63 protein-coding genes and 1 tRNA gene (1 of these 64 only partly in view) are annotated in these 52,484 nt (G+C 63.3%); 28 read left to right on the top strand and 36 right to left on the bottom strand.

The window, feature by feature from the left end:
- The first annotated feature begins 16 nt into the window (after positions 1 to 16).
- Positions 17 to 436 (top strand): MerR family transcriptional regulator, encoded by a 420-nt coding sequence (locus H9532_RS00720; RefSeq protein WP_296364778.1) that lies wholly within the window; start codon positions 17 to 19, stop codon positions 434 to 436.
- A gap of 16 nt (positions 437 to 452) precedes the next feature.
- On the opposite strand, the gene H9532_RS00715 is transcribed toward H9532_RS00720, so the two are convergent.
- Complete coding sequence (locus tag H9532_RS00715) at positions 453 to 1,181, bottom strand: hypothetical protein (protein ID WP_296364776.1); 729 nt, start codon at positions 1,179 to 1,181, stop codon at positions 453 to 455.
- Complete coding sequence (locus tag H9532_RS00710; RefSeq protein ID WP_296364774.1) at positions 1,178 to 1,555, bottom strand: hypothetical protein; 378 nt, start codon at positions 1,553 to 1,555, stop codon at positions 1,178 to 1,180. The genes H9532_RS00715 and H9532_RS00710 overlap by 4 nt, the downstream gene beginning before the upstream one ends.
- A 73-nt stretch (positions 1,556 to 1,628) precedes the next feature.
- Here H9532_RS00710 and H9532_RS00705 point away from each other — a divergent pair, with 73 nt between their 5' ends.
- Positions 1,629 to 1,955, top strand: a complete 327-nt coding sequence (locus H9532_RS00705) for a heavy metal-associated domain-containing protein (protein WP_296364772.1) — start codon at positions 1,629 to 1,631, stop codon at positions 1,953 to 1,955.
- On the opposite strand, the gene H9532_RS00700 is transcribed toward H9532_RS00705, so the two are convergent.
- Complete coding sequence (locus H9532_RS00700; RefSeq protein ID WP_296364770.1) at positions 1,939 to 2,406, bottom strand: 6-carboxytetrahydropterin synthase; 468 nt, start codon at positions 2,404 to 2,406, stop codon at positions 1,939 to 1,941. The genes H9532_RS00705 and H9532_RS00700 overlap by 17 nt on opposite strands.
- A 49-nt stretch (positions 2,407 to 2,455) precedes the next feature.
- On the opposite strand from H9532_RS00700, the gene hisIE reads away from it, so the two are divergent.
- On the top strand, positions 2,456 to 3,151 hold the full coding sequence (hisIE, locus tag H9532_RS00695; RefSeq protein WP_296364768.1) for a bifunctional phosphoribosyl-AMP cyclohydrolase/phosphoribosyl-ATP diphosphatase HisIE: 696 nt from the start codon (positions 2,456 to 2,458) through the stop codon (positions 3,149 to 3,151).
- Between the two features lie 9 nt (positions 3,152 to 3,160).
- Here hisIE and H9532_RS00690 read toward each other — a convergent pair whose 3' ends face one another.
- The 4 genes from H9532_RS00690 to H9532_RS00675 form a co-directional block, all read right to left on the bottom strand.
- Positions 3,161 to 4,270, bottom strand: coding sequence for an efflux RND transporter periplasmic adaptor subunit (locus tag H9532_RS00690; protein WP_296364766.1), 1,110 nt, complete (start codon positions 4,268 to 4,270; stop codon positions 3,161 to 3,163).
- Positions 4,263 to 7,418, bottom strand: coding sequence for an efflux RND transporter permease subunit (locus tag H9532_RS00685; RefSeq protein WP_296364764.1), 3,156 nt, complete (start codon positions 7,416 to 7,418; stop codon positions 4,263 to 4,265). Before H9532_RS00685 ends, H9532_RS00690 begins: the two co-directional genes overlap by 8 nt.
- On the bottom strand, positions 7,415 to 7,876 hold the full coding sequence (locus H9532_RS00680) for a peptidase (RefSeq protein ID WP_296364762.1): 462 nt from the start codon (positions 7,874 to 7,876) through the stop codon (positions 7,415 to 7,417). Before H9532_RS00680 ends, H9532_RS00685 begins: the two co-directional genes overlap by 4 nt.
- 230 nt (positions 7,877 to 8,106) lie before the next feature.
- The gene (locus H9532_RS00675) at positions 8,107 to 8,619 is read right to left on the bottom strand and encodes a DUF2214 family protein (protein WP_296364759.1); all 513 of its coding nucleotides are present in this window, start codon (positions 8,617 to 8,619) and stop codon (positions 8,107 to 8,109) included.
- A gap of 253 nt (positions 8,620 to 8,872) precedes the next feature.
- Between H9532_RS00675 and H9532_RS00670 the strand changes: the two genes are divergently transcribed.
- The 5 genes from H9532_RS00670 (at position 8,873) to H9532_RS00650 (ending at position 11,403) form a co-directional block, all read left to right on the top strand.
- The gene (locus tag H9532_RS00670; RefSeq protein ID WP_296364758.1) at positions 8,873 to 9,799 is read left to right on the top strand and encodes a sigma-70 family RNA polymerase sigma factor; all 927 of its coding nucleotides are present in this window, start codon (positions 8,873 to 8,875) and stop codon (positions 9,797 to 9,799) included.
- Between the two features lie 83 nt (positions 9,800 to 9,882).
- Positions 9,883 to 10,266 (top strand): DUF1232 domain-containing protein, encoded by a 384-nt coding sequence (locus H9532_RS00665; RefSeq protein WP_296364792.1) that lies wholly within the window; start codon positions 9,883 to 9,885, stop codon positions 10,264 to 10,266.
- Positions 10,266 to 10,595: a hypothetical protein gene (locus H9532_RS00660; protein WP_296364755.1), complete on the top strand. Its 330-nt coding sequence runs from the start codon at positions 10,266 to 10,268 to the stop codon at positions 10,593 to 10,595. Before H9532_RS00665 ends, H9532_RS00660 begins: the two co-directional genes overlap by 1 nt.
- Before the next feature lie 26 nt (positions 10,596 to 10,621).
- Positions 10,622 to 10,909 (top strand): hypothetical protein, encoded by a 288-nt coding sequence (locus H9532_RS00655; RefSeq protein WP_366664500.1) that lies wholly within the window; start codon positions 10,622 to 10,624, stop codon positions 10,907 to 10,909.
- Positions 10,910 to 10,920: 11 nt separating this feature from the next.
- A complete protein-coding gene (locus H9532_RS00650) occupies positions 10,921 to 11,403 on the top strand; it encodes a phosphate-starvation-inducible PsiE family protein (RefSeq protein WP_296364753.1) in 483 nt (160 codons plus the stop codon).
- Here the strand turns inward: H9532_RS00650 and H9532_RS00645 are convergent.
- The gene (locus H9532_RS00645; protein WP_296364751.1) at positions 11,342 to 11,887 is read right to left on the bottom strand and encodes a Nif11 domain/cupin domain-containing protein; all 546 of its coding nucleotides are present in this window, start codon (positions 11,885 to 11,887) and stop codon (positions 11,342 to 11,344) included. The two genes, H9532_RS00650 and H9532_RS00645, sit on opposite strands and share 62 nt — an antisense overlap.
- Before the next feature lie 4 nt (positions 11,888 to 11,891).
- Positions 11,892 to 12,365, bottom strand: a complete 474-nt coding sequence (locus H9532_RS00640; RefSeq protein ID WP_296364749.1) for a GNAT family N-acetyltransferase — start codon at positions 12,363 to 12,365, stop codon at positions 11,892 to 11,894.
- Between the two features lie 130 nt (positions 12,366 to 12,495).
- Between H9532_RS00640 and H9532_RS00635 the strand changes: the two genes are divergently transcribed.
- Entirely contained in the window at positions 12,496 to 12,861 is a 366-nt protein-coding gene (locus tag H9532_RS00635; RefSeq protein ID WP_217796691.1) for an AbrB family transcriptional regulator, read from the top strand.
- A 40-nt stretch (positions 12,862 to 12,901) separates the two neighbouring features.
- Here the strand turns inward: H9532_RS00635 and H9532_RS00630 are convergent, their stop codons facing one another.
- Positions 12,902 to 15,610, bottom strand: a complete 2,709-nt coding sequence (locus H9532_RS00630; protein ID WP_296364745.1) for an AAA family ATPase — start codon at positions 15,608 to 15,610, stop codon at positions 12,902 to 12,904.
- On the bottom strand, positions 15,601 to 16,797 hold the full coding sequence (locus tag H9532_RS00625) for a DNA repair exonuclease (protein ID WP_296364743.1): 1,197 nt from the start codon (positions 16,795 to 16,797) through the stop codon (positions 15,601 to 15,603). The genes H9532_RS00630 and H9532_RS00625 overlap by 10 nt, the downstream gene beginning before the upstream one ends.
- A gap of 82 nt (positions 16,798 to 16,879) precedes the next feature.
- Here H9532_RS00625 and H9532_RS00620 point away from each other — a divergent pair, with 82 nt between their 5' ends.
- Positions 16,880 to 17,221, top strand: coding sequence for a c-type cytochrome (locus H9532_RS00620; RefSeq protein ID WP_296364788.1), 342 nt, complete (start codon positions 16,880 to 16,882; stop codon positions 17,219 to 17,221).
- Between the two features lie 2 nt (positions 17,222 to 17,223).
- On the opposite strand, the gene H9532_RS00615 is transcribed toward H9532_RS00620, so the two are convergent.
- The 6 genes from H9532_RS00615 to H9532_RS00590 are packed head-to-tail and all read right to left on the bottom strand — an operon-like array spanning position 17,224 to position 20,129.
- Positions 17,224 to 17,490: a YciI family protein gene (locus H9532_RS00615; RefSeq protein ID WP_296364742.1), complete on the bottom strand. Its 267-nt coding sequence runs from the start codon at positions 17,488 to 17,490 to the stop codon at positions 17,224 to 17,226.
- A 27-nt stretch (positions 17,491 to 17,517) separates the two neighbouring features.
- Positions 17,518 to 17,832, bottom strand: a complete 315-nt coding sequence (locus tag H9532_RS00610) for a hypothetical protein (protein WP_296364740.1) — start codon at positions 17,830 to 17,832, stop codon at positions 17,518 to 17,520.
- A gap of 53 nt (positions 17,833 to 17,885) precedes the next feature.
- The gene (locus tag H9532_RS00605; protein WP_296364738.1) at positions 17,886 to 18,659 is read right to left on the bottom strand and encodes a class I SAM-dependent methyltransferase; all 774 of its coding nucleotides are present in this window, start codon (positions 18,657 to 18,659) and stop codon (positions 17,886 to 17,888) included.
- A gap of 9 nt (positions 18,660 to 18,668) precedes the next feature.
- Positions 18,669 to 19,481 carry a tryptophan synthase subunit alpha gene (trpA, locus tag H9532_RS00600; protein ID WP_296364736.1) on the bottom strand — a complete coding sequence of 271 codons (813 nt, stop codon included), beginning with the start codon at positions 19,479 to 19,481 and terminating at the stop codon, positions 18,669 to 18,671.
- A 25-nt stretch (positions 19,482 to 19,506) separates the two neighbouring features.
- Positions 19,507 to 19,866 (bottom strand): DUF3007 family protein, encoded by a 360-nt coding sequence (locus tag H9532_RS00595; RefSeq protein ID WP_296364735.1) that lies wholly within the window; start codon positions 19,864 to 19,866, stop codon positions 19,507 to 19,509.
- Positions 19,867 to 19,877: 11 nt separating this feature from the next.
- Positions 19,878 to 20,129 (bottom strand): NAD(P)H-quinone oxidoreductase subunit L, encoded by a 252-nt coding sequence (locus tag H9532_RS00590; RefSeq protein ID WP_296364733.1) that lies wholly within the window; start codon positions 20,127 to 20,129, stop codon positions 19,878 to 19,880.
- Between the two features lie 66 nt (positions 20,130 to 20,195).
- Between H9532_RS00590 and H9532_RS00585 the strand changes: the two genes are divergently transcribed.
- The 11 genes from H9532_RS00585 to H9532_RS00535 all read left to right on the top strand — a co-directional run bounded on the left by H9532_RS00585 (position 20,196) and on the right by H9532_RS00535 (position 32,716).
- Positions 20,196 to 20,279 (top strand) — tRNA-Leu (locus H9532_RS00585).
- Between the two features lie 114 nt (positions 20,280 to 20,393).
- Entirely contained in the window at positions 20,394 to 20,891 is a 498-nt protein-coding gene (locus H9532_RS00580; RefSeq protein WP_296364731.1) for a DUF2231 domain-containing protein, read from the top strand.
- Positions 20,891 to 21,520 carry a DUF2231 domain-containing protein gene (locus H9532_RS00575; protein ID WP_296364729.1) on the top strand — a complete coding sequence of 210 codons (630 nt, stop codon included), beginning with the start codon at positions 20,891 to 20,893 and terminating at the stop codon, positions 21,518 to 21,520. The genes H9532_RS00580 and H9532_RS00575 overlap by 1 nt, the downstream gene beginning before the upstream one ends.
- Before the next feature lie 12 nt (positions 21,521 to 21,532).
- Entirely contained in the window at positions 21,533 to 22,471 is a 939-nt protein-coding gene (locus H9532_RS00570; protein WP_296364728.1) for a cytochrome c oxidase subunit II, read from the top strand.
- Positions 22,471 to 24,147 (top strand): cbb3-type cytochrome c oxidase subunit I, encoded by a 1,677-nt coding sequence (locus H9532_RS00565; RefSeq protein WP_296364725.1) that lies wholly within the window; start codon positions 22,471 to 22,473, stop codon positions 24,145 to 24,147. Before H9532_RS00570 ends, H9532_RS00565 begins: the two co-directional genes overlap by 1 nt.
- The gene (locus H9532_RS00560) at positions 24,144 to 24,737 is read left to right on the top strand and encodes a heme-copper oxidase subunit III (protein WP_296364724.1); all 594 of its coding nucleotides are present in this window, start codon (positions 24,144 to 24,146) and stop codon (positions 24,735 to 24,737) included. Before H9532_RS00565 ends, H9532_RS00560 begins: the two co-directional genes overlap by 4 nt.
- 10 nt (positions 24,738 to 24,747) lie before the next feature.
- Positions 24,748 to 26,262: a GMC family oxidoreductase gene (locus H9532_RS00555; RefSeq protein WP_296364722.1), complete on the top strand. Its 1,515-nt coding sequence runs from the start codon at positions 24,748 to 24,750 to the stop codon at positions 26,260 to 26,262.
- A 44-nt stretch (positions 26,263 to 26,306) separates the two neighbouring features.
- Positions 26,307 to 28,949, top strand: coding sequence for a glucosidase (locus H9532_RS00550; RefSeq protein WP_296364720.1), 2,643 nt, complete (start codon positions 26,307 to 26,309; stop codon positions 28,947 to 28,949).
- Between the two features lie 57 nt (positions 28,950 to 29,006).
- Positions 29,007 to 30,605, top strand: coding sequence for a GMC family oxidoreductase (locus tag H9532_RS00545; protein WP_296364718.1), 1,599 nt, complete (start codon positions 29,007 to 29,009; stop codon positions 30,603 to 30,605).
- Positions 30,605 to 31,519, top strand: coding sequence for a phosphate/phosphite/phosphonate ABC transporter substrate-binding protein (locus H9532_RS00540; protein WP_296364716.1), 915 nt, complete (start codon positions 30,605 to 30,607; stop codon positions 31,517 to 31,519). The genes H9532_RS00545 and H9532_RS00540 overlap by 1 nt, the downstream gene beginning before the upstream one ends.
- Before the next feature lie 6 nt (positions 31,520 to 31,525).
- Positions 31,526 to 32,716 (top strand): GGDEF domain-containing protein, encoded by a 1,191-nt coding sequence (locus H9532_RS00535; protein WP_296364714.1) that lies wholly within the window; start codon positions 31,526 to 31,528, stop codon positions 32,714 to 32,716.
- Here the strand turns inward: H9532_RS00535 and H9532_RS00530 are convergent.
- Genes H9532_RS00530 through H9532_RS00500 form a run of 7 tightly spaced genes read right to left on the bottom strand, consistent with a single transcriptional unit; the run spans position 32,663 to position 36,756 of the window.
- On the bottom strand, positions 32,663 to 33,163 hold the full coding sequence (locus tag H9532_RS00530) for a DoxX family protein (RefSeq protein WP_296364713.1): 501 nt from the start codon (positions 33,161 to 33,163) through the stop codon (positions 32,663 to 32,665). The genes H9532_RS00535 and H9532_RS00530 overlap by 54 nt on opposite strands.
- Positions 33,164 to 33,223: 60 nt before the next feature.
- Positions 33,224 to 34,201, bottom strand: a complete 978-nt coding sequence (locus tag H9532_RS00525) for a VOC family protein (protein WP_296364711.1) — start codon at positions 34,199 to 34,201, stop codon at positions 33,224 to 33,226.
- Between the two features lie 9 nt (positions 34,202 to 34,210).
- Positions 34,211 to 34,639, bottom strand: coding sequence for a heme-binding protein (locus tag H9532_RS00520; protein ID WP_296364709.1), 429 nt, complete (start codon positions 34,637 to 34,639; stop codon positions 34,211 to 34,213).
- A gap of 7 nt (positions 34,640 to 34,646) precedes the next feature.
- Positions 34,647 to 34,904 (bottom strand): Nif11-like leader peptide family natural product precursor, encoded by a 258-nt coding sequence (locus tag H9532_RS00515; protein ID WP_296364707.1) that lies wholly within the window; start codon positions 34,902 to 34,904, stop codon positions 34,647 to 34,649.
- Between the two features lie 57 nt (positions 34,905 to 34,961).
- On the bottom strand, positions 34,962 to 35,882 hold the full coding sequence (locus H9532_RS00510; protein ID WP_296364704.1) for an SMP-30/gluconolactonase/LRE family protein: 921 nt from the start codon (positions 35,880 to 35,882) through the stop codon (positions 34,962 to 34,964).
- Entirely contained in the window at positions 35,879 to 36,340 is a 462-nt protein-coding gene (locus H9532_RS00505) for a cupin domain-containing protein (protein WP_296364702.1), read from the bottom strand. Before H9532_RS00505 ends, H9532_RS00510 begins: the two co-directional genes overlap by 4 nt.
- An 11-nt stretch (positions 36,341 to 36,351) precedes the next feature.
- Positions 36,352 to 36,756 (bottom strand): Rid family detoxifying hydrolase, encoded by a 405-nt coding sequence (locus H9532_RS00500; protein WP_296364700.1) that lies wholly within the window; start codon positions 36,754 to 36,756, stop codon positions 36,352 to 36,354.
- Positions 36,757 to 36,923: 167 nt separating this feature from the next.
- On the opposite strand from H9532_RS00500, the gene H9532_RS00495 reads away from it, so the two are divergent.
- The 3 genes from H9532_RS00495 to H9532_RS00485 are packed head-to-tail and all read left to right on the top strand — an operon-like array spanning position 36,924 to position 39,784.
- Entirely contained in the window at positions 36,924 to 37,730 is an 807-nt protein-coding gene (locus H9532_RS00495) for a glucose 1-dehydrogenase (RefSeq protein WP_296364698.1), read from the top strand.
- Between the two features lie 7 nt (positions 37,731 to 37,737).
- Complete coding sequence (locus H9532_RS00490; RefSeq protein ID WP_296364696.1) at positions 37,738 to 38,451, top strand: hypothetical protein; 714 nt, start codon at positions 37,738 to 37,740, stop codon at positions 38,449 to 38,451.
- Positions 38,452 to 38,479: 28 nt separating this feature from the next.
- Entirely contained in the window at positions 38,480 to 39,784 is a 1,305-nt protein-coding gene (locus H9532_RS00485; protein WP_296364694.1) for a chloride channel protein, read from the top strand.
- Here H9532_RS00485 and H9532_RS00480 read toward each other — a convergent pair.
- Entirely contained in the window at positions 39,779 to 41,101 is a 1,323-nt protein-coding gene (locus H9532_RS00480; RefSeq protein ID WP_296364692.1) for an NAD(P)/FAD-dependent oxidoreductase, read from the bottom strand. The two genes, H9532_RS00485 and H9532_RS00480, sit on opposite strands and share 6 nt — an antisense overlap.
- Before the next feature lie 45 nt (positions 41,102 to 41,146).
- Positions 41,147 to 41,509, bottom strand: coding sequence for a hypothetical protein (locus tag H9532_RS00475; RefSeq protein ID WP_296364689.1), 363 nt, complete (start codon positions 41,507 to 41,509; stop codon positions 41,147 to 41,149).
- A 387-nt stretch (positions 41,510 to 41,896) separates the two neighbouring features.
- On the opposite strand from H9532_RS00475, the gene H9532_RS00470 reads away from it, so the two are divergent.
- The gene (locus H9532_RS00470; protein ID WP_296364687.1) at positions 41,897 to 42,574 is read left to right on the top strand and encodes an esterase; all 678 of its coding nucleotides are present in this window, start codon (positions 41,897 to 41,899) and stop codon (positions 42,572 to 42,574) included.
- 14 nt (positions 42,575 to 42,588) lie between these two features.
- On the opposite strand, the gene H9532_RS00465 is transcribed toward H9532_RS00470, so the two are convergent.
- Positions 42,589 to 44,130: an iron ABC transporter permease gene (locus tag H9532_RS00465; RefSeq protein WP_296364685.1), complete on the bottom strand. Its 1,542-nt coding sequence runs from the start codon at positions 44,128 to 44,130 to the stop codon at positions 42,589 to 42,591.
- A 128-nt stretch (positions 44,131 to 44,258) separates the two neighbouring features.
- Between H9532_RS00465 and H9532_RS00460 the strand changes: the two genes are divergently transcribed.
- On the top strand, positions 44,259 to 45,332 hold the full coding sequence (locus tag H9532_RS00460) for an extracellular solute-binding protein (RefSeq protein WP_296364787.1): 1,074 nt from the start codon (positions 44,259 to 44,261) through the stop codon (positions 45,330 to 45,332).
- Positions 45,333 to 45,531: 199 nt separating this feature from the next.
- Positions 45,532 to 46,128: a Crp/Fnr family transcriptional regulator gene (locus H9532_RS00455; protein ID WP_296364683.1), complete on the top strand. Its 597-nt coding sequence runs from the start codon at positions 45,532 to 45,534 to the stop codon at positions 46,126 to 46,128.
- Positions 46,129 to 46,131: 3 nt separating this feature from the next.
- Here the strand turns inward: H9532_RS00455 and H9532_RS00450 are convergent, their stop codons facing one another.
- From H9532_RS00450 to H9532_RS00425, 6 genes are all read right to left on the bottom strand, one after another.
- Positions 46,132 to 46,374, bottom strand: coding sequence for a hypothetical protein (locus H9532_RS00450; RefSeq protein WP_296364681.1), 243 nt, complete (start codon positions 46,372 to 46,374; stop codon positions 46,132 to 46,134).
- Between the two features lie 38 nt (positions 46,375 to 46,412).
- Positions 46,413 to 46,841 carry a hypothetical protein gene (locus H9532_RS00445; protein WP_296364679.1) on the bottom strand — a complete coding sequence of 143 codons (429 nt, stop codon included), beginning with the start codon at positions 46,839 to 46,841 and terminating at the stop codon, positions 46,413 to 46,415.
- 9 nt (positions 46,842 to 46,850) lie between these two features.
- Positions 46,851 to 47,684: a sulfite exporter TauE/SafE family protein gene (locus H9532_RS00440; RefSeq protein ID WP_296364677.1), complete on the bottom strand. Its 834-nt coding sequence runs from the start codon at positions 47,682 to 47,684 to the stop codon at positions 46,851 to 46,853.
- Positions 47,684 to 48,199 carry a rhodanese-like domain-containing protein gene (locus tag H9532_RS00435; RefSeq protein ID WP_296364674.1) on the bottom strand — a complete coding sequence of 172 codons (516 nt, stop codon included), beginning with the start codon at positions 48,197 to 48,199 and terminating at the stop codon, positions 47,684 to 47,686. Before H9532_RS00435 ends, H9532_RS00440 begins: the two co-directional genes overlap by 1 nt.
- A gap of 40 nt (positions 48,200 to 48,239) precedes the next feature.
- Positions 48,240 to 49,367 (bottom strand): rhodanese-like domain-containing protein, encoded by a 1,128-nt coding sequence (locus tag H9532_RS00430; RefSeq protein ID WP_296364672.1) that lies wholly within the window; start codon positions 49,365 to 49,367, stop codon positions 48,240 to 48,242.
- A gap of 67 nt (positions 49,368 to 49,434) precedes the next feature.
- Positions 49,435 to 50,064 carry a class I SAM-dependent methyltransferase gene (locus tag H9532_RS00425; RefSeq protein WP_296364669.1) on the bottom strand — a complete coding sequence of 210 codons (630 nt, stop codon included), beginning with the start codon at positions 50,062 to 50,064 and terminating at the stop codon, positions 49,435 to 49,437.
- A 28-nt stretch (positions 50,065 to 50,092) separates the two neighbouring features.
- On the opposite strand from H9532_RS00425, the gene H9532_RS00420 reads away from it, so the two are divergent.
- Positions 50,093 to 50,431 carry a metalloregulator ArsR/SmtB family transcription factor gene (locus H9532_RS00420; RefSeq protein WP_136643897.1) on the top strand — a complete coding sequence of 113 codons (339 nt, stop codon included), beginning with the start codon at positions 50,093 to 50,095 and terminating at the stop codon, positions 50,429 to 50,431.
- Between the two features lie 18 nt (positions 50,432 to 50,449).
- Here H9532_RS00420 and H9532_RS00415 read toward each other — a convergent pair whose 3' ends face one another.
- From H9532_RS00415 to psbA, 3 genes are all read right to left on the bottom strand, one after another.
- Positions 50,450 to 50,821, bottom strand: coding sequence for a hypothetical protein (locus H9532_RS00415; RefSeq protein ID WP_296364662.1), 372 nt, complete (start codon positions 50,819 to 50,821; stop codon positions 50,450 to 50,452).
- Positions 50,822 to 51,119: 298 nt separating this feature from the next.
- Complete coding sequence (locus H9532_RS00410) at positions 51,120 to 51,749, bottom strand: DUF3365 domain-containing protein (protein ID WP_296364660.1); 630 nt, start codon at positions 51,747 to 51,749, stop codon at positions 51,120 to 51,122.
- Positions 51,750 to 51,855: 106 nt separating this feature from the next.
- Positions 51,856 to 52,484 carry the 3' portion of a photosystem II q(b) protein gene (psbA, locus tag H9532_RS00405; RefSeq protein WP_296364658.1) on the bottom strand. Its footprint extends 451 nt past the window's final position, so the window shows 629 of its 1,080 coding nt (coding positions 452-1,080); the start codon falls outside the window, past its right edge — the gene reads right to left on this strand; the stop codon is at positions 51,856 to 51,858.

The following is a 52,484-nucleotide window of genomic DNA, read 5'->3' as shown; positions in this document are numbered from 1 at the left end:
TCGGTCGGGTTGGCTAGTGTTCATAAGCACGGGTGAATGTGGAGCGCTGCTCGTGGACGGTCCGGCATTGCGCATTGGCCAAGTGGCAGAGGGGGATTCGGGTCTGTCAGTGAAAGCGGTTCGCTTCTATTGCGATGAAGGTCTGATCAGTGCTGTGTCGAGAACCCAGGGTGTCTACCGTTTGTTTCATTCAGCGGTCGTTAATGAGTTTGCCCTGATTCTTTCGTTGCGTGCGATGGACGTACCGTTGCCAGAACTAAAGAGAATTCTGGATGGTCGCCGCTCCGGTTTTTGCAAGGGCTCGGTCTTGAAAACCAGCATCCAAGACCGTATCGAATCGATCAACGCCAGAATGAGCGAGCTGGAGTTGATGTGCGCGGAGCTCTCCGGTCTTCTCGGGTCGTGGAAGAATTGTGGCGGTGTCAAGCCGTTCTGATATGGCTTGACCGTATTCAGAAGGTGGTTGTCACGCTTCCTGTCAGAGATCCCAGGCTGCTGTATCCCGCATCGATCACAACCTTGCGGTGGAGCAGCCTCAGTTTGGGCATGATCTCCACCTCGTCAATCACGCCAGGCATTGCGCGAACCTGCAGTTCCAGCCAGGGTTGCACTCCCTGATAGCGCGGTGGCGTCAGCCCGACGCCGGTGGTGGCACTGAGCATTGGGCGTTCGACACCCTGAGCCAGAAAGAGTTGCCCTTTGGCTTCAAAGCGGAGTCGTGTGTTTTCAATGTCGAACTGCAGGCCGGGGCGTGCCGCAATTCGCGTTGCGTTGACGCGCGAATTGTTCCAGCTCTGGTAAGTGCCAACGCCTGCAAACAGCCACAGATTGCTTTGGGCGCGATTCATATTCCAGCGCTTCAGTAGATGGGTGCTGTCAAGCAGCAGGAAGCTTTCCGTGGAGTTGAGCTCGCTAGTGCCATGGTTTTGATGGCTGCTTCCATGGGTGTGCTGGCTCTCTCCATGGTCACCGGACCCTGGAATCAGCTGGGCTGAGATCCCTACACCCAGTTGGCGTTGCACGGCATGGCTGAACCAGGCGCTTGACCAGATGTGATCAAGCTCCACCCCAATGGTGGTGCTGCCTTCGAAGCTCATCGGCAACGCTTGGCTGGAGTCGGCCGCGATCAGAGGAACGGCCAGTTGGCAGGCGAGGGCAGCAGCTGCTGCGGAGGCTTTCATCGCCAAGCCAGCAGCGGGAGTACAAACGCGGCGAAGCTACCGAGCGCGAACAGGCTGCATGAGAGGGCGTATAGGGCCTGGGCCTGGCGACGCCGTTGGCGGCAGCGTTGTGCTGCTTGCAGATCCAGCGGGCATGGCAGGCGAGCGCTTCGCCACAGCCCCACACCGGCGACCAGCAAGGCCGCCGCCGCCAGGCCAAAGACAACTGTTTTCTGTTCGGAGAGAACGGCTAATCCTGGCCACCAGCTCAACGCAGTTGCCAGCACTGAACCGGCACCAATCAGCACGAGAAACGCCGGCAGGGCGCAGCACACCAGCGTGCTGGAGCAGAGCACCAGGGCTAAAGCAGCAAGACGACGTGGGGCTGACAGCACCGGTGAGCGGAAGGGAGGCGAAGGATGACGCAAAGCGATGCTATGCAGGGAAGGCGTCGCCCGAATCACAGTCATGCTCGCTGCTCATCTGCGTCGTGCCTTGATTTCGCTGGTCTTTGTCACGTCGGCCTCGTTCATGGCACCGGCCTGGTCGGCAGCGGAGGGTGCCCGCGTCGAAGTCACCGTGAATGGGATGGTGTGCTCGTTCTGCGCGCAGGGCATTGAGCGGAACCTACGGCGCCTGTCTCTCACTCAGGCAGTGTCGGTGGATCTCAAGCAGCACCGGGTCACGATCAGTGTGAAACCAGGAGCGGTTGTTGATGATCAGCAGATCCGTAAAGCGATTCGCGATTCTGGTTTTGATGTGCGCGAGATCCGCACGATTAACCCAGCCCCTTGAACCACTCCGGCACTGCTTCGTAGCAGGCGGCGTTTTTCTCGTTTTCGCGCGCTTCCACCTTCCAGCAGCAGCTGCGGCCACCCTCCCGCTCTTTCAACAGTTGGTTGGCCCAGCCCCACACCAGCTCGGCGCTGGCTTCCATCCCCACGTTGTCCATCACCCGCAGGTCGAGCGCGCCTTGCTCATGCAGGGCCTGCCACTGCTCCAGCAGAGGGTCGTCGGCATTCACCAAAAAGGTGTGATCGAACTGGTCGGCCAGGCGCTGCTGCAGGGCCCCCAGGCTGGAGAAATCCACCACGAACCCATGCACATCCAGCTCCCTGGCCCGGAACCAGAGGGTGAAGCTGCGGCTGTAGCCGTGCACGAAGCGGCAGTGGCCTGGGTGGCGCCACTGGCGATGGCAGCAGGGATAGCCGCTGAAGGTCTTCGTGCAGGTGAAGGCGGCGCTCATTCCCGGGCCTGATTCGGAGTTGGTCGGTGTTGCGGGAGGATCAGTGGAGATGGATCGGCAGCCCTTGCAGGCATCATTTCAGCTCCCGGATCCCGCCTTGATCGGCTCGCTTCGGTTTAACGAAGCCGGGCTGATCCCCGCGGTGGCGCAGGACTGGCTCGATGGCGCCGTGCTGATGGTGGCCTGGATGAACCGCGAGGCGATCGAGCGCACCCTTGCCACCGGTGAGGTGCACTACTGGAGTCGCTCACGCCAGGAGCTCTGGCATAAGGGCGCCACCAGCGGCCACACCCAGTGCCTGAGGGGCCTGCGCTACGACTGCGATGCCGACGTGCTCCTGCTCACGATTGAGCAGAGCGGTGATGTGGCCTGCCACACCGGCGCCCGTAGTTGCTTCTACGACGACGGCCCAATCCCCAGCGCTGGTGGTGCCGCCGCTGTCCCGCCACCGGCGGATGTCTGCACGGAGCTGATGCGGGTGATCGAGGGCCGCCGCGACCATCCCGAGCTCGGCAGTTACACCAACAAGCTGCTGGAGGGAGGTGACAACCGCATCCTCAAAAAGATCGGCGAGGAGAGCGCCGAATTCGTGATGGCATGCAAGGACAACAACGCCGCTGAGATTGCCGGCGAAGCGGCCGACATCGTCTTTCACCTGCAGGTGGCCCTGGCTCACCACGGTGTGAGCTGGCGCGAGGTGCAGCTGGTGCTGGCCCAGCGGCGCGGTGCCCCGAGGCGCGAGTGAGCAGCCGCCTCAGGGTTTAAGCCGCACAGGGCTGCCATGGCGCAGGCCCATGCTGCCGCTGAGGATCACACGGTCGTTGGCGTTGAGGCCGGAGAGAACCGGGTAAAGGTCTCCTTGCAGCGGGCCGAGCGTCACCGGTTTCTGGAGGGCTAGCAGGGTTCCTTTCGGCAGGCGGCGTAAGTCAACGAGATCGGCCTTGCCTGGATCCCGTTCCAGATCCTGAAGGGTGCCCACCACGAACACGAAGTTCTGACCGAAGCTGCGGGTCACCGCCGCAAAGGGCACGGCCCATTGGCGTTCGGCCCCGAGGATCACGCGGGTGCGCAGGCGTTGGCCATTGCGCAGCAGTCCTCGGGGGTTGGCGATGGTCGCCTTGGCGAGCAGGGTCTGGCTGGCGTTGTTCACGCCCGGATCGATCAGGTTGATCCGCCCTTCCGCCAGGGGCCGGGGGTTGATGCCATCGAGCAGCTGCACCCGCTGGCCCTTGGCTACGGCATTGGCCTGGTTGGCCGGAATGTCGATGCGGGCCTGCAACTGGTCGTTGCGGATGATGCGGCTGAAGGGGGTGCCGGCCTGCACCACATCGCCGGGCTTGATCGTCACATCGCCCATCACCCCGCTGATGGGAGCGCGAACGTCCTTGTAGGCCAGATCGGCTTGCTTGGCCCGCAGGGCCTGCTGGGAGCCGATTGCCTTGGCACGCACCTCATCGCGTTGCAGCGCGGTGGCGGCCCCCTGGCTCACCAGCCCTGCGTAGCGCTGATAAGCGATGGCATCGGTTTCGGCGGTGGCCCGCAGGGCGGCTACATCAGCTCTGAGCTGGGTCTGATCCAGTACCACCAGCATCTGCCCGGCACTCACGCTGTCGCCGCCTTGAACGAGCACCTGCTGGACCCGCCCGCCGGCCTGGGAGGCCAGCTCGATCTCCTTGGTGGCCTCGAGGGTGCTCACCGTGTCGAGACTGCGCACGAAGGCTTCCTGGCGCGGGCGATCCGCTTGCACCGTCATCGGAGGCCTGGCTCCTGGCTGGTTGCAACCCGCCACCAGGCTGGCCAGCACGATTGCAGGCATGGCGAGCTTTAGGCCGCTCGGCATCTCGAGGCTCAAGGGTTCAGCCATGCTGCCCTCCATGCAGGCGGCGCTTGGGCCTTGCCAGCTCCCACCCCTTGATCAGGCGGTAGACCCCGGGAACCACAAAAAGGCTCAACACCGTGGCGACCAGCAGTCCGGAGAACACCACGGTGCCGATGCTGATGCGGCTGCTGGCGCTGGCACCACTGGCCAGCAGCAGCGGCAGGAAGCCCGCCAGGGAGGAGATGGCGGTGAGCAGGATCGGCCGCAGACGGCTGGTCGACGCCTCGCGAATGGCGGCATCCAGTGCCAGCCCTTCCCGCAGCCGTTGGTTCGCAAATTCCACGATCAGGATGCCGTTCTTCGCGGCGAGGGCCACCAGCACCAGCAGCCCCATCTGGCCGTACACATCCAGCGGTAGGCCGCGCAGGATCAGGCCCACAACCGCGCCCAACAGCGCCAGCGGCACTGTGATCAGGATGATCAGCGGGTCGAGCAGGTTGTCGTAGAGGGCGCCCAACAACAAGCCCATCACCAGCACCGCCAGGGCAAAGGCCCGGATGCTGCCGCCGCCGGCCTGACGCTCCTCGCGGGCCAATCCTGCCCACTCCAGCTCCACATTGCTGCTGCCTTGCTGGCGCTGGATCTGCTCGAGCGTGGCCATGGCCTGGCCGGTGCTCACGCCTGGAGCAGGCAGGGCCTGAATCGTGATCGAGCGCACCAGGCGGCTGTGGTTGATCACGCTCGGCCCGGTGGAGGGCACCACCTGCACCACCTGGCCGATAGGGATGAGCTGGCCGTTGCGGTTGCGCACCTGCAGGGCGAGCACATCGTTCACGTCGCGGCGCCCCTGACCCTCCAGCTGCACGATCACCCGCCGCACCTGATCGCCTTCAAAGCTGTCGTTCACATAGGTGCTGCCGAAGCTGGCCTGAAGGGTTGCCACCAGCTCATCGAGATCCACGCCCAACGAGGCCAGCTGCAGGCGATCCGGTTCGAGCCGCAACACCGGCGAGTCGGCATTGAAACGGGTGGAGACCCGGGTGAAGCGTCCGCTGACATTGGCCGCCTGAATGAAGCGTTGGGCTTGCTGGGCGAACTGCTGAATGCTGAGCTGGCCATTGCTGGTGTCGAGCAGCTCCAGCTCCAGCCCCCCTTCGCTGCTGAAGCCACGCACGGTGGGGGCTTCGCTCAGCATCACCAGCGCACCCTGCACGCGCTGCATCAGCTGACGGTTGAGCCGTTGGGCCACGGCGGCGGTGGAGGGTTGGCCATCGCCGCGCTCGCCGATCGGCTGCAGCCGCACGAAGAAAATGCCTTTGTTGGCGCTGCTGTCGCCGAAGGAGCGGCCGGCATAGAAGTTGGCGCTGCGCAGCGCCGGCTCCGCCGCCAGGGTGCTGCGCACCTGCTCCATCACCACCTGGGTGCGCTGCAGCGCGGAGCCCTCGGGCAGAACCACCACCCCGCGCAGTTGGCCGTTGTCCTCCTGGGGGATAAAGGCGCTGGGCCGCAGGCTGAGGCCCACGCCGGTGAGTAGCAGGCCAAGGGCCAGGGCGGTCAGCAGGCGGCCCCGGTGCTGCAGGCTCCGATCGAGCCAGCGGCCATAGGGCTCCTCCAGAGATTCCAGCCAGCGGCGCGGAGGATCAATCCAGCGCAACAGCCAGGCCGGTTCGCGCTGCTCCGCATGCAGGATGCGACTTGCTGCCACCGGTGTGAAGCTGATCGCATTGAAGGTGGACACCACAATCGTGGCGCCGATGGTGATGGCAATCGGGGCGTAGAGCCGGCCCACGCTGCCCTGCATGCCCAAGACCGGGATGAACACCACCAGCAGCACTAGTGAGGTGGCCACCACGGCCCCGCCCAGTTCCGCCATCGCCTCTCGGGCCGCCGTCAGCGGTGAGGCCCCCTGCTCCAGCCGGCGGCCGATGTCTTCGCTCACCACGATGGCGTCGTCCACCACCAGGCCCGAGGCCAGCACCATGCCGAACAGGCTGAGGGTGTTGATCGAGGTGCCACTGAGATGGATCAGGGTGATCGAACCCAGCAGCGACACGGGCACCGCCAGGGCGCTGATTAGGGCCAGGCGGCTGTTGCCCAGCCCCAGCAAAAGAGCCAAGAACACCAGCAGCACCGCATCGCGCAGGCTGCCCGCCGCTTCGCCAATGCTCTGGCGCACGGTGTCGGCTTCATTCACGATCAGCTGCAGATCCACCCCTGGCGGGAAGCGGGGTTCCAGCTCCGCCAAGGCCCGCTCCACCGCTTCACTCACCTTCAGGGCGTTGCTGCCATCGCGCTGGAACACCCCCAGGGCCACGGTGGGATCACCCTTGAGGTTGGTGGCCACGTTGCCGTAGCTCTCGCTGCCCAGGCTGACGCGGCCGATATCGCGCAGCAGCACCACACCGCCCTCGGGGCCGCGGCCCACCACCAGCTGTTGGAGTTCTTTAGGGCTGCGCAACCGGCCTTCCATCTGCAGCGGCAGCGAGGTGGCCTGGCCTGGTGGAACGGGTTCCTCACCCACCTGGCCGAGGGCGGCCAGCACGTTCTGTGCTTCCAGTGCCTGGCGCACATCGCTGATGGTGAGCTGCCGCTCCAGCAAAGCCGCCGGGTTGAGCCAGAGGCGGAAGGCCAGGGGACTGCCGCCGAAGAGCGTCACGTTGCCCACACCATCGACGCGCTGCAGGCGCTCCTTCACCACCTGGTTTACCCAGCCGCTCAGGAACAGATCGCTGTAGCGGCCGTTTTCAGCACTGAAGCTGAGCACCATCAGCAGGTCGTCGGAGCTGCGGCGCACTTGCACCCCCAAGCGCGCCACCTGCGCCGGCAGCTGGCGCAGCACCTGGCTCACCTCGTTTTGGGCGTTCACCTGATTGAGCTCAGGGGCCCCGCCGCGGAAGCTGAGGTTGATGCTGCTGCTGCCCGAAGTGCTGGTGGAGCGGATGGTGTCGAGCCGCTCCAGGCCGTTGAGTTGCCGCTCCAGCAGCGCGGTCACCCCCTGCTCCACCACCTCCGGGCTGCCGCCGGGGTAGGTGCTGCTCACGCTCACGCGCCCCGGTGCGATCGGCGGCAGGTTCTCCACCTGCAGCTGCAGCAGGTTCAGGGCCCCCATCAGCAGCAGCAGGGCGGTGAGCACCAGGCTCAGCACCGGCCGCCGGAGAAACAGATCCGAGATCGTGCGTTTGGGTGGGCTCATGGTGTGGTGGATGGGCTCAGCCCGGCCTGCTGCTGCAGCCAGCGCAGGGTGCGCTGGTCGCGCTCACTCAGTTCGAGGATGGGTGTGGGGCCTGGTTTGACGGCCATCGCGTCGCCGGGTTGATCGCTGTGGCCCCAGAGCCCGAAGGCATGGCCCAGTTCATGCAACGCCGTGGCCTGGATCGCTGGCTGGGCCTGGCCCGGGCTGATCAGCACGGTCACCCGCGGCTCGAGCTGCCAGGTTTGCTGGCGCCGCACCTCCAGCAGCTGCAGCACGGCACGGCCATGGCTGGCGCGGTTGTTCAGCCGCGGCGGCCGCCGGCGTTCCACCAGCACCTGAGCGCGCTCTGGTTGCTCCACCAGCGTGATCGGTAGATGCCGTTTCCAGGTGGCCAGCGCAGCCATAACGGCCTGGTGCCAGCGCTGCTCCCAGATGCCCGTTGCCCCGCTGTCACGCACCGGTTCAACCCATACGCACCAGTGGGAGCGGATCGGCCAGCCGGCAGGTGTGGGTTGGAGTTGATGGCGGTAATCGCTCGTTGGCCCCGCCGTGGATTGGGGATCGGAGGCGTGCGCCGTGGAGGAGGCCGACAGGGTGCTTGCTTGCGGTGCTGTCCAAGGGCGGATCTCCGTGGCTACCCCGCAGGAGACTGGCGCCGAAGGCGGTAACTCCACAACGCAACCGCCAATCAGGCGCCCAGGGTGCCGGGTAAGCCCACGCCCCGGGCCATCAAGGTGGCCAGCAGGGGGATCAAGGCAAAGCCTGCGAGCTCAATGTTGAGGATCCAGGCCAGTCGCTTGGCCAGGGCTTCACTCACCTGGGGCAGCTCACCTTTGCGCAGAGGAATCGCCCAGAGGATGTAGGTGATCGTGGGATACAGCGACAGACCGCCCACACTCAGGTAGAGCCCCACCTTCCACCAGAACAGCGGGTTTTCGGTGTAAAAGCTGCCGCCCTGGCCGAAATACATCACGCGCAGGATGCCGCTCACCAGCAGGGCAAGGGCCGCCATGCCGTACACCACATCGGTGATCACCATCAAGGTGGCGTCTTGCTTGCTCGGATTGGGGCGGATCAAACGCCGCTCCAGCACCAGGGCCCCAAAGCAGAGCATGAAGCTCAGGTAGTGGACATAGGCCACCCCGGCTCGAGGCAGCACATCGCTGGGAAGGTCGGCGAGCAGGGCCGCGAAAGCGGGCATGGCGCAGGGCAGGCACGAAGGCACGACCGTAGCGGGCTTCTCCGCTGGCAGGGGGTGTCCTGCGTGGCGCCCATGGTGACCGTGCGTGTTGGGAGATGCGTTTTTTGCACCGGAAAGCTTCCAGTTCTGATGTGGATCTGTATCGCGCCAGGGTGAACAATTGGGAAGCAAAGTTGAAACCTGGAAGCCTTTTGGTTGCTTTCCTCGTTGAGCGAAAAAGCTTCTAGGTTCAATTCAGTGGATGGACTCCTGCATGGCCAGCTCTCTGAGTGCCTTTCTGGGCGAAATCGGCCGCCATCAGCTACTCACTCCTGAGCAGGAGTTGATGCTGGGTCGCAAGGTGCAAGCCATGGTGGCGCTGCATGATCGCTGCAGCAGTGCCGGCGGTGTGGGTGAAGCCTGCGCCTACAACGACATCGAGAAACGCACCCTGCGCGTGGGGGAGCGAGCTAAGGATCAGATGATCACCGCCAATCTGCGTCTGGTGGTGAACCTCGCCAAGCGTTACCAGGGCAAGGGGCTTGATCTGCTCGATCTGATCCAGGAGGGCACCCTCGGGTTGACCCGAGCGGTGGAGAAATATGACCCCACCCGTGGGCACCGCTTCAGTACTTATGCCTACTGGTGGATTCGCCAGGGACTGAATCGGGCGCTCTCCACCCAGAGCCGAACCATTCGCATTCCCGTGAATGTGAATGAGAAGCTCACCCGTCTGCGTGCAGCCAAAGCGCGGCTACTGCAGCGCCATGGCATGCAACCGTCGGCAGAGCAGCTGTCCGCGGCGATGGACTTGCCGCTCTCTGAAGTGGAGGACCTTCTGGGCTGCGAGCTGCGTAGCGTCACGGTGAGCCTGCAGGGGGTGGTCAAGTCGAAGTCGGATCCCACCGAGCTGGTGGATGTGCTGCCCAGTGAGGATCTACCGCCGATGGAGCGCTGTGAGTTGGCTGAGCGCAATGCAGCGGTGTGGAAGCTGTTGGATCAATCCAACCTCACACCCAAGGAGCGCACGGTGGTGATGCTTCGCTTCGGTCTAGATGGCAGCCATGAATGGCGCACCTTGGCGGAGGTGGCTCGTCTGCTGGGCTGTAGCCGGGAATATTGCCGTCAGGTGGTGCAACGGGCTCTGCGCAAATTGCGCAAGGCCGGTATTCAGGCCGGTCTGGTGGAGGTGGGTAGCTGATCGGCCAGCCGCTGGCCTTCCAGTTCATGATGGAGTCACTGGTTGAGTGAGGCTCCGCTTTGGCTGCTGATTCTTCCGCTCGGATGAACGCCGATGGCAGCTACGCCAACACCGGCTACACCGAAACCGTGGATGCCGATGTTCTGGGCAGCACCGAAGTGGATGAGGGCGCGCTGCGGCGATTGCTGCGGCGCGCGGGTCGAACGTTGGCCCGCCCCGCCCTCGAATGCCTCGAGCTGCTGCTGGATCCCAAGACCCCACCACAAGTGAGGCTCACCATGCTGGCTGCCCTCACCTACCTGCTGGTGCCGATGGATTTGATTCCCGATTTCATTCCGGCGGCAGGCTTCAGCGACGATCTGGTGGCACTCACGGCACTCCTCGGCCTCTGCACCACCCACATGAATGACGAGATTCGGTTGCGGGCGCAGCGCAAACTGGATCGCTGGTTTCCCCTGGGGCGCTGATGGCCACGCTCACCGACGAGCAGTTGGATGATCTTCAGTCGTTCCTGAAGGACTGGTTGCGTCACAGCGGCCGTACGCAGGCTGATCTGCGCCGGGCCCTGCGGGCCAGCTCGATTCGTATGCCTGTGCTTCTCGATGAACTGGCGCGTGTGTACAGCCGTGATGGGCTCACGGGTTTGGCTCAACGCCTCTGTGACATCGAATCGCTCTGGCAGGGAGAGGATCAGGGGATCGATGGCGACGATCAGGCTCCGATCTCCCTCGACGACTCACTCGGTCAGCTCGATCTGCTGCTGCAGGAAATCCGACTCGACGTCGGCGAAGCCTGACGCGGCCACACGGACACGTCAGAGTGGTGGCACGCTCCGCCGCCGCCATGTCGTTGCATCGCCTGTTCGCTTCCCCGGCCGCCTTTGGCCTCAAGCTGTGTGCCGGCATGGTGGTTGCCGGTTTGGAGCTGCCGGCTTTGGCTCAGGTGGAGAGCTTTCTTTGGGGGCCAGGCAGCAACGTGGGCCCGGAAACCAAGATTGAGCCTCAAAACTGCGTGACAGCACCCGACGGCAGCATCACCTGCGACACCAAGGTGGTGAATCCTCCCGGTGATTCCCCAGCCAAGCCTCAGTACAGGCCCTTCAGCTACTGATTTCCGCTTTGATGCGTTTGTTTGACGATCGATCCTTTCTGCAGGCGATCACGGGCTTTGAGCGGGCTCTCGCCAAGGTGCTCTCTGTGGTTCTCACCGCGGTGCTGGTGGTGGCCACCCTGCAGCTTCTGCTCTTCCTCGGTAGCGATCTGCTGGATCTCAACGTCAACTGGACCGGCGAGGGATTGATCCGGTTGCTGGATCAGGTGCTCGTGATCCTGATCGCCCTTGAGGTGCTGCAGAACCTCACGGCCTACATGCGGGAGCATGTGGTGCAGATCGAGCTGGTGCTGGTGACGGCGCTCACGGCCGTGGCTCGGAAGGTGATCGTGATGCCGCCAGGGGTTCAGAAGAATCCTGCCGATCTGATCGGCCTGGGCTTTGCCGTGCTGTCACTGGCAGGTGCCTACTGGCTGGTGCGCCAGTCCCATATCAAGCGTCTGCCGACCAGAAGAGAGCGAGCCACAGGGTTCCAGGATCCGGATCTGTCGTAACAACCCGGTGCCGCTGGTGAGGGTTGATCAGGAGGCTGTCACCCACGCACAGATCGCGCGGCTCCGGTTCATCCTCAAACTGCAGTTGCGCGCTGCCGCGCAGCACGATCACCCATTCGGTTTCAGCCTGGTCGTACCAGAAGCCTTCCGGACTGCTGGCCAGACAGGAGTGAATGCGCTCCAATCGCCAGCCCGATCCCTCGATTAAGCGATCCACCCGCTCCTCGCCTGCCGCCGGGCAAGAGCTGGACAACAGATTGCTCTGGTTACTGGGCTGCTCCTTTGGTTGCGTTGCGGCCGCCTGGCTGTCGCCCCAGCGCCGAGCGATTTCAAAGCCATGCTGCGCGGCCAGGGCCACCACTTCATGGTGTTGATCGCACGCCCTCAGGGCATCCCGCAAGGCGGGTTGGCTTTCGCTCAAGGCCACAAAGGCATTGAGTTGGCGCACTTTCTCGAGGAATTGCTGCAGCTGGGCTTCGGCCATGGCGTCAGTATCTCTGGCCCAGCCGCTTGTGCATGCGAAAGCGCTGGAACGGCACGCCGCCGATGCGCAGCTCCTCCCGCCAGCTCACTTGCCAGCCAAGTCGCTCGAACAGGGGTCTGGAGATCAAACTGGCCTCTGTCCGCAGAACGGACATCGCGTCTGCCCTGGCAGCTTGTTCAACGGCTTCGATCAAGCGCTGGCCGCAGCCCTGGCGCTGGGCGTTGGGATGGCTGTAGAGCAGGGCAAGACGATCGTGCGGATAGCGCTGGCTGAAGGCGATCGGTTCATCGCGTTGATTGCTGATCACAAATCCTTCGCCCTGCAGCAGCAGCGATCGCAGCGTGTTGCTCTGCTCTGCCCAGGCCCATTGCTGCGCTTCGCTGTAGAGCTGTGCGGTGGAACCCAGCACCGCTTGGCGATAGATCTCCACCACCGCATCGTGATCGTTGCTGTTCAGGCGTCGAACCTGATGGGGCATGTCCGAAACAGCGCAGAATCATGCCTGCATTGTGGTTCGCTGCTCGCTTGGATGTTGGTTGTTGAACGCATGGCCACGCCGGCGTCGATGTTGTAGGTTGATAATGTCTTCCTCATCACATCTCCAAACAATGCTCACCGGATCGGACCTGCTGGCCAAAGTCAAGGAGCTCGGCGATGTGGGTAAATCTGAGATCGTCCGCTCCTGCGGCTATGTCTCCACCAAAAAAGATGGTGGTGAGCGCCTGAATTTCACGGCCTTCTACGAGGCCCTGCTCGAGGCCAAGGGTGTGGAACTCGGCGGCGCCAGCAAAGTGGGTAAGGGTGGCCGCAAACTGAGCTATGTGGCCACCGTTCAGGGCAATGGCAACCTGCTGATCGGTAAGGCCTACACCGCGATGCTGGATCTTCAGCCCGGTGATGAGTTCGAAATCAAGCTGGGTCGCAAGCAGATCCGCCTGATTCCCGTCGGCGGCACCGACGAAGACGAGGAGTGATTGAGAGCCGAACGATCGGAGGCGATGTGACCCGCTGGCTTCAGTCCAGCTTCACGATCACCCGATCGTCACTCCAGTCCAACCTCTCTGGCTTCCCTCCGATGACCTCGGGGGGATTTTTTTGTCCGCGCGGTTGCTCAGGCTCTCTCCAGGTGCTGTCAGGTAGCAGTGCTGTGTAGTCGTCGGGGTGGCAGGTGAGCAGCACGATTTGGATGCCCTGCTGGATGCCCCGCTCGAGCATCCTGCGCAGGCCAAGCAGGCGTTCACGATCACTGTTGGTGAAGGCGTCGTCGAACACCAGCGGCAACGCATCGGCGTAGGCCGGCTTGAGCACTTCGGCCATGGCTAGGCGCACCGTGGCCCCCAGTTGTTCGCGCATGCCTCCGCTCAAGCGCTCAAAGGCAAAGGCTTCTTCGCCTTGGCGCAGTTGAAGATCGTGGAAGCCCTGCTGCGGATCGAAGGCCAGCAGCGGTTGATGCGGTTCGCTGGCCAGTTCTGCCAGATACGGGGTGATCGCGGCACGCAGGGGTTCGCTATAGCGGTTGGCCAGATTGCTCTGGGCGCGATGAAAGCGCTCCAGCAACAGCCGCAAAGCCATGCCGCGTTGCTCAAGGGCGGCTCGCTCCGCCTCCGCTTCCTCCCAGGCCACCTGTCGTTGCTCCAGCTCGGCCAGTGGGTTGGCGGCTCCCAAACTCTGGGTGCGCTGCTGGGCCTGCCCCAGCTGGCTGAGCAGACGATCCTTCTCCTGCTCGAGCGCCTCCAGCTGCCCAGCTGCATCCGCAACCGTGTTTGCTGCGCCGCCGTGGTGTCGGGCGCTCTGCAGTTGTTCGAGTTCGGCGCGCAGGGCGCGCAGCTCTTGTTGTTGGACCTCTAGCTCACCGCCCACTGTTTCGGCGCTTTGGAGGTGCAGTAGTCGTTCGCCCAGCACCTGCAAAGAGCCTTCCAGCTGGCCGCAGCGGCCGCGCAGCTGCTCCTGGGCTGTTTGGCGGATCAGTTGGTTTTGCTCCAGCTCCAGTAGCTGTTGATTGCTGTTCTCCTGGCTGCGGGTGACTTCGCTGCTGCGCTGGCGCAGGCTTTCCTGTTCAGTCCGCAGTTGCACCGGATCCACAGGAGCAATGGCGCCGCCCTCCAGTGCAGCGGCCAGCAGCTTGAGCCTGGGCTCGAGCTGCTCCAGCCGTTGTTGCAGGCCCGACCAGGGAATGGTTTTGGCGGCCTGGCGCAGGTTGTTGAGTTCTCGCTCCAGCTCAGTGCGCTGCCGCTCGATTGTTTCCGCCTGATCGCTGCTGCTCAGCTTGAGCAGCTGCTGCAGCTGCTCAAGCTGCTGGCAACACTGCCGCTGCTGCTCCAGGGCCTGCGGTAGGGCCTGGCCGCCGCCCGGGCTGATCTGCAGGCGCACGCCGCTGCCCACCGTGAGTTCGGCAGCGGCCTCAATTCGGCGCCGTTCTCCGCTCACCAGCGTTTCCCCGTTGAGCTGGATCGGTTGATCGGCGGCCAGCACCTCCAGCCCAGCTGCCATCGCTTCGCAACGGGCTGTGGCTTGAGCGAGGACCTGTTCGGCCTGCCGAAGCTGCCGCACCTGCGCTGCTGTGATCTCCGGCAACGCGGCCAGTTGCTGTTTGAGGCCTTCGGCCTGCTCCTGCAGCTGCTGCAGTTGCTGTTGGTGCTCGCGCAACTGTCTGGCTTCATCCTCCAGCTGCTGCAGATCAAGCAGCCGTTGCACCTGCTCCAGGCGCTGGCTCAGTTCCTGGCGTGCGGCACTCGCCTGCTTGATCTGCTCCTGGAGCTGTTGCCGTTGTGCCTGGTCCTGTTGCTGTTGCTGGAGCGCTTTGTGCAGTTGCTGTTGCACCAGCAGCAGCTCCTGTTGCTCCTGGCGCTGCTGCATCAGCAGTTGCTGGCGTTCGTTCTGTCGCTGCAGCAAAGGATCCAGCTGTGCCTGCAGCAGCTGGGTTTGTTGCTGGAGATGCAGCTCCCGTTGTAGGGCGGGTCGCTGTTGGTGCTCGATCGTCTCCAGCCGCTCGGTAATGCTGCGCCATTGCTCCATGGCGGCTTCGAGATCTCCCACCTGCTGCTCGGCCAGGGCAAGGGCGGCGGCCGCCTCCTGGCTGCGTTGCTGCGCCCCAGCCAAGGGGGATCCGGCCTTCACCTTGCCGGTGGCGGTGTAGAGCGTGTTCACCTCCTGCTGGATCTGCTCCATCACCAGCCTGTCGGTGCTGGATTGCAGAGGGCTCTGGCTGCTCTGCTGTTGCAGTTGCGCCACCAGGCGCTGATGGTCGTAGCGCTCCTGACTGCCGCTGAAAGGGTTGAGGCCGGCGTCGCCCTGGCGCACCCAGAGGTGGGCCCAGCGCTCCGGGAGTTGGGCAATGCGGCGCCCTTCCACCGGCGCCTCGTAGCCCAGCAACTGGGCCAGCAGTTCTTCAGCTTGCGCCCCGCTGAGGGCCACGCCGCTGCCATTGCTGATCTGGCAGGTGCCGCTGGCGCCAGCGAAGCGTTTCCGCAGGCGCCAGGTTTCGGCGTTGGCTTCGAAACGGATCTCCACGTCCGGCAGGCCGGGGTGAAGGCGCGAGCGCAGCTCGTCCACTCCGCGGCCGGTGGCGGTGGCGCGCAGGAAGAGGGTCTTGTGCAACGCCTCCACCAGGGTGCTTTTGCCGGTTTCATTGGCACCGGCAATCAGGGTGAGCTCACGGCCGAAGCACAGCTCCAGGTCGCGGTGGCGCCGCACGTTCTGCAGCCTGCAGGCGATCAGGCGCATCCGGCGGCCCCTGCGGCGCGGTGCAGCTCCGCCAACGCCAGCTGGAGCAGCTGGCGTTGCTCGTTGTCGCTGGAGAGCGTGGCTTGCGCCAGGTCCGCCTGGATGCCGCCGGCCACGCTGGCGATCAGAGGATCTTCGGCCCGTTGCAGCAAGAGCTCCAGTTCTTCGGGATCGGCTTGCTGCTCGATCCGTCCCCGTCGCTTCAACCGCAGCAGCTGGGCATCCAGGCGCTCCAGCAGCTGCTCGTAGCGCTGGTGCGCTTCGAGGCCAAGACTGCCGCTCTGCTCGAGCAAGAGCAGCTGCCAGCCGGGTTCGCCCTCAAGCAACGGCTTCAGCTGCCGCTCCAGCCGTTGCAGATCGTCTGAGGAGGTGAGATGGGCTCTCAGCTGCAGCCACTCCAGGGCTGCGGTGGATTGCGATTCCACCGCAGGAGCGGCGCCGCGTTGTGCACGCACCACCAGCACCTGCCCGCTTTGGTAGTCGTTGCTGCGGGGAAAGCGATCCGGTTCCGGCGTACCGCTGTACCAGGTGTGGGTATTGATCTGCTTGAGGCCGTGCCAGTCGCCCAGAGCGATGTAGTCGAGCTGATCCAGCAGGGTCGCATCGAGCTGCAGGCGGTTGTTGGCGCTGGTGGGGTTGTCGTCATCGGCATCGAGATCGGCTGCTGCGAAGCCATGCACCGAGCCATGGGCCAGCAGGATGCGCGGTTTGTGGGCCGGCAGCTCGTGCCACGCCAGCTGCCGCACCCAGTTGGTGGGATCGCTCGTGTCGCTCCGGCGCAGCAGGGGGCAGGGCAGCACCACGGCGCCCTCCAGTTCCACGGGTTGGCGCTCGAGCAACACCTGAAGATTGCGAGCCCGCCGCTGTTGTTCGCTCAGAAAGAAGGGGGACTGCCACACGCTGCCCGGCGCACCATGGTCGTGGTTGCCGGGGATCACCAACACTGGAATGGCCAGCTTGCCGATCGCCTGACAGACGGCAGCTACGTCGCTGCTGGTTGGTGTTGGTGAGTCGAATAGATCACCGGCCACCAGCAGAAACGATGGCTGGACGGGGGGGATCAGGGCGCCGATCCTCCCGATGGCATCGATGCGTGCCTGCCGCAGCCGTGCCCGCTTGTCGGGATCGTGGACGCGGGCATAGGGCTTGCCGATCTGCCAGTCGGCGCTGTGCAGAAAGGTGAGCATGCACGGAGGCGGCGCTGCATCCATTTCAGCGTTTCTGTCTGGTCTGCAGACTGAACCCACCATCGCCAAGTCCTTCGTGCCTCTGTTCATTGCCTGTTGGCGCCGGCTGAGCGCCGCGCTGCTGGCTGGCCTGGTTGCTTTGTTGCTCTGGCCTGGCGTGGCCCTGGCCGATGGCGCTCAACTGTTTGAGCAGCATTGCGCCGGCTGCCATGTGAATGGCGGCAACATCATTCGCCGCGGCAAGACCCTCAAGCTGGCTGCGCTGGAACGTGAGAACCGGGCCTCTGAGCAGGCCATTGCAGCCATTGCCGCTGCGGGAGTTGGTCAGATGAGCGGTTACGCCACGGTGCTGGGGGAGCAGGGCACGGCTGAAGTGGCGGCCTGGGTTTGGCAGCAGGCCCTGGCCGGCTGGCCTAAAGCCTGAGCTCAGAACGCCTGGATCCAGGGGTACACCTTCAGCTCGGTCCAGATGCCGTTGCGCCAGTAGACGTCGTTGTGCAGGAGGTTCTCCACCTGCTGCTGGCTTTCGGCTTCATAGATGCCAAACACGTGGGTGCTTCCCTCGGTGGGGCCGAGGGTGATCAACACCCCCGCATCTTGTTGCTGCTGCAGGCCGGCTAGGTGCTCCTCCCGATAGGGAACACGCTTCTCGAGCGCGTTCTCACAGTAAGTGCCCCAGAGCACGAAACGCATGGTTGCAACAGGCTTCAGGGGCGCAACCTACAGCCAGCCCGCCGCGAAGATCGGCTGACGGATGCGGGAGGGGAACAGGATCGGTCGATCGGTGGGCTGCGCGGAGGCCTTGTCGCTCCAGCGCACACTGCAGACGAAGCTGTTGCCGTTTTTGGTGCTGTTCACCCGGTAGCGGAACTCCTGCACCACCGCCTTCTCCGGCATCAGGTACTGGGCCTGGTTGCAGGCATCCACCTCGGAGATGGCGGAGGTGTAGTTACTCCAACCGGCGTGCGCTGCCGTAGGTGCTAGGGCGAGGCCACCCAGTAGCAGGCCGGCGGTGAGCAGGAAGCGTTGAGCCATCGCGGCAGCCAGAAATGAATCGCGTGCCTTGATTCTGACGGCTCCGGCAAGGTTCAGGGGTTGATCACACCCCAGCGGCCCATCAACGGCCAGCGCACCTGCAGCGCCTCTGCGCCCTGACCGGGCCAGGCATGCCGCAGCTCCTCTGCAAATGCTCTGAGCGGATCCACACCGCTGCGGCGAGCGTTGGACACCGCCGACCAGCTGCCCAGATAACCCAGCAGATCGCTGAGGCTCCACTGACGCTCGATCCATTGATCCGATGGGAAGGGCCACTCCTCGCCCGGGAACGGCAGGCCGGCGTAGCTCTGATCCACCCAGCGCCGTTGGGGCGGCCACCAGGGCTCGAGCGTGGTGGCGTAGAAGCGATGCAATTGCAGTTGCAGTTCCGGTTGCGCGAGCTGCAGCGGCAGGTAGCCGATCCAGGCCATCACAGCGCCTGGCCGCGCCACGCGCCTCACTTCAGCGTTGAAGGCCTCGCCTGCGAACCAGTGCACGGCTGCCGCCACCATCACCCCATCCACGCTGGCCGGCTCCAGCGGCGCACAGTCCGCCTGCGCCTGCATCCAGCGGATACGGGGATGTTCAGGGGCCAGCTCCAGCTGTTCTGCGCTGGCATCGGTGGCCACCACCTGCTCAAAGTGCTGGGCGAGGGCGAGCGAGGCCTGGCCGCTGCCGCAGCCGCAGTCCCACACCCGCTCAAGGCCGGGGCATCGGGCCGCAAAGTCGGCGAAGACGCTCTCCGGGTAGGTGGGGCGGTGGGCGGCGTAGGTCTGGGATACGGCGCCGAAGAGCGCTGCAGCCTGATCGTTGGGCTGATCGATCATCGCGCCAGCTCAGGCATCCAGGGCCGTGCGCAGCTGGCCGCAGAATTCGCCGGCCGCGGCGGCTACATCTCCTTGCTGGCTGTGCGCTTCCGCCATCACCTTCACCAGAGCGCTGCCCACGATCGCGCCATCGGCGCCCCAGTCGCGCACCTGGCGGGCCTGCTCGGGCCCGGAGATGCCAAAGCCCACGGCAACCGGTGTAGGACCCATGCCTTTGAGCTGCTGGACCAGCCCCGCCACCCGGCTTTCAAGATTGGTGCGCACGCCCGTCACACCGGTGACGCTCACCAGATAGGTGAAGCCGCGGCTGGCTGCAGCAATGCGCTGCATGCGATCGGCAGGCGTCGTGGGGGCCACCAGAAGCACGAGATCGAGAGCGTGTGTCGAGACGATGGCCGAGAGCTTCTCAGCTTCCTCCAGTGGTAAGTCGGGCACCACCAGGCCGGCGGCACCGGCGGCAGCCGCATCGCGGCAGAACGCCTCCATGCCGCGGTTGAGCAGGGGGTTGCTGTAGGTAAACAGGATCACCGGAATCTGCAGCTCGCCCTTGAGGCCGGTGAGCATCTCCAGCACGCGGCCGGGTGTCGTGGCTGAGCGCAGGGCCCGACTGGCGGCGGCCTGAATCACAGGGCCATCGGCCAGCGGATCGCTGTAGGGGATGCCCAGCTCGATCATGTCCGCCCCGGCAGCCTGCAGCGCTAGTAGGGCAGAGCGGGTGCTGGAGAGATCCGGATCCCCGGCCATCAGAAACGGCATCAGGGCACAACGCCCCTGTTGCTGAAGCTGGCTGAAACGCTGCTGGATCGGGGTGGTGGTGGTCACGGCAGCGCAGGATCTGCCCGTGAGCCTATGGGGTCGGAGGTGCCGGGTCCTCGCTGGTGCTGGTCTCCTCGAGCTGGCCCAGCTCCCGCAGCAGCTTCTCCTGCTCTTCGGGGCTCAGGGCATCGAAGCGTTCTTGCAGTTCATCGTCGGTTGCGGCCTCATAGGCCGAGCGGTAGCGGCGCCGCTGCTCCATGTAGGTCATGTTTCCGGTCACCACCCGAAACAGATAGGAGCCGGTCCAGACCAGCACCACGGCCACCAAGACGCCCTGAGCGGCGATGCCAGCCGAGAAAACTTCGAAGCCAGCGGCTTGAAAGCCCCAGTAGCCCAGTCCCCCGAGCGCAAAAATGGCCAGGCCCGCCAGAAGAGCCTTGCCGCGGGTCATGCCGGAACCCATCAAACCTGCCCTTGGCCCTGCAGGCGCAGATTCACGAAGGGGGCCAGCAAGATCAAGCCAGGGAAGAACAGAAACACCATGCCGTAGATGGCCGTGCGCTCGATCTTGCCCATCACGGTCCAGCGCTTGGTCATCCAGGCCATCAGTGCCGCTGGAATAACAAGCAGATAGGCACCGCCAAGAGCCACATAGGCCCCGATCACCAGAAGCGTTTCGCTCGAAAGTGAACTGAGGAACCCAGGCAGGGGCACGGCAGCAAGGCGGTTGCCGTTCAAATCTAGGATGGAAGCCTGGCCCAGGGGTTGCTCCCTGCGACCGGGAGCATGGCGGAATTGGTAGACGCAGCGGACTTAAAATCCGCAGACGGCAACGTTGTGGGGGTTCAAGTCCCCCTGCTCCCACTCCTGAGTTCGGCCTTGCTGGGAGGCGATGCGCCCCCGTAGTTGGCGAACCGCAACAATCCCGTGCGCTGTCAACGCCGCTTCGCCAGCGTGGCAGGAGCAATTGGGCATCCCATGCTTGAGCTGCTTCCGCCGCTCAACGACCACAACCTGCCGTGGATGGACACGATCCACCCGATCGTTGTTCACTTCGTGATCGCGATGGCTTTGATCGCTTACGTTTTCGATGTCGTCGGCGTCGTCTGGCGAAAGCCTGCTCTGTTCGAGGTCAGCTTCTGGAACTTGCTCTTCGCCACCGGGGCCATCTTCGTCGCGATCATTTTCGGCCAGGTTGAGGCCGGCCTCGCTGCACCCTACGGAGCAGCTCGCCAGATCCTTGATATCCACACCACCATCGGCTGGTCTCTGGCTGGTGTCCTGTCGTTGTTGGCTGGCTGGCGATACGTGCTTCGTAGCCGTGACCCTCAAATCTTGCCTGTGTCGTTCCTTGGCGTCGGCTCTGCTGTGAGTGCCTTGATCTGCGTTCAGATCGTTCTCGGCGACAAGCTGATCTGGACCTATGGCCTCCACACGGTGAAGGTGGTTGCTGCCATGCGCGAAGGGTTGATCTGATGTTCGTTGCGCTTGCCTACAGCCCGGAGCAACCGCCGATCGATCAGATCGCCACTGAACTGGGTGCCAATGGGTTGCCTTACAGCCTTCCGATCCATCCCAACTTGGTGCACCTCACCATCGGGTTGTTCGTGATCGCGATTGCTTTCGACGTTGTCGGGGCTCTTTATCCGTTGGAGAAGCGGGTGTTCCGCTTCCTGGCTTTGCCGATCACCCGTGGTGGCTTCCACGATGTGGGTTGGTACAACCTGCTCGTCTGCTGCGTGGTGACTTTTTTCACCGTTGCTGCAGGCTTCTACGAGATGCTCACGGCGGTGCCACTACCAGGCGTGAAGAGCACGTTCGGCCTTGGCGGCATGACCACCATGCTCTGGCATGGAGTTGGCGGGGTTGTGCTGCTGGCTGTGATCGTCGGTATGACGGTTTGGCGTGGCTTCCAACGCTTTGCCTGGCGCCGTGACATGGGACGTCAGGTCCAGTGGCTTTACCTGGCTGTCGGCGTTGTGATGTTCGCCGTTCTCGGTCTGCACGGCACCCTTGGTGCCCAGCTCGCTGCCGAGTTTGGCGTTCACATCGCCGCTGATCAGCTCCTCCAGGCCGGAGCCGACCTTCACACCGCTTTGCCTTGAGGACCCACGGCCATGACGAGTTCCTCAACACGATCGATTAACACCACGGCCATCGCTGGCCTCAGCGTCTGGGTTGGCTTGATCGTTCTGGTCAGCTATTGGATGGGACAGCAAGCCCATCGCTGGCTGCCGGTTCAGGCCTCCACGGCTGCGCCGTTGGTCGACGACCTCTTCAGTTTTGAAACAGCCATCGGAACCTTTGTGTTTCTTGGTGTGGTGTCTGTGATGGCGTGGGTGATGTTGTTCAACCGTGCCGAGAAATATGACGACACCGACGCGGTGCCGATCGAAGGCAACACGCTTTTGGAGGTGATCTGGACGGCAATCCCCTTTGTCTTGGTTATGGGCATTGCCTTTTGGACGATCCGCGCCTCCGATCAGTTGGGCACGCTTGGTCCGATGGAGCACATCCATCCGCGCAATCCCGTTGAGGACGCAGGCGGCTATCCCGGAGATCGCCTCCCGGCTGAGCAGGTGGAAGTGATTGCTCGTCAGTGGTCGTGGGAGTTTCGTTACCCCGGTTCGAACGTCTCCTCAACGGAGTTGCATCTGGCCGTTGATCAACCGGTCACCTTTCGGTTGGTATCTGAGGATGTGTTGCATGGTTTCTATATCCCTGCTTTCCGCGTGAAGCAGGATGTGATTCCTGGGCGGGCTATTGATTTCAATGTCACCCCCACCCGAGAGGGGGTCTACCGCCTGCGCGACTCGCAATTCAGCGGCACCTGGTTTGCTGCGAATCAGTCCGACGTGGTGGTGGAAAGCGCTCAGGACCATGAGGCCTGGCTTGAGCAGGCTGCTCGCTTGCCCCTGCAGCCAGGCCTCAGTTTAGCCGTTTCCGAGTACGCCACCCGCCAGTCCCGCTCCAATCCCGGTTGGGCGACCGTACCCCCGGCACCCCCACCTCAGGTGAATGTTCCCGGTTCTTCCGCTCAGCCCCACCAAGCCTGATGACCATCGCCACGTTCCCTCCAGAGCCCAAGCCTGATCAGGGCAGGAGCCGCTATTTCGGCTTCTGCACCGATGCCAAGGTGATTGGCATCCAGTACATCGTTACAGCGTTTTTCTTTTTCCTGATCGGTGGTCTGCTGGCCATGGTGATCCGCGGTGAGCTGATCACTCCGCAGAGCGATCTGGTGGATCGGGCCGTTTACAACGGCATCTACACGATGCACGGAACGATCATGTTGTTCCTGTTCATCTTTCCGGTGCTCAATGGCCTCAACAACCTGCTGATCCCCACGATGATCGGTGCGCCTGATATGGCGTTCCCGCGGTTGAATGCTGTGGCCTTCTGGCTGGTGCCCATCTTCGGCTTTCTGCTGATGGCCAGCTTCTTTGTACCAGGTGGACCTGCCTATTCAGGTTGGTGGAGTTACCCGCCGGTCAGTATTCAGAATCCGCTGGGCCATTTGATCAATGGCCAGGGCATGTGGATCACGGCAGTAGCGCTCTCCGGTGTTTCATCGATTATGGGCGCGATCAATTTCGTCACCACCATCCTCCGGATGCGCGCTCCCGGGATGACGCTCTTTCGCATGCCGGTGTTTTGCTGGACGGCGCTTGCTGCCCAGAGCCTTCAGTTGATTGGCCTGCCTGCTCTCACGGGTGGGGCGATCATGCTGCTGATGGATCTCACCTTTGGAACCAGCTTCTACCGACCAGAAGGCGGTGGTGATCCTGTTCTTTACCAGCACTTCTTCTGGTTTTATTCACATCCGGCGGTGTATGTGATCATCCTTCCCGTGTTCGGGGTGTTTTCAGAGCTGTTCCCGGTGTATTCCCGAAAACCTCTTTTCGGGTATCTCTATGTTGCTCTCGCCTCATTCATCATTGTTGGCCTCGGCTTGATCGTGTGGGTGCACCACATGTTCCCCAGTGGTGTGGCGCAGTGGATGCGCAATCTATTCATGGTGACCACCATGTTGATTGCTGTGCCAACCGGCGTGAAGGTGTTCGCTTGGCTTGGAACCCTTTGGGGCGGCAAGTTGCGCCTCACCACTCCGATGTTGTTTTGCCTGGGTGGCCTGTTCAACTTCGTGTTTGCCGGCATCACTGGCATCATGCTGGCGACTGTTCCAGTGGATATCCATGTCTCCAACACCTACTTCGTGGTGGGCCACTTCCACTATGTGATCTACGGCGCTGCGGTGATGGGGATCTTTGCTGCTATCTACCACTGGTTTCCGAAGTTTATCGGCCGTATGCCCTATGAAGGGCTAGGCAAGCTGCACTTCCTGCTCACCTTCATCGGTGCGAACCTCAACTTCCTGCCGATGCATCCTCTGGGATTGATGGGGATGCCCAGGCGTGTGTCCAGTTACGACCCTGAATTCACCTTTTGGAATGTGGTGGCGAGCCTTGGCGCCTTCTTGCTTGGCGTGTCGATCATTCCCTTTCTGCTCAACATGCTGAGTGCCTGGATTCGCGGACCCAAGGCCACCCACAATCCTTGGAATGCGATTGGCCTGGAATGGCTCTTGCCTTCCCCGCCACCGGAGGACAACTTTGGCGAGGACGTGCCCACCGTGATCAGTCGCCCCTATGGCTACGGCTCGGGCCAGCCGCTGGTTGAGCACCAGGACGAGATTGAACGCAGGCTCGAACTGATGGAGGCATCCGCATGACCACGACGACACTGCCACAACCTGGGGCTCCCGCTGAGCACGAGGAGCATCCCAAGCACAACCTCACTGGGTTCATCATCTTTCTCTGCTCGGAAAGTGTGATTTTCCTGGCCTTCTTCAGTGGTTATGCCCTGCTGAAGACATCAGCACTCAACTGGCTTCCTGAGGGTGTTGAGGGGTTGGAATGGCAGACGCCGCTCGTCAACACCATCGTGCTGGTCTCCAGTTCCGGCACCATCGCGCTGGCAGAGTATTTCAAGAACCGCGAGAAAATGCTGCTGTTCCGTGGGTTCTGGCTGATGAGCATGGCCATGGGGGCCTATTTCCTCTATGGACAGGCAGTTGAGTGGAGTGGGCTGAGGTTCGGGTTTACATCGGGCACGTTCGGGGGCACCTTCTATCTGCTGACCGGTTTCCACGGCCTGCACGTGGCCACGGGCATCCTGTTGATGGGGTTGATGCTGATCAAATCCTTCATCCCCGGCAATTACCAAGGCGGCGAACAGGGTGTGCAGGCCACCTCCTTGTTCTGGCATTTCGTGGATGTGATTTGGATCATCCTTTTCCTACTGATCTACGTGTGGCAATAGGAGTTTCACCATGATCATTGATGACACCCATTACGATGTGATTGTGATCGGTAGTGGTGCCGCTGGAGGTACCCTTGCCGGCCAACTTTCGCGTTCTGGCAAGCGCATCCTCGTGCTGGAACGCGGTGGCTCCATGCCACTTGTCGACCAGAACGTGGCTGATGTCGACCTGTTCCGCAAGGATCGCTACCACCCGGGTGAGCAGTGGTTCGGGACTGATGGGGATCCTTTCTCTCCTCAAACCATCTACGCCTTTGGTGGCAACACCAAGATCTGGGGCGGTTTGCTCGAGCGGATGCGGGAGAAGGAGTTCGCTGGTGTGCCGTTGCAGGAGGGCGTCGCCCCCTCCTGGGAGCTGACCTACAGCCATTTCGCTCCTTTCTACGACCGCGCTGAGCAGCTCTATCGCGTCCACGGCGAGCAAGGCGTCGATCCGACTGAGCCTCCACGTCAATCCGGTTTCCCCTTTCAGCCGAAGCCGATCGAGCCGTTCATGCAGGAACTGCGCCTGTCGCTTGAACGGCAAGGCGTTCACCCTTATCACCTCCCCCAGAGCTGGTCGGAGTCAGCCGTGGATCCCACCGGCGATGCCGAACTGTTTGGTGTTGATCTGGCCCGGGCCCAGGCTTCGGTGCACGTTCGCGAACGCGCTCGCGTGCGCCGGCTGCACGTCAATCCCTCAGGCACTGAGGTGCGCGGGGTGGAAGCTGAGATTGATGGCCAATCCTGGTTGTTCACTGCCCATGTGGTGGTTTTAGCGGCAGGTGCCATCAACAGCGCCGAGATCCTGTTGCGCTCGGCTACAGAGCATCACAGCCGTGGCCTGGCGAATGGCTCCGATCAGGTGGGCCGCAATTTGATGAAGCCCCAGCTCACGTCGATCATCCAGCTGGCCGCCGAGCCGAACTCCGGCCGTTACGGGCGCAGTCTTGGCGTCAACGACTACTACTGGGGCGATCAGAACGTGAGCTTTCCGCTTGGCTCCATCGCCACTGGCGGCGGTGTGCTCCAGGACGCGTTGTTTGCCGAATCTCCACCGGTGCTGTCGTTGGTGACCAAGCTGATGCCGAATTTCGGGCTTGAACAACTCGCGGCACGCTCGGTGGTGTGGTGGGCGATGAGTGCTGTTCTGCCTGATCCCCATAACCGGCTGACGCTGCGGGGTAATCACATCCAGATTCATTACCTCCCCAACAACCGCGAGGCCCATGACCGCCTTGTGTACCGCTGGATCGACACGCTCAAGCTCGTTGAAAACGACCCCGATTGCCATGTGGTGAAGCCCGCGCCCACCCATCCCCGCGGCGAGGCTCCGCTCACGGTGATGGGCAGCGTTTGCGGCACCTGTCGCATGGGGTCCAATCCAGCCACGTCTGTGGTGGATCTCAATGGACGGGCGCACGAGCTCACGAACCTCTACATCGCTGATGCCAGTGTGTTTCCCAGCTGCCCTGGCATTGGCATCGGCCTCACGGTGATTGCTAACGCGTTGCGTGTGGGCGATCAGGTGCTCCAAGCCCTATGACCTCTACTGCCGGGGCATCGCCCCAAGGATCTGAACTGAGGCGGATGGCCGAGCGCGATCGCGAGGGTGAGCGCTGGGATCTTTGGGGCAGCTATCTGCCGGAGCGTCAGTGGGGAACGGTCCGTGAGGACTACTCCGCAGATGGCAATGCCTGGAATTCGTTTCCCCATGATCACGCTCGCTCGCGGGTGTATCGCTGGGGCGAAGACGGCCTACTGGGCATCTGTGATAACCAGTGCCGGCTTTGTTTTTCTGTGGCCCTCTGGAACGGAGTGGATCCGATTCTCAAGGAGCGCCCCTTCGGCCTCGCCAACGAAGAAGGCAATCATGGCGAGGACATCAAGGACTACTACTTCCATCTCGCTAATACCCCCACCCACAGCTTCATGCGTGGGTTGTACAAGTATCCGCAACAGCGCTTTCCCTATGAGCAGCTGCTGCAGGAGAACCGCCGCCGGGGACGGGATCAGCCCGAATACGAGCTGGTGGATACCGGTATCTTTGATCAGAGCCGGTATTTCGATGTCTTTATCGAATACGCCAAAGCGGCGCCTGATGACATCGCCATTCGTATTCGTGCCATCAACCGCGGGCCTGATCCTGCTCCTCTCACCCTGTTGCCCACCCTCTGGTTACGCAACACTTGGAGCTGGGGTTATCCCGATGAGCAGGAGCACCCGATGCAGCTCGATGGTGATGCCGTTCAGGCCACCGTTGGCGGTGGGGTTGGTGCCTACCGGTTGATCTGCCACGAACAGGGCACCTGGCTCTTCACGGACAACGAGACCAATACGCAACGGCTGTTCCAGACGGCCAATGCCCGTCCGTTCCACAAAGATGGTTTTCACCGCTATGTGATCGACGCCGAGCAGGAGGCGATCAATCCGGCGCAGCGCGGTACCAAGGTGGCCCGGCATTTGAAGCGCATGCTTCAACCCGGTGAGGAGTGGCAGGTGGATCTGCGTCTCAGCGGCCCCGCCAGTTCTCGTGATGCTCTGGCTTCGAGCCACGAGGTTGATCTGTTGTTCCGGGCGCGCGAACAGGAATGGCGTGAGTTTTTTGAGAGTCGTGTGCCCCACCTCAGCGAGGAGGACCGTCTGATCCACAGCAGCGCTGCTGCTGGCCTGTTGTGGTGCAAAAAGTATTACGGCTGGAGTGTCCAGCGTTGGCTCGATGGTGATCCCACCTCACCGCAGCCTCCGTCTCAGCGCTGGCACACCCAAAACGCTTCCTGGCAGCGGCTCCATGCCCACGATGTGATTTCCATGCCGGATGCATGGGAATACCCCTATTTCTGCCAGTGGGATCTGATGTTTCATGCGGTGGCCTTCACCGTGTTCGATCCCGCCACCGCTAAGCAGCAGTGCATGTTGCTGCGCTCGCCGCATTACACCGCCCCGAACGCCCAGACCCCGGCTTACGAGTGGGCCCTCTCCGATCCCAACCCTCCGATTGGCGCCTGGGCGGCGATGCGCATCTTCCAGATCGACCGCAAGAGCACGGAGGAGCCTGATCTCGGCTTCCTTCGGGCTGCCTTACGCAAGTTGATTCTTGAGTACGGCTGGTGGGCCAACCGCAACGACCGTTCCGGGGACAACGTGTTCGAGGGCGGTTTTCTAGGCCTCGATAATATTGCTGTCTTCGATCGCCGCTATCCCCTCGCCGACGGCAGCCGCATCGAGCAGTGTGATGGCACGGCCTGGATGGCCTCCCTCAGCCTCAATCTGTTGAACATCTGTGTTGAGCTCAGCCGTGAGGAGCCTGAATATGTTGATATCTGTGAGCGCTTTGTCTACGACTACGTCTCCCTAGCCCTCACCCTCAACACAGCTGGTAGTCGGGGGTATGTGAACTGGGACGAGGAGGATGGCTTCTACTACGACGTGATCAAGCGTCCGGATGGCAGTAGCACCTTCTTGCGCACCCGTTCGGTTTCAGGGCTCATTCCCCTGTTGGCGGTGGCCAGTTTCGACGTGGATACGGTGAAACGACTGCCGGTGTTGGATGTGGCCAGCAGCATGAAGTGGTTGTTGCACGAGCGTGCTCGGCCCCAGTGGTTGGTCGACAACTTCACCCAGTGGCGTAACGACCGGTTGCTGTTTGCCCTTGTCCCGGAACAGCGTCTTCGCCGGATCTGTGAGCGGCTGTTCGATGAGGATGAGTTTCTCTCTCCCTATGGCATCCGAGCCCTCTCCAAGGTGTATGAGGACCACCCCTACACCTTCACCGAAGGCAGCGACTCCCAGACCCTCGCCTACAGCCCGGCAGACAGTCCCGTGGCCATGTTCGGCGGCAATTCAAACTGGCGTGGTCCTGTCTGGATGCCGATCAACTTCCTGCTGATCGAGGCCTTGCAGAAGTTTGGCCATTACTACGGTGACTCCTTCAAGGTTGAGTTTCCCACCCGTTCAGGCAACTGGATCAGCCTCTGGGATGCCTCACTTCTCCTAGAGCATCGACTGGTGAATCTGTTCCGCCGTGGCGCTGATGGCCGCCGGCCGTTCAATGGAGATGTTGAGCTCTTCCAGAACGATCCCCACTGGCGCGATCTGATCCTATTTAACGAGTATTTCAACGGTGATCACGGCAGCGGTGTTGGTGCCAGCCATCAAACGGGCTGGACGGCCATGGTTTGCAAAATGATCAACCAGCTCAACCGCTACCCCAGCTCCGCCACAGGCTCGTGACAATGCGGAGACAGAGTCGCGGCCTGCTTCTAACTTGCAGGCAGTGATCATTGTTCTGTGGATCTACTCCAGTCGCTCGGTCAGCTGCAGAAGCCTCAGGCCAGCCACTTCGATCTGATCATCATCGGCAGCGGTGCTGGCGGCGGCACCCTGGCCCGAGTGTTGGCTCCCACGGGGCTTCGCATCCTGATCCTCGAGCGCGGCGACTGGTTACCGCAGGAAGCGCAGAACTGGGACGCCGAGGAGGTGTTCCAGAAGGGGCGTTATCTCAGTAAGGACATCTGGTACGACAGCAAGGGCAATCCCTTCCAGCCAGGGACCCACTACTTCGTGGGCGGTGCCACCAAGATGTATGGCGCCCATCACTTCCGGTTGCGTCAGCGCGATTTTGAGGCGCTGGAGCATCACGACGGCATCTCGCCGGCCTGGCCTCTGCGCTACAGCGATTTCGAGCCCTGGTATCAGCAGGCTGAGGCGATGTACCACGTGCATGGCCTCCGCGGTGAAGATCCCACCGATCCCCCCAGTTCGTCGCCGTATCCCCATCCGCCCATCTCCCACGAGCCGCGGATTCAGAAGCTCGCGGAGGATCTGCGCAGTGCCGGTCTGCATCCGTTCCACGCACCTAGCGGGGTGATGCTCGATGAGAGCAACATGCCCTATAGCCGTTGCCGGCGTTGCAACAACTGTGATGGCTTCCCCTGTCTGGTGCATGCCAAAGGGGATGCCGAAGTGTGCGGTGTGCGCCCTGCTCTGGCCGCCAGCGCCAATGTGTCGCTACTCACCCGCGCGGAAGTGAAGCGATTGGTGACGGATGCAGCCGGTACCACGGTGACGGGGGTTGAACTGGTGCGCGATGGCGAGGAGCTGCGCTACTCGGCTGATCTCGTGGTGGTGAGCTGTGGCGCGGCCAACACGGCCCGCCTGCTGTTGATGTCGGCGAACGATCGGCATCCGCGCGGTCTCGCCAATGGTTCCGACCAGGTGGGCCGCAACTACATGTTCCACAACAGCAAGGCCGCGGTGGCTCTTTCCCATGAGCCTAACCCCACCATCTTCCAGAAAACGATCTCGATCAATGATTGGTATTTCGGCGATGCCGATTACGACTACCCCATGGGCAATATCCAGATGACTGGTAAGACCCGTGGGGCGATTATGAAGGGCTATGCGCCGCTGGAAACCTTCCTGATGCCCAACTGGTCGATGGATCAGATTGCTGAGCATGCCCTTGATTTCTGGCTGACCACCGAAGATCTCCCCGATCCGAATAATCGCGTCACGATTGATTCGGCAGGTCACATTCATCTCAACTACACGGTGAACAATCAAACCTCTGCCAACCGGCTCTGGGGGCGCTTGCAGGGAATGCTCGACAAGCTTTACCTGAAGAACCATCTGATTGAGCGCCAGATCTATATCAAGAACCCGATGGGCATCGCTGCTGTTGGACACCAGGCTGGCACCTGCCGTTTCGGCACCGATCCCTCCACTTCCGTGCTCGATGTGAACTGCAAGGCCCATGAGCTGGATAACCTCTACGTGGTGGATACGAGCTTTTTCCCCAGCATCGGTGCTGTGAATCCCTCGCTCACCGCCATCGCCAACGCGATTCGCGTCGGCCATCACCTCAAGGAACGGCTGGGAGTGATGTGATGCGTGGTACGCCGCTGCTCGCTCTGGCGTCCCTGCTGCTGCTGTGGGGATGTCGCATGCCAGCCCCTCTGCAGCAGCGTTCCCAATCTGCAGATGGCTCGCAGCAGGCCGCTCAGCCCTCGGTTTGTGTTGGTGATCAGGCCCAGGCCCGCCAACCCCGCAGCGTGGCCATCGTGCCCCAGCTGCCCCCGGCGGAGTTGTACAGCCGCTGGAGGCCCCTGCTCCAACAGCTCGGCCAAAGGGCCGGCATCTGCTTCGACCTGGTGGTGCCTGCCTCGATTCCCACATTTGAGCAAGGACTGCAGCAGGGCAGCTATGCCTATGCCTTCATGAATCCCTACCACCAATGGATGGTGCAGCAGCGCTATCAGCCCTTGGTCAGGGACGGCAAAACCCTGCTCAAGGGGATTCTGCTGGTGCGCAACGACAGCCCTATCAAGGCCCTGCCTCAGCTGGCCGGTGCCACGATCGCCTTTCCTTCACCCAACGCCTTTGCCGCCTCACTGCTGATCCGGGCTCATCTGCATGCCCTCGGGATTCCCTTCAAGCCCGACTATCTCAAGACTCACTCCAACGTCTACCGGGCCGTTGCGATCCAGCAGGTGGCCGCCGGCGGCGGCGTGAACAACACCCTCAGGCGCGAACCGCAGGAGCTGCGCGACATGCTCCGCGTTCTCTACACCACACCGGGGTATCCGGCTCACCCCTTCTCAGCCCGCCGTGATCTGCCGGCGGCAGAAACCGACCGGCTGGTGAAGGCTTGGCTGTCTCTGGCGGCTGACCCCAAGGCAGCCCCCCTGCTGAACGCCGTTCAGTTGCCCCAGCCGGTGGCCAGTGATCACCAGCGCGATTACCAGCCCCTACAGCAATTGCAGCTCCAGCAGTTGGTTGACCCCGCTGATCCCTCCGGCTGATTGCCGATGCAAACGCTGCAGCAGCGATGGAAGCACCTTCCCCAGCGGGGCTGGCTCAGCGCTCTGGTGCTGGTTTCTGTTGTGGCGGGAGGCTTGGGGCTGATCGGCTATGAGCGCTCGCGCTCGATGGTGGACCTCAGCCAGAGGCGCACCACTCAGGCGCTCTCGCGTGGTCTTGCGATCGCGGTGGTGGATCATCTGGTGAGCCGAGATTTCGCGTCGCTCGAGTCGCACCTGCGCCAGGCCATGGCTGATTCCAGCCTGGCGCTGCTGGCGGTGCGAGATTCTGGCGGACGCCTGCTTGTGCAACTGGAGCGCCAGGCTCCCGATCAGGAGCCAAGGCTGAGCTTCGCGGCCGAACTTCCTGTTGCTTCAGATCAGCAGCGGCATCGCACCCCCCTGGAGGCCGGTGGGGTGATCGGCAGCCTCGAGATCCGCAGCTGGTCGACACCCACTCAGCAACTGTTGCGTCAACTCGGCCAGCAGATTGCTCTACTCACCGTGATGGCCGTGTTGCTGGTGATGGCGCTGCTGGCGGCGGTGGCGCTGTGGCTGCGGTGGCAACATCAGCGTGAGCGCGCACTGCTGCAGAGTCAGAACCGGGTGCTGGCCACGGCCGCATCGGTGGACGCGCTCACGGGGATTGCTAACCGCCGCGGCTTCGAGCGGGAGCTGGAGCATCGCTGGAGCCTCCTGCAGCGCAAGGAGTCGTCTGAATTGGCCCTCTGTCTGCTGGATCTCGATGGGTTCAAGGAGATCAACGACGGCCTTGGGCATGATGCCGGCGATCAGCTGCTGGTGGCGGTGGCGCGGCGGTTGCAGGCCAGCTTGCGAGATCGTGACTTTGTGGCACGACTCGGGGGCGATGAGTTCGTGCTACTGCTCAGCCAGGGCTCCGTGCGTGGCTTGGTGGAGACGGCGCTTGAGCGCTTCGTGACCGTGATTGCCGAGCCTGTTGTCTACGACGACACGCAGATGCGGGTGACGGCCAGCATCGGCTGTGTCGTGCTGCGCAGTGATGCCCAGGGCGAAGGCTTCAGCTGCAGCGAAGCAGAGTTGCTGCGCTGCGCTGATCAGGCCATGTATGCCGCCAAGCGTTCAGGTAAGAACCGCTGGCGGTTGGTGCGGTTAGGGACTACGGATTCAAACCCCCAGCCAAATCCGCAGCAGGTCTTCGAGCAGCAGGGTGTCGAGTGACAGCATCCCGCCGCCGCAGCAGATCAGCACCAGGCACATCACCACATACATCGCGGCCTTCTCCCAGCTGGGTGGCTCACCCACGCCCATCGGGCCGGCGTAGTCACCCTCGGGGATCAGATAGGGGTCAGCGGCGATGAAGGGGAAACCACTCTTGATTTCCAGCACCATGGCGTAGGCCATCGACACCAGAATCGCGAACGAGGCCAGTGGGGTGAGAAAGCCCACGAGCAGAGCAATGCCACCTGCCCACATCGAGCCGGCCGAGAGGAAGCACAGCCAGGCTGGCGTTTTCAGCATCTGAGCCCAGGTCTGCAGGTTGCGCAGCTTCGGCCAACCGTGGCGGATGAAGCAGATGCCCATGAACACCCGCAGCAGCAATAACGCCGCCTGGGCGAAGGGGGATGGCGCCGCCGGCACCAGCAGCTCCACAACGGTGATGTTCATGGGGGTCACAGGGTTGGCTGAAAGGTAGAGGGGTGGTGCAGAAGCGCAGCAGAGCTGTGATCAGCTGCACACGACCTGCAGTTGATGACCGTCGGGATCGCGGATCTGCAGGGCTTGGCTGAAGCCGAGGGCAGTGGCCTGCTCGCCGGAGAGATCCACGATGCCAGGGCTCACCCAGCTGCCGCCATAACTCTCCAGTTGGGAGGCAATGGCTTCCAGATCGCTCACCTCAAGGCGGATCTGCCAATGGGCGATGTCTGCGCTGTTCTGGTCGGCCGGTAGGGGCCGACCGTCCCCGGGTTGCAGGTAGTTGAGGCATTCGATGCCAGCACCTTCGGGGCAGCGGTGGCCCGTAATCCGCACCCTTGTGTCCGTCAGGCCATCGAGATGGTCCTGTTCGATGCCGCTGTTCACCCCATCGCCACCGAGGCGCAGTCCCAGGAGTTCTTCGTAGAAACGGCAACTGCGTGGCGTGTCGGCATTGGCAATAGCGCTGTGGTCGATGCCGAGAAACGGTGATTCCGCCGTGGGCTCATGCCAGCGCGGTTCGCCCTTGTCGCCTGGAAACTGCAGCAGCTCAAGGCAATGTCCTTCGGGGTCGTGGAACTTGAACGCCTGGATCCCTGCGGCCGCCTCGTTCCAGCTCGGCAGGGTCTGCGGGGAGCTGGAGATGCTTTGCAACCGCCCCTGTTGGATCAAGGTCTGCACTGGCGTTGCAGCGGCGGCCAGGTCGTCCACGACGATGCAGATGTGCTGGAACCAGAGGTCGTTGCTGCGGGAATCGGTCGGGATGGCGCGGCCGGGGCGCAGGTCCGGGCCCAGTTCCAGCACCTCAAGCAGTTCAAGCTGTTCGGTGCCCAGCTGCAGCCGCAGCACTTTGAGCCGGCTGCCGGCGAGACCGATCAGTTCGGCGTAGGAGCCGGCCTCGAGCTCTAAGCACTCCTGGCGGCGGCAGCCCAGATAGCTTGTGTAGAAGCTGGCCAGGGCCTCGGCATCGCCGGAGGTAAAGCCGAGGCTGCGGATGTGAGGCGTGGTCATCGGTGGATCTCAGCCGGGATTGCTCTGGAGAGCCGCCGCGGCAGCGGCGGCGATGGCGCCATCGAGATCGGGTGTCATTCCTGACACGCCCACGGCTCCGATGCAGGTGCCGTTCTGCAGAAGCGGCAGGCCGCCGCCCATGGCCACCGCCGATTCTTTGAACACACCGGCCAGTTGCAGCAGGGCCGGACGCTCGCCATTGATGGCGGCCTCCTGATCGGCCGTGGCTTTGCCATTCAGCGCAGCCATCCGCGCTTTGGCCATGGCCACAGCCGTGCTGGAGGGGCTAGCACCATCAAGCCGCACCACCAGGAGTGGATGGCCCCCGGCATCACAGATGGCCAGGCTCACCGTGGCCTGGTGTTGAGCGGCGATCGCCTCTGCAGCAGCGGCGATGCGGCGGCAGTCGGCGAGTTCAAGGGCGGCAATGTTGCGCATCGTTGGATCAGCCCCACACAATCTTCATGAGCCAGAGGTGCCCCTCCAGCTCCACTCCGGCGGCGGCCGCTTCTAGATCGCTCTCGCTGAGCCGCAGCGTGGCTTCGGCCTGGTGCTTCACCAGATCCACACCGCTGAAGCTGAAGCCATGCTCAGCACCCAGGGCGGCAATGGCGTTGAGGTTGGGGCAGGCGCTGAAACGCTGCAGCAGCGCTGGATCGCCTTTCACTTGCTTGAGGAAGGTTTCGAGCTGCGGGTTGGCCATGGTGGTTGCGAGCAGGAGGGGAATGAGATGAGCTGGTCGGGATGAAGTGTTTGTGATTCAGTGCGGCCAGGTGGCGCCGCGGGTGGCGGTGAACAGGCTGTAGATCGCGGTGGAGGCACACAGGAAGAGACGGCTGCCGTAGCGGTCGCCGAAGCAAAGGTTCGACACGCGCTTGGGCACGAGCACCTTGCCGATCAGGACGCCATCGGGTGCGATCACATGCACGCCATCGGCGGCGCCACACCAGAGGTTGCCGTGCTCATCCACACGGAAGCCATCAGCCCAGCCCGGGCTGATTCTGTGGAAGATCTCACCGCCGCTGAGGCTGCGACCATCGCCATTCACCTGGAAGCGGCGGATGTACTGGCGGGGCTCAGGGGCACCTGGGGCGCCGGATTCGGCCACATACAACAGCTGTTCATCAGGGGAGAAGGCCAGGCCATTGGGGCCGTCGAAATCCGTGGCGACAGCATCGATCTGGCCGCTGTTGGGGTCGAGTCGGTAGAGGGCTGGCGGTTGTTCGGAGCACTGGCGGCCGCCCTCGTAGTCGTTCATCAGGCCGTAGAGCGGATCGCTGAACCAGATCGAGCCGTCGCTCTTCACCACCACATCGTTGGGGGCGTTGAGGCGACGGCCATTGGCCTGCGACACCAGCGTGGCGATGCTGCCGTTGTGCTCCAGGCGCGTGAGACAACGGCTGCGGTGATGGCACTGGATCAGCCGGCCTTCGCGATCGCGCGTCTGGCCGTTGGCAAACTCCGACGGCTCTAGAAAGGTGCTGACGCCATGCTGTTCGCTCCAGCGCAGGGTGCGGTTGCCCGGGATGTCGCTGAACAGCAGGCAGCGCTGGTCGCCGAACCACACAGGGCCTTCCAGCCAGCGGAAGCCCTCCGCCAGCAGTTCGAGCTCGGCATTGAACAGCACCAGGGGCTCGAAGCGCGGGTCGTAGCTCTCGGTGCAGCTGGAGGGTTGGTTCATTGGAAGAAGCCCGGCGGGGCCTGCCGCCAGGCGTCGTCATTGCGCTGGATGATCAGCTGAACGCAGGGCTCATCACCCACCTGGGCAGAGAGATGCCCCTGATGGCCTTCCGATGTCGCGATGCAGCCCTGATCACCACCGAAGGAGTATTCGCCGGCGCGCATAATCGCGATCTGCCCGTCCATGCTCTGCACCGACCAGGCACCCCGCAAGACATAGATCCATTTGGGCACGTGGTTTTCGTGCCAGTCGGCTGTCCATCCCACCGGCAGGTAGGTGACGAAGGCATTGCCCTGATCGAACAGGGGCCGTGAGAACTGGGGGGAATCGCCAGGGCCCAGCTGCCCGAGTTGGAAATCGCCGATGGTGCACTGCTGTTGGCGGCTGATGCCGTCGTCACCGGTCCAGAGATGCCAATAGGTCTCCGGTTGAGGAGCCAGACTGAATGGATCGCTCATGGCTGATGCCCTCAGTCTTTGATGGCGATGGCAGAGATCTCCAGCTGGATACCCAGCACCAGGGCCGCTACCTCCACCACGGCACGGGAGGGATAAGCCGTGGGGTCGGGGAAATACTCCTGCCACACCGCATCAAAGGTGTCGAGCTTGTTGATGTCGGTGAGATAAACAGTGGCGCTCACCAGGTGCTCGAAGCCGAAACCCGCTTCCTCCAGCACCGCTTGCATATTCCGCATCACCTGCCTTGATTCCAGGGTGATGTCGCCGTCGCCCACCTTGAGATTGGTGGTGGGATCCACCGGCAGCTGTCCGGTGATGAACAGCATGTTGCCCATTTGGAAGCCTTGGCTGTACGACGCCACAGGCTTGGGAAAACGGTCGCTGTGAATAGCTCTGCGGATCACACCGGTGGACATCGACAAGCGGCTCGAAACGGTGACTTCACCGTAGGGAACCTGCCGGGAATGTCACTGCTCTGTCATGTGAGCGCCTGAGCACACATTGGGTGTTGCAGATCGCAGGCAGGATGACGCATCCCTCCTAGCGTCCACCCAGTACTCCGCTGCAGGCGGCTGCCATCGCCATGACCTCAATCAATCCCTACGCCCTTGAGACCCTCTCCAACCTGCTCCAGGGCAAGGTGATCATCGTGACTGGAGGCAATAGCGGCATCGGTAAATCGATTGTGGAAGTGGTGGCGCGCCTGGGCGCCAAGGTTGTGATCGACTACCGCTCCCACCCCGAGGCCACCGAGGCGATCGAAGAGGAGATCGGTGAGCTGGGCGGCAGCTGCTTTGGCGTGCAAGCCGATGTGGCGAACCTCGACGACCTGCAGCGGCTGGTGCAGGAAGCGGTGAATCGCTACGGCCGCCTCGACGTGATGGTGAACAACGCCGGCATCGAAACCCGCACCTCCATCCTCGACACCACCCCCGAGGATTTCGACAAAGTTCTGAACGTGAATCTGCGCGGTGTGTTCTTCGCCACGCAGTACGCCGCCAAGCAGATGATCGCCCAGGGCAGCGGCGGCCGCATCATCAACATCTCCTCGGTGCACGAGGACTGGCCGATGCCCAACAACACCCCATACTGTGTGGCCAAAGGCGGTGTGCGCATGCTCACCCGCACCGCCGGTGTGGAGCTGGCCTCCAAGGGTGTGTCGATCGTGAACGTGGGCCCCGGTGCAGTCGCTACGCCGATCAACGACTCCACGATGAACAACCCGGAGCTGCTGGCCAAGCTCAACGCCGCCATCCCGATGGGGCGCATGGCCCAGCCTGAGGAGATCGCCAAGGTGGTGGCCTTCCTCGCCAGCGACGCTGCCAGCTACATCACCGCCACCAGCATCTTTGCCGACGGCGGCATCATGCAGAGCAGCCCCGGTCTGTGAGGCGGCGTTGAGGATCAGTCGCGAACAACTGCAGCGGATCAGGCTCCGTCATCTCGGGTATCGGATCACGCTCGTCTACGAGTTGCTCCTGCTGCTCTTGCTGCCGGTGGCCCAGCAGATCACCTTGCTGTTGTCACTCCTGCTGATCGGTCAGGCCACTGTGTTCATGGTGTTTGTGAGCCGCTATTCAGCGCTCCGCCGCACCAGGCCTTTGATGTATGGCCTTGGCTGCACGGCCATCGCCATGGAGGTGATCTGGCATGCAGCCTTGTTCTGGAGTCCGTCCCTGGGCCGGGCTCTCACCACGCCGCACGTCGTGGTGTGGGTGCTGTTCCTGCTGGTGGCGGTGGTGCGAAAGGTGAAGTCGCTGATCCGTGAACCCTTCGTGACCACATCGGTGGTGCTCGGCGCAGCTTCGGGATATCTCACTGTGGGGATCGCCGGTGGTGTGCTGCTCACGGCCATGTGGGTGTTGCAGCCCTCGGCGTTCGTTGCTTCGGCTCTGCCCGCGATGTCCGCCGGTGCGGTGGCCAGCGTGGCTGTGGCTCCGGCGCTGATGGCGGCATCGTTCGGGTTGCTCACCACGGTGGGAACATCCGTGCTCACGCCCAGCAACGTCACCGTTCAGGTGATCGCCAATGTGATCACCATTGCTGGTCAGCTATACGTAGCCATCTTGATTGCGCTGATCCTTGGGCGCGTTCAGAAACGGCTCTCCTGACGGCAGCAAGCTCTTGACGGCAGCAACGATGAAAGGCTTGAACGCGCTGATCCGGCGGCTGGTCCAGCTCGGGTTGCTCGGATTGTTTGTGGGCTTGCTGTGCTGGCCGTTCAACCTGGTGGATCGTTGGGGTGATCAGTTGCTGGGCCTGTTGCCTGCCTTCAGTGGCTCAGGCTGGCGGCCCCTCACGGTGCTGTTGGCCTGTTCGCCAGTGGTGGTCTTTCCGCTCTTGATGCTTCTGCAGCACGGCATCTTGAGCCGCGGCAAGGGGTCAGGCATCCCTCAAACCATGACCAGCCTGGAGCACCCGGAGCAAGCGGGTGAGCTGCTCGGCCTCATTCCGAGCCTGCAGCGTCTGCTCCTCTGGACCCTTGCCAGCCTGAGCTTGATGCCTCTGGGCCGCGAGGGCCCCGTGGTCCAGATCGGTGCCTCGGCGGCCTACTGGCTCCGACGTCGCTTCCCCCGTTGGCTGGCGGATCTGAGTCAGGCTGATCTGATGGCGGTGGCTGGTGGCGCGGGTCTGGCTGGTGGCTTCAACACCCCATTGATGGGTGTGGTGTTTGTGGCTGAGGAGTTTCTGGGAACGTTTTCGATGCGGCTGATCTGGCCGGCGCTGGTGATCAGTGCTCTGGCCGCGGCGGTGAGCAGTGCGGTAGGTCAGCCGGAATTTGCGCTTGGCATGGTGGGTGTGGCTCCAGCCGAGTTGATCCAGCTCGGCTGGGCTCTGCCCATCGGTTTGGTGGCGGGAGCCCTTGGGGCCGTGTTCGCACGCACCCTGTTGCAAGTCACACGTCGCTTCCGCTCGCTGTTGCAGCGTCAACCGCTGCGTCTGGGCCTTCTGTTGGGGGTCTGCCTCAGCGTGTTTCTGCTTCTCAGCGGCGGTGCCTCCGGGTGCGATGGCGAATTGCTGATGCGGCAGATGATCGAAGGAGGATCACCAACCAATGCCCTGCTGCCCGGACTGCTCGGGGATCTGTTCACCCTGGTGCTGCGCGTGATTGGTCCTGTGCTCGCACTGGGTTCTGGTATTCCCGGCGGTCTGATTGATCCGTCCTTTGCCTTCGGAGCTGTGCTCGGCCGAAGCCTCGGTGATGCCGGCATGGTGCCCCAGATGGGGTTGGCTCTGGGCATGGTGGCGGGCTTGGCCGGTGCGACGCAGTTGCCGGTGATGGCGGTGCTCTTCGCTGTACGCCTGGCCGGCGATCAGCAACTCTTGCCAGGACTGCTCCTGGCATCTGTCTTGGCGGCCTCTGTCAGTCGTTTGCTGGTGGACAAGCCCGTGTATCACGCCCTCAAGGACATCGCCGACGAACCGATGGCGCCTGCCTCATGAAGGCGCTTCGGTGATCACCAGGGCCGAGCGCTCGCGGGTGACGATCAGCCACAGCCATTTGGTGAGCAGGGTGATCCGGTTTTCGTTGTCGGGGATGAAGGCCAGGTGAGCCAATCCCCAGAGGAGCCAGCCCAGGGGGCCGCTCAACTTCAAGCCCCGTAGATCGGCAACCGCGAACAGCGGTCCCACCACCGCCATGGTGCCGAAATCGGTGAAGACGAAAGGCGCATGGCTCTGGTTCTGCAACTTGGCGAGGATGTCTTTGGCCACCCAGCCCCCCATCTGCACGGCCGGGCCGGCCATGCCGGGCAGTGGTTTGCCGTTTTTGGTGTGGCTGTAGCTGCAGAGATCGCCGACAACACGGATCTCGGGATGCCCGGGGATCGAGAAATCCGGTTCCACCGGGAGGCGCCCACCGCGATCCACGCTGCAGCCGGTGCGCTCGGCCAACAGCTTGCCCAGGGGTGAGGCCGCCACACCAGCGGTCCAACAGATCGTGCCGGCCTCCAGGGTCACTTCACCATCGCTGGTGGTGACCACCAGCTTGTTCTCTTCAATCGTTTTGACGCGCCCACCCAGCAGCATCTCCACCCCGGAGCGCTTGAGGTGCTCGCCGGCGGCCTTGGAGAGCTGGGGATCCATGGCCCGCAGGACGCGATCGCCGGGATCCACCAGCGTCACCTTGCAGAGGTTGGGATCAATCTGTTTGAAATCCCGCTCCAGGGTGTGGCGCATCAGGTCGTTGAGGGAGGCCGCCAACTCGCAGCCGGTGGGGCCGCCTCCCACCACCACCACCGACTGCAGCAGGCGTCGCCTGGTGGGATCCGGGGTTTGCTCAGCCTCCTCGAGGGCGCTCAGCACTCGCTTGCGGATGCCATAGGCATCTTCGAGCGATTTCATCGGCGTGGCGAACTGCCCCCATTCGTCGTGCCCGAAGAAGCTGCTGGTGGCACCGGCCGCCACGATCAGGTGGTCGTAGTGCAGTCGACGATCGTTGAAGATCACCTCTTGGGCCGAGGTGTCGATGTCTTCCACCTCTCCCATCAAGATCTGCACATTGGGAGCCTGCCCCAACATGATGCGCAGCGGAGAGGCCACATCCGTTTGCGACACCAGACCTGAGGCCACCTGATAGAGCAGTGGCTGGAAGAGGTTGAAGTTGCGTTTGTCGATCAGGGTGACCCGCACGGTTTTGCCCGCGAGGGCGTGGGCTGCTTTAAGGCCAGCGAAGCCGCCTCCCACGATCACCACATGGGCTGCGTTTCTGAGCAGTTCGGTGGGTGGTGTGAGTTCGAGGAAGAACCGCTCCGGAGCCATCAGTGCGTATAGCGCTGGTCGCACGCTAACGAGAGTTGGCCCGGTTCACAGGCCGATCTTCACCTTCACCGGTGCTTTGGGCTGCACATCCACTTCCATGGGTTGCTGTTCACTCATGTCGATCTGAATTGGATTGGGATTACTGACCTCCACCTGAATGGGTTTGGGGTTGTTCACGCTCAGCTTCACCGGCGACTGCTCGGTGACCTGAACCTTCACGCCACCGGCATGGCGCATGTCCACCGGGTCAGGCATGTCCAGTAGGCCTTTCACCTGTCCGGACAGCGTGAGCGGTTCGGCAAAGCTGAGCACCAGACGCAACTGGATCGGGTGCTGGCTGCTGCGCGATAGAAGGCCCATCAGCATGGCGCCAAGCGCCAACACGGTGATGGGCCAACGCAGTTTCAACCAGTGAGGATCCATGAGACTGATCAACCAGCCGCCATTCAAGCGACTGGGTCAGTGGGCTGCAGGTGCGCGGATTCAGCGCCGACCAAGCAGCTCCTCCCAGGTGGTGGGTTGGTGGGGCGATGGGTGCTGATGCTGGGGTTTGGGGCGATGAGAGGTGGTCTGAGGTTTGTGCGTGGGGATGTGAATCGTCATGGTTCTGTTGCGCGTTGAGTTATCTGTCGCTTTGCCTCGATCACAACCGAGATGACGGTTGTCTTGAGAACGGATGCCGTTCAAACTCCCTCTCAAGGGAGAGCGGATCAGGCGTGAAGGGATGCGGCGCGTTGGTGCTCGCCGATCGGTTCACTCCATCACCATAGACCCTGTCAACTGCCAGCGCCACACGTGCCTGCTCAACCCGTGCTGATCCTGGGGGGATTTCTGATCACCGAAGAGGCCTATCAGCCGATGTGCAGCTGGCTGAGGCAGCAGACGCAGCAGCCAGTTGAGCTGGTGCCGGCCAACCGTTTCGATTGGCTGCTCACCTCGTGGGCCTGGGGTTGGCGGCGCCTCTTGGATCGGGCGGCGGCACAGGCAGAAGCTCTGGCGGCCCGTTCAGCCACCGGCAAGGTCACGCTGATCGGCCACAGTTCCGGAGGCGTGATGCTCCGCCTGTTCTTGGCGGATGAAGCCTTCGCCGGCCGCACCTACAACGGCAAGCGCTGGACCGATCGGCTGTACACCCTGGGGAGTCCCCACACGGCGGTGCGGGCCACACCGCTGCGGCAGATGGTGGATCGCCGCTACCCCGGCGCCTGCTTCGCCGATCAGGTGCACTACATCTCGGTGGCTGGAGCGCTGGCTGAGACGGATGGCTCTGCCCTCAGTCAGCGCATGGCTCCGGGCTCCTATCAGGCCATTGCCGGCCGCCGTGATCTGGAGGGGGATGGCCTGGTGCCGGTGCAGTCAGCCCTGTTGCGCGGTTCGGAGCTGATCACCCTGCCGGGCGTGGCCCACGGGGGTGCCTTTGGCACCCGTTGGTATGGCACGCCTGAGGTGGTGCAGCAGTGGTGGCGGGGCTGAGGGAGAACCCTTGCTCAGCTGCGCTCCAAGCGCTCCAGGTTGGGGATCAGGGCCATGGCGGCCAGGATGCCCAGGGCCAGGATCAACAGGGCCGGCACCAGGGCTGCACCCACCCGTTCATCGCTGGCGTATTGGTACACGCGCACGGCCAGGGTGTCGAAATCAAAGGGGCGTAGGGCAAAGGTGAGCGGCAGTTCCTTCACCGTGTCCACGAACACCAGCAGGCCCCCGACCAGCAGGGGGCCGCGCAGCAGGGGCAGGTGCACCCGTTGCAACACCCCCAGCCAGCTATTGCCCAGGGAGGTGGCCGCTTCATCCACGCTGGGGGGAATCCGCTCCAAGGCGGCGTCGAGTCCGCCCTTCGACACAGCCAGGAACCGATCGCTGTAACCCCACACCAGCAGCAGCAGGGGCGCGAGCGCCAGGGGGCCGCCGATCAGCATCAGGGCCAGGGCCAGCACCGTGCCGGGGATGGCGTAGCCGAGGCCAGCGATGAAGGTGAGCCGCTGCAAGACGGCATTGGGAATCCAGCGCTTGGCGATGGCCAGCAGCAGGCCGCAGCCCACGGTGAGGGCTGCAGCCAGTAGGGCTAAACCGAAGCTGCGGCTCCCGAGAGCCAGCAGCTCTGTGGTGTCTTCTGTACGGATCTGATCCCAGCTGAACCCAGCCCAGATCACCGGAAGCCCCAAGGTGATCAAGGGCGGAAGCAGGCAGAGGCCCTGGCTCAGCCAGCGCCGTTGCCCCACGAGGCGCCATTGGGGGTCGGCATCGCCATCGTTTCCGAGATTCCAGCAGCGGCTGCGCTGGCGCAGGTTGCGCTCCGCGCCCACCAGCAGCGCCACGATCACCAGCGCCATCAGGGCCAGGGCCACGGCACCCTGGGGATCGCCATCTTGCTGCCAGCGGTTGAGGATGCCGGTGGAGAGCGTCGGTACACCGAGCAGCTGCACAGCACCGAGCTCGTTCACCACCTCCATGCCTCCCAGAGCCACGCCAGCGCCGATGGCCGGCAGGGCCATGGGCAGAGCCACTCGCCAGAAGCTCCCCCAGGGGCCAACCCCAAGGCTGCGGCAGGCCTCCAGCTGGCGGCGCCCGCTCACCGAGAAGCTCTCGGTGGAGAGCAGAAACACGTAGCTGTAGGTGCTCAGCACCATCACGATCAAGGTGGGGGTGAAGCCATGCACCCGCACACCGAACCGGCTGCCGAGATCAATCCAGGTGGCGGCCAGCAGATAACTGGGGGTGGCGAGAGGCAAGAGCTGGGCGATGCGCAGCCAGCGCCGGCCTGGAAAGGCGCATCGCGCCGTCAGCCAGCCGGTGGCGGTGCCGAGCAGGGCGGTGAGTAGACCCACCAGGGCCACCAGGGCAAGGGTGTTGAGCATCTGCTCGGCGCCGCCGTAGCCCAGGTCGAAGCGGGAGCCCTCACCGGCATCGAAGGCAAACCAGCCCAGGCTCAACACCGGCGCCAGGGCCAGGGCGCACAGCAACAGCACGCCCACCGCCAGCAGGCTGCGCTGAGGACTGCGGGATGGGGCCTGTGCGGGAAGGGGAACCATGGGCAAAAAGCCTACGGGGCTTGGGCTTTGCACCTTTTGGTGTGACAAAAGTCACACCCGCGGGTGGGCAATGATCGCTGCCCCTCTGGAGGGCACTTTCTGCTGGCCATAGTGCCCACATGCACGATTTGCCCCCCTTGAAGTTCCCCGTGTTGCGATCCCTGCGCCAGCCCGAATCGCTTGGTGCCCTTGCTCTGTTGGCGGTGAGTGCCACCGGTGCAGCCATTGCGGCGATCGGCGTGGAGACAGCCCAGGCCCAGAGCCAGGAGATCGGTGTGTACTCCGGGCGTCACTACAACACCGACAAAGAGCTCTACCGCCAGTTCACCGCCCGCACCGGGATCAAGGTGAAGCTGCTGGAGGCCAAGGATGACGCCCTGATCGAGCGGGTGCGCACCGAAGGCAAGAACAGCCCAGCCGATGTGCTCGTGCTGGTGGATGCCGCGCGGCTCGACAAGGCTTCCGACATGGGTCTGTTTCGCCCCAGCCCCTCCGCCACGCTGATGCGTGATGTGCCGCTCAATCTGCGTGACAGCAAGGGCCGCTGGTTTGGGTTGACCCGCCGGGTGCGGGTGCCGGTGGTGAATCCCAAGCTGGTGAATCCAGCCAGCATCCGCACCTACGCCGACCTGGCCAATCCGGCCCTGAAAGGCAAGCTCTGCCTGCGCGACAGCAAGAGCGTGTACAACCAGTCGCTTGTGGCGGATCAGATGATCCTGCGGGGCGATGCCGCCACGGCGAAGTGGGTGAAGGGGATGACCGCCAATGTGACCAAGCCTTACTTCACGTCCGATACGCCCTTGATCCGCGCTGTGGCCAATGGCGAGTGCGGCGTGGGCCTGGTGAATACCTATTACTTGGCTCGGATGCTGTCGGGGGATAGCGGCGCTGCCGACAAGGCGATGGCGGGCAAGGTGAAGGTGGTGTTCACCAATCCGGCGCACGTGAACATCTCGGGTGCTGGGGTGGTGAAAACCTCCAAAAACCCCCAGGCCGCTCTGAAGCTGATTGAGTTTCTGGCCTCACCCACCGGTGGCCGCGGTTACGCCGAGGCCAACAACGAATATCCGCTGAAGGGCTACGGCAATAACCCGATCCTGAAGCGCTTCGGCACGTTCAAGTCCGACAGCGTGTCGGCGGAGCAGATGGGCGCCAAGAACAAGGCAGCCGTGCAGCTGATGGCGCGCAACGGCTGGAAGTAATTCCCGGCGCTGTAGGCGGGCTGGCGCCCGCTCAGCACGGCACACGCCGCCCGAGCCGCCCGCTCGAGGCGGCTTTTTTGTGCTCACCCAGGCACGAGCCTTCGCAGTTGCTAGTTGTTATTGAGAATCGCTTGCAAAAAGCGCCGAGCTTCTCTACATTGCGACGCATTCGCAATTAGCCCCTGCTTTGGCTGGGTCCATGAGCTTCCGTTTCCTCCCCGAGTCCCCCGTGAATGCCGTGCGCATGCCGGTGGGGCAGACCGTGCTGCTTGATCCCTCCCTGCGCCCCGAGGGCAGCTGCATCGAGGTGCTGGAGGGCATGGCCCGTGTGTATTGCCCCTGTGAGGAAACCGAGGGCATGACCCTGGCTTTCCTTCAGCCCGGCGATCAGCTGCGCACCGATCGTCTCTGCAGTGAAGGGGTGTGCGTGGAAGCCCTCACGCCGCTGCTGTTCAGCACCGAGGCGGTGCCCGCTGCCGAGGGCGGTTTTGACCCTGTGAATGAGTGGACGCTGCAGCTGCTGCGCATTCGCCATCTCGGCAACGCCGAGCAACGCCTGCATGCCCTGCTCAGCCTGTTGGTGCGCCGCCTGGGGCGCCGCTGTGGCGACTGGTGCGATCTGCCGTTCCGCCTCACCCACGAGCGCATCGGCGAGTTGATCGGGGCGACTCGGGTCACCACCACCCGGATGATCTCCAAGATCCGTCAGGCCAACCTGATCGAGGTTCCTGCCGGCGACACCTGCCTGCGCCTGGCGCCGGCCCTGGTGGAATCGGCGCCGCTGGCGGCGGCCTGAGGATCACTCCGCCAGGTCGTCCGGGAATTCTCGGCGGTGCAAAGCCTTGAGCTGCTCGGCCTCAAAGCGCCGGCGGTCTTCCTCTTGCAGCCGCAGGGCCTTCGCCATCGGGCACCACTCTTCAAACGGGGGCTCATTGAGCGTGTAGCTGCCGAACTCGGCTCGCATCCGCTCCATGCACTCCAGGGAGCAGTGCTCCGGGAAGCGCGGGCAATGCTTGATGGGCTGCGTGGTTGGCTCAGGCATGGGCTGATCAGCAGCGGATCAGCTTGATTCTCGATGGCTTAAGCCATGGTTGTGACGTTGATGGTTTTGCCAACCGAGTCCGGCAGGTTTTTCGAGATCGGACACAGCTTCATGCGCTCTTGCATGTAGGAGATCGCTTCTTCGTTGGCGCTGGCGTCTTGGTCGAGCCGGATGCGGAAATCCCCGTCCACGTGCTCGATGATCCAGTCAGTGCTGGTGGTGACCTTGAAATCAGCCTGCACCTGCTGCAGGGCGATTCCTTTTTCACGAGCGTTGGCCACCAAATAGAAGTGCTGGCAGAGCAGCAGCGAGATCAGATAGATCCGAAAGCCCGGCATGGAGAGGCTGAGCTGCTGCGGCTCCCAGAGGCCCGAGTCGCTCAGGAACTCCACCACGAGATCGGTGGTGCTGCGCTCGGGTGGGCGATGGCTGCTGCGCAGCCGGAAGCGGAAGGTGCGTTCGCTCATGGTTGTGGATCAGAGGAGGGGGTCGCGGCGTGCAGCCGAACGTTGTGGCACCGTTTGTTGGGCCTGTTCCTCGCGCTCGGCGGCTGGCTGGCGCTTCCAGGCCTCCAGGCCGCTCATCAGGGCTGACCCGATCAGCAGGATCGAGAACCCTTGGCGTAGGCGGCGATCGCTGAGATGGGGCGCGAGACGTTGACCGACCACGGCCCCCAGGGCACCGCCGGCGAGCAGGGGCAGCATCAGCGGCAGGCTCTGGGCCGGCCAGTGGCCGAGGGCGCCGAGGGCCACCAGGGCATTCACGGCAATTAGCAGCAGGCTGGTGCCACTGGCGAGCTGCATCGGCAATCCCGCCAACAGCACCAGGGCAGGCACGATCGCAAAGCCACCGCCCACGCCCGCGATGCCGGTGAGCAGGCCCACGAGCACCCCTTGAATGGCCAGGAGTGCCGGCCTGGCTTTCACGGTTGCGGCTTGGGAGGAGTTGCGGGTGAGTAGCCACGAGGCCACCAGGGCCGCGGCGGTGAACACCCCCAGCTGCACGGATTCCGCAATCAGGCCGGCCTTCACCCAGCTGCCCCCCAGCCAGCTGCCAGCCAAGGCGGGCACCCCAAGGATCAGGGCGGGGCGAAGGGCGAATTGGCCGCGGCGCACATAGGGCCCCAGGTTGGCCAGGGCCAGCAGCATCACCACCAGGAGGGAGAGAGGAACGGCTTCGCGGGTGGGTAACGCTGCGCCGCTCACCAGCAGGGGCAGCAGCAGGATCGAGCCGCCAGCACCGAGCACCGAGAGCAGAAAGCCGATCAGGCCTCCGCCGAGGCCCAGTAGGAGCAGTGCGCTCAGGGCCATCAGATCGACACCTTGTTCCAGGGCATCACCGCCAGGAGCCGGGCCATGCCGCAGAAGCCGCTCACCCCAGCGAAGGTGAGGCCAGCGCCCACAAACCAGGTGAGGGCGATCCAGCCGGGCGCCACCACGTTGCTCAGGATCAGCCCCAGCAAGATCAGCGATCCAGCGGCGATCTGCACCTGACGCATCAACGGCAGGGGCGCATTCTTGAGCTTGCGCACCGGGTAGCCGGCTTGTTGCCAGTTGGGTAGGCCGCCGGCCAGATCCACCACAGGATGGGGATGGCCGCGATCGAGCAGGCGGTTGAGGCCCTGGGCGCTGCGATTGCCGCTCTGGCACACCAGCACGAGGGGGCCCTGGGGGAGGTCGGCCTGGTGCAGGCGGCTCAGGGGCACGTTGATGCTGCCGGCGATATGGCCGCTGGCGTATTCCATCGGTTCACGCACATCAATCACCGTGATGCGCTTGCTGGCCAGTTGATCGGCGAGGTCTTGGGCGGAAATGCTGGTGGTCATCGGATGACAACAAGAGTGAGGTGGAGAAACAGGACGTGGCTCAGAGCGCAACGGCGCCGGCCAGGGGGTAGCCCTCATCGCACCAACGGCTCAAGCCGCCGCGCAGATTGGCGATGTCGGCGATGCCCTCCTTGAGCAGTTGCTGCGTGGCCAGGGCCGAGCGGCTGCCGGAGTGGCAGACCACCACCACCGGTTTTCCGCTTGGGATCTCCTGACGGCGCTGCTCCAGTTCCGGCAGGGGGATGTTGAGGCTGCCGCTGATGTAGCCATCAGGCCCCTGCAGCTCCTCCGGCGCGCGCACATCCAGGATCGTGAGCTCCGGCAGGTGGGCGGCCACCCAGGCGGGTGAGAGCTCGGGCAGTCCGGCATAGCTGCGTTGCACGGGGGCCCAGGCGCTGCGGGCTTCCGCTTGCCGTGGCCTGCCGGAACGCATGTTTCCGGGCAGAGCCTCGGCGATCTTGTGGGGGTGAGGAAGCTTCATGTTTTCCATGTGGCCCACGAAGTCCCGTTCGGTGGCGGCGCCGCCGAGGCGGGCATTGAAGGCTTTTTCCTCCGCTACCGACGACACCGTGCGGCCGGTGTAGTCATGTCCGGGATACAGCAGGCAGCTGTCGGGAAGACTGAAGATTTGCTCGGTGATGGAGCTCCAGAGGGTGTGGGCGTTGCCCTGTTGGAAGTCGCAACGGCCGCAGCCCCGCACGAGTAGGGCATCGCCGGTGAAGGCCATCGACTGGTCGTCGAGCACGAAGCTGATGCAGCCGTCCGTATGGCCAGGGGTGCTGCGCACCTCCACAAACCGGCTGCCGAAGGCCACGCGATCGCCGTGCTGCAGGGGCAGGGTCACGTTGTCGGCGCGGGCCGCAGCGGATAAGCCAATGGCGCAGCCGGTGGCCTCGTGCATCAACCAGCTGCCGGTTACGTGGTCGGCATGGGCGTGGGTGTCGATCGAGGCCACGAGCTCGATGCCCAGTTCATGGATCAGGGAGAGGTCGCGGCTGTGCTGCTCGAACACCGAGTCGATCAGCACGCCTTGGCGGCTGGACACATCAGCCAAGAGATAGGTGAAGGTGCCGGTGGCGGCATCGAAGAGCTGGCGGAACAGCAGGTTGCCGCCGCCAGCCGCCGCGGCGAGGGAGACGGTGGTCGCAGCGGCGGTGGACGCAGGCATGAGCAATCGGTCACACACTGGTATGACGATACACGCATAGCCCCATTGCCGCAATGGGTGGATCTGCTCAGTTGCGCTGGGGCTTGCGGCCGAGCGCCTGCACCACGGCGCTTTGGCCGCGGTGGTATGGACCTTCCTCGATCCAGCGTTCCTGCTCCCTCAGCACCAGCCAGTCCAGCCCTTGCAGTTCCAGGCGCAACTGATCGGGTTCGATCAGAAGATCTGCCGTCGGTGGGCCGCCGGTGCCAAGAGTCAGCTGGCGTGGGGTGTAGGCCTCCAGGATCAGGTGGCCTCCAGGGCGCAGTGCGCGGACCGCATCGGCATGTACCCGGGCGCGTAGGTCTGGCGGCAGGTGCATCCAGATCGCTACCACCAGGTCGGTGCTCTCCGGTTCGAGCTGGAGGTCGTTCAGGTCGCAGCAGAGGCAGTGGATCGCCACGCCGCGTTCCTGCGCCAGTCGTTCCGCCCGGTTCAGTCCCACCGGACTGAGGTCTTGTGCTGTGACGCTGTGTCCGAGGGTCGCCAGGTGCACAGCATTACGGCCCTGGCCCTCCGCCAGGCAAAGGGCCTCGCCGGTCTGCAGCTGCTGTGCCTGCTCCCGGAGGAAGTCATTGGGCTCGCAGCCATAGGCCCAGTCCGCTTCGGCGTAGCGGTTGTCCCAAAACCGGCGTGGATCCATCGGGGTTGATGCGGGCATAATGCGTCTATCGTCATAGGTGATAGTGATGGCTGCCCCAGGGTCCATGCCGTCTCCTCAGCTGCTTGAGGAGTACAGCCAGTTCTTTCGGATCCTGAGCGAGCCGGCCAGGCTGCAGTTGCTCTGCCATCTGAAGCAGGGGCCCACCGATGTAGCCACGCTGATCGAGGCAACTGGCTTTTCCCAGTCGCACATCAGTCGGCAGCTCGGGCAGTTGCAGCGGGCTGGGCTGGTGCGCTGCGATCGCGATGGGGCTCGCACGATCTGGCAGGCGGAGGGTGATCTGGTGGATGAGCTGTGTCATCTGGTGCAGGGGCGCCTCAGACAGCGGCTTGAAGCGCAGCTGCAGCAGTTCAAGGCGGCCTGAACGGGCGATCAGCCCGGATCAGCAGGCTCCGAACAGGCGTGCATCCGCCTCCAGAAACAGGGCATAGGTGTCGGCATCGTCGTGGCCGGACACGGCAATCGATACCGTCTGGCGCGGCGGGCAGACTTCCACGGCAAGGGCGACGGGCTTGCTGTTGTGCTGCGCGTGATACGTGGCGCTGCTGCAGTCGCTGGAATAGAGGGTCGCTGCGTCGAGATCGAAGCCGATCGCCCGCGAGATCAGCGTGATGCCCGCCAGAGAGCGGGTCAGGCCGGCGTCGGAGCGAATAGCTGTCACGTAGACGAACGGAGCCGTCTCGGGGGGTGCATCGAAGCCCGCCTTGAGGCGCTGCCGCAGCCCTGTTCGAACTGTCTGGAGGAGCTCACGCATGCTGAAGCCAGTGCGCCTGAGGGTCTGATGAATCCCTGGATTGGCAGCAAGATAGATCTGTTCCGCTAGATCTGCCGATTTCGCACTACCGCAGCACTACTCCTGGTGGTTTTGGCTCAAGGTGCGAGACGCTCGGCGTTCCACCCGGGATGCGGTCTGTCGTAGTCGCCGCTTGGATAGCGCCTGGTGGATCAAGGCCAGCAGCTGGCGCTGCCCTGGACGCGATCTGATCGACAGGCTGCGAGAGAAGCCCTTGTGAAGGGCTATCCAAGCGCTGGCAAACCGTGATGACGCTTGCTCAGCCCATCGGCCTCTGCGCCGCCAGCGCAGGCTGAACTTCAGGGATGTAGACGGCGTACATGCCTCGCAGGTCTCCTGGCTTGAAGTTGAAGGCTTTGTCCTGGGGATACTTGTCTTTCACGAAGGCGGGCCGGCTGTCTCGGCTGCCATGGCAGGCCAGGCAGCTGGGCTGCACATCGATCCGCCGGTAGTAGTTCACGCCTGCTCCCTGCTCAGCGCTGGCTGGCTCCCAGAGCCCATGGATTTCGGGGTGCTTGGCGAAGAGATCAATCACCTCGCTCTCCTGGGTGCCGATGGGGGCGTGGTCGGGGTTGCGGTATTTGCTGGCCACCTGGCGCACAGTCCAGCCGTTCTCCCGGCCAATTTCCACGGCTCTCTTGCCTACGGGCATGCACACGTCGCGCATGGTGTTCATGGAGGGCTCTTCCGTGCTGCCCTCAAGGGATGAGGCGAGGGAGATGCGCATGCGATCGAGCTCTTCCATCTGATCCACGGCTTTCGCCAAGACAGCCGGGTCCACGGGAGCGGCCCCCTGGCTGGCCAGGGCGATGGCGGGCTGAATGGTGAGCAGGAGGCCTGCAATCAGCGTGCCGAGCAGGGGCAGCACAAAACGCATGGCTTGTGGCATGGGGGAATGAGCAAGGGAGCAGGTGGTGTGACGGGTGACAACAGAAAAGGGCCTGGTTCAACCAAGCCCTTGTGCCCTGATCAGCTGGGCGGGGTTCAAAGCCCCACTAACCGATCGCAGGTGCTGTGAGAGCCACAGGCTGAACGTTGGTAGCGGCCAGATCGAGCGGGAAGTTGTGCACATTGCGCTCGTGCATCGCTTCAATCCCCAGTCCACCCTTGTTGAGGATGTCGGCCCAGGTTTCAATCACACGGCCCTGGTTGTCGAGCACCGAGTGGTTGAAGTTGAGGCCGTTGAGGTTGAAGGAGAAGCTCACTACCGCCAGGGCGGCAAACCAGATGCCGACCACCGGCCAGGCTGCCAGGAAGAAGTGCAGGCTGCGGCTGTTATTGAAGCTCGCGTATTGGAAGATCAGGCGACCGAAGTAGCCGTGGGCGGCCACGATGTTGTACGTCTCCTCCTCCTGCCCGAACTTGTAGCCACGGTTCTGAGACTCCTGTTCAGTGGTTTCACGCACCAGTGAGCTGGTCACCAAGGAGCCATGCATCGCTGAGAACAGCGAACCGCCAAACACGCCAGCCACACCGAGCATGTGGAAGGGGTGCATTAAGACGTTGTGCTCGGCCTGCAGCACCAACATGAAGTTGAAGGTGCCTGAGATCCCGAGGGGTAAGGCATCCGAGAACGAACCCTGGCCGATGGCGTACACCAATAAAACGGCGGTGGCGGCAGCCA

The sequence above is a fragment of the Vulcanococcus sp. Clear-D1 genome (genome assembly GCF_014654725.1).
Taxonomy (GTDB): Bacteria; Cyanobacteriota; Cyanobacteriia; order PCC-6307; family Cyanobiaceae; genus Vulcanococcus.
The sequence above is the reverse complement of the archived record's forward strand: the minus strand, read 5'-3'. Positions and strand labels throughout refer to the sequence as shown.

What these genes read in the sequence shown, in the direction of transcription:
- H9532_RS00430 (WP_296364672.1), bottom strand. Translation starts at nt 49,367, where the DNA reads ATGCCTGCGTCCACCGCCGCTGCGACCACCGTCTCCCTCGCCGCGGCG.
- H9532_RS00480 (WP_296364692.1), bottom strand. Translation starts at nt 41,101, where the DNA reads ATGGCTCCGGAGCGGTTCTTCCTCGAACTCACACCACCCACCGAACTG.
- H9532_RS00660 (WP_296364755.1), top strand. Translation starts at nt 10,266, where the DNA reads ATGGCCACGCTCACCGACGAGCAGTTGGATGATCTTCAGTCGTTCCTG.
- H9532_RS00455 (WP_296364683.1), top strand. Translation starts at nt 45,532, where the DNA reads ATGAGCTTCCGTTTCCTCCCCGAGTCCCCCGTGAATGCCGTGCGCATG.
- H9532_RS00595 (WP_296364735.1), bottom strand. Translation starts at nt 19,866, where the DNA reads ATGACCCGCGGCAAGGCTCTTCTGGCGGGCCTGGCCATTTTTGCGCTC.
- H9532_RS00485 (WP_296364694.1), top strand. Translation starts at nt 38,480, where the DNA reads ATGAAAGGCTTGAACGCGCTGATCCGGCGGCTGGTCCAGCTCGGGTTG.
- H9532_RS00505 (WP_296364702.1), bottom strand. Translation starts at nt 36,340, where the DNA reads ATGAGCGATCCATTCAGTCTGGCTCCTCAACCGGAGACCTATTGGCAT.
- H9532_RS00570 (WP_296364728.1), top strand. Translation starts at nt 21,533, where the DNA reads ATGACGAGTTCCTCAACACGATCGATTAACACCACGGCCATCGCTGGC.
- hisIE (WP_296364768.1), top strand. Translation starts at nt 2,456, where the DNA reads ATGGATCGGCAGCCCTTGCAGGCATCATTTCAGCTCCCGGATCCCGCC.
- H9532_RS00670 (WP_296364758.1), top strand. Translation starts at nt 8,873, where the DNA reads ATGGCCAGCTCTCTGAGTGCCTTTCTGGGCGAAATCGGCCGCCATCAG.
- H9532_RS00440 (WP_296364677.1), bottom strand. Translation starts at nt 47,684, where the DNA reads ATGGCCCTGAGCGCACTGCTCCTACTGGGCCTCGGCGGAGGCCTGATC.
- H9532_RS00640 (WP_296364749.1), bottom strand. Translation starts at nt 12,365, where the DNA reads ATGCCCCATCAGGTTCGACGCCTGAACAGCAACGATCACGATGCGGTG.
- H9532_RS00565 (WP_296364725.1), top strand. Translation starts at nt 22,471, where the DNA reads ATGACCATCGCCACGTTCCCTCCAGAGCCCAAGCCTGATCAGGGCAGG.
- H9532_RS00540 (WP_296364716.1), top strand. Translation starts at nt 30,605, where the DNA reads ATGCGTGGTACGCCGCTGCTCGCTCTGGCGTCCCTGCTGCTGCTGTGG.
- H9532_RS00705 (WP_296364772.1), top strand. Translation starts at nt 1,629, where the DNA reads ATGCTCGCTGCTCATCTGCGTCGTGCCTTGATTTCGCTGGTCTTTGTC.
- H9532_RS00575 (WP_296364729.1), top strand. Translation starts at nt 20,891, where the DNA reads ATGTTCGTTGCGCTTGCCTACAGCCCGGAGCAACCGCCGATCGATCAG.
- H9532_RS00560 (WP_296364724.1), top strand. Translation starts at nt 24,144, where the DNA reads ATGACCACGACGACACTGCCACAACCTGGGGCTCCCGCTGAGCACGAG.
- H9532_RS00665 (WP_296364792.1), top strand. Translation starts at nt 9,883, where the DNA reads ATGAACGCCGATGGCAGCTACGCCAACACCGGCTACACCGAAACCGTG.
- H9532_RS00435 (WP_296364674.1), bottom strand. Translation starts at nt 48,199, where the DNA reads ATGACCACCAGCATTTCCGCCCAAGACCTCGCCGATCAACTGGCCAGC.
- H9532_RS00525 (WP_296364711.1), bottom strand. Translation starts at nt 34,201, where the DNA reads ATGACCACGCCTCACATCCGCAGCCTCGGCTTTACCTCCGGCGATGCC.
- H9532_RS00555 (WP_296364722.1), top strand. Translation starts at nt 24,748, where the DNA reads ATGATCATTGATGACACCCATTACGATGTGATTGTGATCGGTAGTGGT.
- H9532_RS00410 (WP_296364660.1), bottom strand. Translation starts at nt 51,749, where the DNA reads ATGCCACAAGCCATGCGTTTTGTGCTGCCCCTGCTCGGCACGCTGATT.
- H9532_RS00715 (WP_296364776.1), bottom strand. Translation starts at nt 1,181, where the DNA reads ATGAAAGCCTCCGCAGCAGCTGCTGCCCTCGCCTGCCAACTGGCCGTT.
- H9532_RS00495 (WP_296364698.1), top strand. Translation starts at nt 36,924, where the DNA reads ATGACCTCAATCAATCCCTACGCCCTTGAGACCCTCTCCAACCTGCTC.
- H9532_RS00610 (WP_296364740.1), bottom strand. Translation starts at nt 17,832, where the DNA reads ATGGCTCAACGCTTCCTGCTCACCGCCGGCCTGCTACTGGGTGGCCTC.
- H9532_RS00445 (WP_296364679.1), bottom strand. Translation starts at nt 46,841, where the DNA reads ATGAGCGAACGCACCTTCCGCTTCCGGCTGCGCAGCAGCCATCGCCCA.
- H9532_RS00515 (WP_296364707.1), bottom strand. Translation starts at nt 34,904, where the DNA reads ATGGCCAACCCGCAGCTCGAAACCTTCCTCAAGCAAGTGAAAGGCGAT.
- H9532_RS00415 (WP_296364662.1), bottom strand. Translation starts at nt 50,821, where the DNA reads ATGCGTGAGCTCCTCCAGACAGTTCGAACAGGGCTGCGGCAGCGCCTC.
- H9532_RS00510 (WP_296364704.1), bottom strand. Translation starts at nt 35,882, where the DNA reads ATGAACCAACCCTCCAGCTGCACCGAGAGCTACGACCCGCGCTTCGAG.
- H9532_RS00630 (WP_296364745.1), bottom strand. Translation starts at nt 15,610, where the DNA reads ATGCGCCTGATCGCCTGCAGGCTGCAGAACGTGCGGCGCCACCGCGAC.
- H9532_RS00635 (WP_217796691.1), top strand. Translation starts at nt 12,496, where the DNA reads ATGCTCACCGGATCGGACCTGCTGGCCAAAGTCAAGGAGCTCGGCGAT.
- H9532_RS00700 (WP_296364770.1), bottom strand. Translation starts at nt 2,406, where the DNA reads ATGAGCGCCGCCTTCACCTGCACGAAGACCTTCAGCGGCTATCCCTGC.
- H9532_RS00690 (WP_296364766.1), bottom strand. Translation starts at nt 4,270, where the DNA reads ATGGCTGAACCCTTGAGCCTCGAGATGCCGAGCGGCCTAAAGCTCGCC.
- H9532_RS00580 (WP_296364731.1), top strand. Translation starts at nt 20,394, where the DNA reads ATGCTTGAGCTGCTTCCGCCGCTCAACGACCACAACCTGCCGTGGATG.
- H9532_RS00530 (WP_296364713.1), bottom strand. Translation starts at nt 33,163, where the DNA reads ATGAACATCACCGTTGTGGAGCTGCTGGTGCCGGCGGCGCCATCCCCC.
- H9532_RS00450 (WP_296364681.1), bottom strand. Translation starts at nt 46,374, where the DNA reads ATGCCTGAGCCAACCACGCAGCCCATCAAGCATTGCCCGCGCTTCCCG.
- H9532_RS00645 (WP_296364751.1), bottom strand. Translation starts at nt 11,887, where the DNA reads ATGGCCGAAGCCCAGCTGCAGCAATTCCTCGAGAAAGTGCGCCAACTC.
- H9532_RS00685 (WP_296364764.1), bottom strand. Translation starts at nt 7,418, where the DNA reads ATGAGCCCACCCAAACGCACGATCTCGGATCTGTTTCTCCGGCGGCCG.
- H9532_RS00500 (WP_296364700.1), bottom strand. Translation starts at nt 36,756, where the DNA reads ATGTCCACCGGTGTGATCCGCAGAGCTATTCACAGCGACCGTTTTCCC.
- H9532_RS00420 (WP_136643897.1), top strand. Translation starts at nt 50,093, where the DNA reads ATGGCTGCCCCAGGGTCCATGCCGTCTCCTCAGCTGCTTGAGGAGTAC.
- H9532_RS00650 (WP_296364753.1), top strand. Translation starts at nt 10,921, where the DNA reads ATGCGTTTGTTTGACGATCGATCCTTTCTGCAGGCGATCACGGGCTTT.
- H9532_RS00625 (WP_296364743.1), bottom strand. Translation starts at nt 16,797, where the DNA reads ATGCTCACCTTTCTGCACAGCGCCGACTGGCAGATCGGCAAGCCCTAT.
- H9532_RS00520 (WP_296364709.1), bottom strand. Translation starts at nt 34,639, where the DNA reads ATGCGCAACATTGCCGCCCTTGAACTCGCCGACTGCCGCCGCATCGCC.
- H9532_RS00615 (WP_296364742.1), bottom strand. Translation starts at nt 17,490, where the DNA reads ATGCGTTTCGTGCTCTGGGGCACTTACTGTGAGAACGCGCTCGAGAAG.
- H9532_RS00605 (WP_296364738.1), bottom strand. Translation starts at nt 18,659, where the DNA reads ATGATCGATCAGCCCAACGATCAGGCTGCAGCGCTCTTCGGCGCCGTA.
- H9532_RS00535 (WP_296364714.1), top strand. Translation starts at nt 31,526, where the DNA reads ATGCAAACGCTGCAGCAGCGATGGAAGCACCTTCCCCAGCGGGGCTGG.
- H9532_RS00675 (WP_296364759.1), bottom strand. Translation starts at nt 8,619, where the DNA reads ATGCCCGCTTTCGCGGCCCTGCTCGCCGACCTTCCCAGCGATGTGCTG.
- H9532_RS00550 (WP_296364720.1), top strand. Translation starts at nt 26,307, where the DNA reads ATGGCCGAGCGCGATCGCGAGGGTGAGCGCTGGGATCTTTGGGGCAGC.
- H9532_RS00465 (WP_296364685.1), bottom strand. Translation starts at nt 44,130, where the DNA reads ATGGTTCCCCTTCCCGCACAGGCCCCATCCCGCAGTCCTCAGCGCAGC.
- H9532_RS00425 (WP_296364669.1), bottom strand. Translation starts at nt 50,064, where the DNA reads ATGCCCGCATCAACCCCGATGGATCCACGCCGGTTTTGGGACAACCGC.